Below are 57671 nucleotides of genomic sequence, written 5' to 3'. Positions count from 1 at the left end.
CTTATGCAGCATACGTTGCTTTCAGACTATCCGCTTCAGTTGAACAGCCTTTCATCCTGAAATGGTTTTTAACGAGATTCGGGATGGATTAATTTGATCCATAGAGCTGCCCGCAGGCTGCATTAATATCTGATCCAAATTGGGTTCTGACCGTGACATTGATTCCCCTTGACTTCAGGATCTGAACGAACATATTGACACTGTTCCGGTCAGATTGGCTGTAGCTTTGGGATGTCTCATCGGTCGAATTGTACGGTATCAGGTTAACATGATAAAGATGCTCCCATACCCCCCTTCCGCGCAGCAGCTCAGCAACGGCTTCCGCATGCTCTGTTGAATCGTTGATTCCCCTGAGCAATATATACGCAATGTACACCTTTCTTCCCGTATGCTGGATATGATTGTCCAACGCATCCATCACTTCTTGCAATGGAAAACGGTCATTGATGGGCATCAGCCCGCTTCTTTGCTTGTCGAAAGGCGAATGCAGCGAAAAGGTCAGGTTGACCTGCGGGAAGTCCTTCCTCAGTCTGTGTATTCCCGGCAGCAGACCGATTGTAGAAACCGTAATTCTGCGATGGCCTAATCCAAATAGTTGCGGATCGGTCAGTATTGCCAGTGCGTCAAACAGATGAGGATTTGCAAGCGCCTCCCCCATTCCCATAAAAGAGACACTGTCCAGGGTATGGCCATTCAAGTGAAAGTGCAGCAGCTGGCCGGTTATTTCATCGGTTGTCAGATTTCTTTTCAAGCCGATCGTTCCTGTAGCACAGAAGCTGCAGCCAAACCCGCATCCACACTGGGACGAAATGCAATACGATTCCCAACCGCGTTTATAACTTAATCGGACTGCCTCGATACGCTCGCCGCCGGCTATACCGAACAAAATCTTGCTGACCTGGTTTGACGATTGCTCGATTAACGGCGTGACGCTGGATACCTGATTTCCAAGCTCATGGATCAATTCGTCACGCACAAACTTGGGTATCATGGTCATTTGCTCAAATTCACCGATTCTTTGCTTGAAAATAGCGTCAGTGATTTGAAGATATCTGTAGCCCGGCTGTTTCAGAGCGGCTATTATTTGCTGAATCTTTTCATATTTTGATTTTGGCTTCATTATTTTCTCCCTCTTGCACGGAGAAAAAGCGCAAAAAAACACCAGCAGACCCGGTGTTTTTTGCGCTTTACATTAACCAGACTATACGACTAAAAACACCAGGCGAATATCGATGTCATCGCGTAGTGAATCTATATATAGAAGGATAAAGCTCCGGTAGCTGCATCGTTATTTTGTGAACCATGCCAACGATCATGTTAAATGACAGGTCCACATAAACATCTACAACCTCAATCATCGCGTTCATCCTCCTTTTATAGTTGCATTGACTAAATATGTCAACAACCTAACATGAATCCTCACCATAGTCAAGCTTCATAGAAACTTAATGTCCATCCAAGTCACATTAGAGTTCAATAGTCTTTGTAGCAATATTTTTGCAAAATTCACTGTCATGCTCCACAAAAAGAATGGTTGGCGAGTACTCAAGCAGCAGCTCTTCAATTTGCATGCGGGAAATAATATCAATAAAATTAAGCGGTTCATCCCAAATATGCAAATGAACCTTCTCACAAAGACTTTTGGCAATCAGCACCTTCTTTTTTTGGCCGCCGCTAAAAGCGGAAATATCCTTTTCAAATTGAACCCGGGAAAAATCAAGCTTTCTTAAAATCGATTTAAAAAGGCTCTCCTCAATCCCGTTCCTGGCAGCATAATCAGATAAATTGCCCTGAAGATGGGATGTGTCCTGTGAAACGTAGGATATTTTCAGCTGACTGCCCTTTCTGAAAGTACCCGTATAGTTGATATCCTCGCCGTAAACAAGCTTGATAAGGCTTGATTTTCCGGAGCCGTTTTTACCTGAAAGGGCAATTCGGTCGCCTTGCTCAATCGTAAAGCTTATATCGGCGCAAACCACCTTCTCACCGTAGTAGATCGATACATTTTCAAGCTCGGCAAGCTGGTTTTTGTGAAAAGCAAGCTGCGAAATCTTTAAGCTCTCCGAGCTCTCGATATTTCTCAGAAGCTTGGACTTTTCATCAATGGCAGATTGCTGCCTTTGCTCCATCGATTTGGAGCGTTTCATCATTTTAGCAGCCTTGTGGCCAATATACCCTTTATCTACCTTGGAACCGGAATTTCGTGTTCCGTTTTTTGTCTTCTCCACCTCATGTGACCAATTGCCCGTTCGTTTGGCGGATTCTGACAAGTGCTTGATGTCTTTTTTCAGTTTATCGTTCTCTGCAAGCTCAAAGTTATCCTGCCGCTTTTTATTTTCCCACCAATCGGTGAAATTCCCTTTTTGAATTTCTACGTTGGTTTTATTGATCGAAAGTATATGGTCCACGCAGTTATCAAGAAATGATCTGTCGTGAGAAACCAGAATAAATCCGCTTTTGGTTTTGAGATAATCACTGACAAGTTTTCTTGCATCCATGTCAAGATGGTTGGTTGGCTCATCAATTAACAGGAAACTGTTTTCCTTCAGGAACAATGCAGCCAGCAGCACTTTCGTTTGCTCTCCGCTCGATAGTGAATCGAAGGGCCGGTATAAAACATCCTCAGAAACCTTCAGCAAGGAAAGCTCACGCATTAACTCCCAGTGTAGATAATCCGGAAAAATGTCGTTGATTACATCAAGGGTATTGTTTTCCTTGTTTTGGACATGGAATGGAAAATATTCAAAACTGACATTAGCAGAAATATTTCCGTTGTATTCATATTTGCCAAGCAGCAAATGAAGAAAAGTCGTCTTGCCTCTGCCGTTTCGTCCCGTAAACCCTAATTTCCAATCGGTATCGATTTGAAAATTGACGTTTTCAAATATGTTGTCGTAGCTGCCATCATAGGCGAACGTCAGGTTGGTAACATTTATTAATGACATGAAATACATCCTCCTGTATACAAAAATAAAGAGCCGCAAGAAAGTTACTTCTCGCAGCTCAAATAAATACAGTTAATCCAACCCCCTGTGGAGGCAGATAAGGATATATTGTTTGAGTGAAAAGAATGTAACTTTCTTGCCCATAAAAAATAAAACATGCGCAAAATACCGCTTTTATTGTTTTATTATTTGTTATGGTTAGCAAGAAATATTACATTATTCTTTTCAACTCCAATCACTAAATTACAGGTATCTTATCATACCCCTTTTTCGATTTCAATAAATAAATCATGGGCATTAGCGATTTGTACCCCAAGTTATTTCCTTTTTAGATCAATTTGGGCGATCGAAGCACCGATTCCCGGTTGATTGGGCGAATTGGTTCCACGGTCGACGTCAAAATTGCTTGCGTATAAGGTACGGCCCACAAAATGAAGGCTCGCCGGGAACTCCAAGGGTCCATTATTGTTGTTGGACGTTATTTCCGTTACTTTGCCCGACCGCGATATTTTTACAATCGCATTCCGTTCATTGGCTGCGACATACAGCGCGTCATGGGGACCAAAAGCAATGCCGTCGGCTCCGTAAAGCAAAGGACTCTTCGCAAACCGTTCAACTTCTCCGAAAGCACCGTCCTTGCCAATCCTGACACGATTAATTTCACCTGAGCTGGTGTTGGAAATGTACAATTGTCCGTCCCGGCCGAACGCCAGTCCGTTGACCACGATTGGCTGCTCCGGTCTCTCCGCCGTAATTCCGCTCGCCCAAACAGTGCGTTCACCTTCAGGAGTCACAATATAGATATTGCCGGTAGCTCCGCCGCTGACGTATAAATTCCCTCTCCGGTCAAACGCCAGTCCGTTTGCTCCGTCTACACCTTCGGCGAACGTTTCCACTTTCTCCGGACTGAACGGTCCTTTTTTCAGATTCTCTGAAGACACGCGGAGAATAACCCCGCCTTGTCCCGCACCTCCACCGCTTGCCATATACAGATTTCCTTTTTTATCGAACGTCATGCCTGTAGCCTGTCTAGGCAGAACCGTCAGCGTTTCCGTTGTGCCTTTGCCCGGCTTGATGCGCAATAATTGCCTGGAATCCAGGTCAATGGTATAGAGTCGTCCTTTCTTATCCCCGGTAAGCCCTTCAATTCTCATCCCTGCCGCACTGGCCGGATCCAGATCTGCTGCAATGGACACTTTAACCTTATCCTGCCTGTTTTGCCCGCCGGAAGCAAAAATTGCGGAATTTAGCGACACCAACCCTATCAACGCCACCACCAATACCACCATGACCTTTTTACGCACTTCCATCATCTCCTCCTTCAAAATGAGAGTTAAAATCCTGATTACCATTTTACCCGATATCCATAAATATGAAACGAAAGCCGCAATCAATCACATACTTGAAAAACTGGTTATGGATGATCTCCACTGCGTTTCTCCCTGACATCCTCTCAATCCGTACCAGCAACAAATCTTTGTGGACCGTATGACCGCTTCCCAAGTCATGGATAAAGCCGCTTGTTTCGAGTATATTATGAGGAAACCTAACACATGAGAAGGCGGCTAAACAATGACTTTAACCAAATTGCCCCCGAAAGAGAAAATTCATGAAGCATATAGTGCGATTGCAGATGGCAGAGTCATAATTGAAGGAAATTCAGCCCGGGTATCATCATCCGATCATACCAAAATATACACCGTACAATGGGACAACGAAGTTTATTCATCTAATGACAGTGCTTCCTATTGGCAAGGATACCCTGGTTATCCGATCCTTGCTGTTTTAATGCTTCAAGGTAAACTGTCTCTTCATGCAGCCACTGCAGGGTATTTCAAGGGGATCAATTGGAAACAACTGAATGCCGAGCATAAAGCAAATTATGCTGCTGCGGTTTCGGTCATTATGGAGGATCTTCGGCAGAAAGGAGTGGATGGCACTGCGATTCAGGATGAAGTTGAGAAAGTATACAGTGAGTTAAAAGAAGTAGACATCCGAACGAAACGAAGCTCAGCCCGTCCGCCACAATGACAGGCAAGAGAGACATTCTAATCATGTATAGAGACTTGCTTCATGTAATTGGATGGAAGAAGCTCCCCGCGCATGCAGACAGGCAAGCTGAGGAGCTATTATAATAACGAACCGCCGTAAAGCAAAAATGTCCTGCTACACGACTTTAATAGAGGTTACAAGACCGTTGGTAAGGGTAAGCTCGACTGATTGTCCCAATTTCAGCAGAGCCGGGTTCCCGACAATAACGACATCACGAGAGACGTTCAGCACAATCGCTGACGTACTGTTGTTCGCGTTCTTGGTGATCGACAGAGTGGTAATCTTACCTTTATCATTTAGTGCGATCGAATTATATTCCCCTGTTTCAGTTGTTACAATGGGTTGGACCGCCGTTTTGGTCACTTCAATAAATACGGCTTTGTTCAAGTAAGTACGGACGAGCACTTCATCGCCTGCGGCCATAGCCGACGGTGCCGACTTCACATCATGACGGAATATGAACACGCCCGGGTCGAGCGGGATCGTCACTTCCGTATTGTCCGGCTTTACGATTACGATCGAGCCGTTGGCTGGAGCCGCTTTCAACTTTCCGGTAATGGCTTGTCCATCGTTGTCCGGCAGCTGTGCGTCCGTACGGTCCAGCAGCGCAGCAAGCTCCCCGCGCGTGACCGGTTGGTCGGGGCGGAACGTATTGTTATTGTAGCCTGTGATGAGGCCCTTCTCCAATGCAACGGCAACATAGCCCACTGAAGCAGCCGGGATTTTATCCGCATCCTTGAAAGACAGCTGCGTATTTACTTTCGCTTTCGCGTCCGCTTCCAGACCCAGCGCTTTCACAAGCAGCGTCGCTGCAAATAACCGCGTTGCAGGCTTGTCCGCCTGAACAACCTCATCCGTTTCGGAGAACAAGTCTTTCTCCAGCGCCACGGCTACATAGCCGACAGCCCAAGGATATTTGCGGGCCAGCTGATCCGCGTCCTTGAAATTCAGCTTTGTGCTCATTTCCGCTTGGGATTCGGCTTGTTCACGCAGCCCCATCAACCGGACTGCCGCAACGATCGACTCTATGCGGGATATGCTTTGCTGCGGTTTGAACGTACCATCGTCATAGCCGTTGAAGACCCCTTTGGACGCAAGGCGGATAATATGCTCGAAAGCCCATTTAAGCTCCTTCTCGTCCTTAAAGTTCAATTGAATATCGATGTCGGCTTTCTTGCCATGACTTTCCGCTTTTCCATGGTCGTCGTTATTATTATGTCCTTTGTCTCTGCCGTCTGCAAACGCGCCAGTTGCGCCGCCAGCAAGTGTTAGTAACGCCACCGATGCAGCTACTGCCCTCTTCAACATTGCTTGTTTCATCGTGTTGCCACTCTCCTTTACGATTTGCGGACCAGGCCGCTTCTGCTTTCGCATATAACGTTCGGGAGTGGTCAAGGGATTTTGGGGGGTGGTCGCATAAACTTAAATGGAATTGTCCGCTGAGTTACATCCGCTGGAGTGTGACTGATTTAACCTTGTAATGCCTGAAATCCATTTGGATAACGACGCTTCACTCTTGTTGCCAACGCAAAAACACCTCCAAAGTTGTCCCCCGCATCTTACGACATGGGCTGATTCTCTTGAAGGTGTTTTAAATTTGTTTCACGTCAGGGAGTCGGCCCCAACTGGCAAAATAGCCCTATGCTCAGCGAGCCGGGGGAATGCTTTGCGGATTATTGAACACATTTTTAGGGTCATATTTAGCTTTTACTCTTCGTAATCTCGGGAAGTTCGCCCCATAGTAAACCGGACCGGAATTTTTAATCCCCTGGTCTGGAACGTTAATATATGACCCTACGATGTAAGGCGCAAGCTTCCGGCGCGTATTGCGAACGACGGCAATATTTTTAGCAGCTTGGGATGGCTTGATCCATGAGCTGTTCCACTCAACGTAAAATTTCGCTTTACGCCAGTAGAATGCCGTAGCTCTAGGCGCCACACGGCTTACGGCTCCGCCCCAGTTGAGGAAGAAGAATCCCGCGTCTTTGCCTTCTACCTGCTCTAAAAACTGGCGCATGGACTTGATGGCCTTATCCGGGAACGGACGCCGGCCGAAACCGCTGGAGAACTGGTTGCTTTCCCTTTGCGTAAGGACAGGATCTGGAGGCAGCAGGAAGTCCACGACTTTCGGGTAGGGTAATAAACGAATGAGTTTGCTCGTTGTCGTTCCGACGCTCGTCATGGGCTTTAATAGGCGGATGGCCTCCGTTTTGGATCCAAGGAACAGACCCTCCATGCTGACATTGCCGCCTTTTTTCGGACCGATCGTTAATTCGCTGCCCAGCCTGGTATTGACGCAAGGCGCCCATTTTTGCCAGGCTTTGAGTACCTCCTCAAATTGCTCCCATGGCCAGGTGATGCGATATACAGTAGCCTTGTCCGGAGCGGGATGCACTCTGAATTTGTACCTGGTGTATACGCCAAAATTGCCGCCGCCTCCCCCTTTGGAAGCCCATAGGAGATCGGCGTTGCGTTTTTTGCTGGCACGAATAACCCTTCCCTTCGCGTCAACCATTTCGAGTCCAATCAGATTATCGCTGACGAGGCCAACCGTCCGTTGAAGCGGCCCGATTCCTCCGCCGAGCGTGATCCCGCCGATCCCAACGGAAGGGCTGTCTCCGAAAGGAGCTATATAACCTTGCGGCGCAAGCGTTTTAGCGATTCTTCCCACTGTATTGCCCGATCCAACAATTGCAGTGCTCTTTTTTTTGTTTAGCGTAATTTTCTTCATTTCACTTACATCGATGACAAGGCCTCCGTTGACCTGTGAAAGATTGACTTCCAGCGAATGTCTTCCGCTTCTCGGCCGAATGGGGACATTATTCTCGCGGCCCCATTTTATGGCGTTTGCCACATCCTGTGTTCTTTGAGCAAAAACAAATACTTTGGGGAATCTGTTCGTATGGGGGTCCCAATTCTTGCGTGCCACTTCATAGCCCGGGTCTCCTTTAAAGATAACTCTCCCGGTAAGCTTCGTTTTGGATTTCACTTATCCAACTCCCTTTGAGCAATTTATTTCACTGTATCCAAACAATAGTGACCATATAACGTATGAAGGACATCAGTCTAAGGAGTGGGCTGATTTAGAATATTACGGATATAAGGTTGGTCGAAATTATGTTTTATTCATCGAAGTAAACGTTAAACAGCCCCCACCATGCGGACATGATGAGGGCTGATGCTATCCAATCGCTGTTGTTTCAGTAAGCGGTAAGCTAAAGGCAGCGCCGGTAGCCGCGGAAGCCGCTTGTCAAGTGCTTCGGAACCGCTTGGTCCATCAAGATTGGTGAAGAATTAAATTCCTCCATTAAGTTCAATCAGGTTCCCGGCAGGGTCACGAAAGTAGGCAACACGATGACCCCAGTCAGGCGTGTCATGTGGTTCCTTAACAACTTCAACATTTCTGCTCTTTAATTGATTGTATACTGCGTCAACGTCATCCACTCTGAAAATGATGGCAACCTGATCATGGGCGCTGAACTCATGGGGCCTGCGCATGTCCTTGACGGGTTCGCTTCCCATCCGGGGCTCTAATGCGACATTGATGTCCCCCGTCCGAAACTCGGCATACGGAGTGTCTTCATTTCCATGGAGGACTTCGAGTCCAATGATGTCTCTGTAAAACAAAAAACACTCTGGAACATTCGGCACTAATAAGCGTACATGTGAAACTTTCAAGTTATTCCCTCCTAAGAACATATTGTTCATGCCAGATACGTTCGGATAACACAAAACCTGAGCAGATTTCATTATTTCCCCTTTGCTATCAGAATAACATGCTGCCGGAACAAGGATTTCTTATAGATTGCGGTGTTTTGGATGCGAATCTTCAGACTCTTGCTCAAACCGCCTCGCCGCCAAGCGTGGACGGGAACGAAGCAGTATGAGAAAAACCAGTCATATGGACGGCGCTCAACATGGCGGTCCTTAAGCCTGGACGGCAGCCGCCTGCTGCTCCGTCTCGGGCTGAGGCGTCAGCACTTCCCGCTTCATGAACCAGCAGATCAGGAAAGCGCCTGCGGCGAATACCGCTCCGATCAGGAACATCTCTTGAAACGCCTCCGCGAACACCGTCTTGATGCTCAGCACCAGATCGGCCGGCAAACCTTGCGAGATGCCACCGTTCATGATGGAAGCCGCGGAACCGGCCGGGAATTGGTTCGACATTCCGGCAATACCGTCGTGAATATGGCGGGAGAGCATACTTCCGAAGATGCTGAAGCCGAGGGTCGCGCCGAGCGATTGAAACAGCTGCACCGTTGCGACGCCTACGCCGGTATGCTCCTTGTCGACGGTCTCCTGCACAATCAGGTTGTCGCTTCCGAAGAGGACGCCGATGCCAAGACCCAGGACGAAGAAGGCGACAAGGATATAGATGACGGTCGTTTCGACATCGATACGCGAGAGAATGAGATATCCGGCGATCGGCAAAATAAAGGATACGATGAACAAATATTTATAAGCAACACGCGTGATGAGGAATCCGCACAGGACGCTCATTGGAATGGCGCCGGCCATGAAGGCGAGCGACAAGTAACCGGAAGCCGTCGGGGTCAGGCCCATGACGTTCTGCGCGAAGAACGGGAATCCCGACATTCCGCCCATGACGCCGAGCATCGTAACGAACACGATCAGCGACAGCACGACAACGGAACGGTTGCGGAACAGCTGCAGCGGAATGATCGGCTCAGCAGCTCTCGCTTCGATGCGGACAAACAACAGGATGAACAATGCGGATAGCACGAGCAGGCCGATCACGACGGGAGACGACCAGGCATAGCCTTTGACGTCGATCAGAACCGGGGCGAACAGCAGCGACAAGATCGCGAATACGAGCGTCGTTGCGCCGGCCCAGTCGATCTGCTTCTTCTTGGGGCTGACCGATTCGCGCAGCCCCTTGGTAACGAAGAACGCCGCAATAAGGCCGACCGGAATGTTAATCAAAAAGATCCAGTGCCAATCAATATGGCTGACGAAATAACCGCCGATCGTCGGACCGATCAGCTGCGGCAGGATCAGCATCGGCCCTACGAGGCTCTGTACCTTCGCGCGCTGTTCCAGCGGAAAGGAATCGCCAATGATGATCATCGCGAGCGGCATCAAGCCGCCGGCGCCAATCCCCTGCACGCATCTTCCGAGCAGCAGCATCGTCATGGATTGGGATAAACCGCAAATGATGGAACCGGCCATGAACATCGCGACGCACATGAGATAAATTCGTTTGCGGCCGTACAGGTCGGCCAGTTTGCCGAAAATCGGCATGAAGACCGTTATGGACAGCATGTAAATGCCGGCTACCCAGCCGAACAGCGACAAGCCGTGCAGTTCACGGATAATCGTCGGCAGCGCGGTCGATACCGCCGTCTGGTCCAGCTCCGAGAAGACGAGACCGAGCAGCAGCCCGATCATGATAAAGCTTTTGTTCGTGGATTCATTAATCAACTGGATTTCACCGCTTTCTTCGATGTTAAGCTTACTTGAGGAGCAGCCGGATCATGAAATCAGGCGTGGGACGCCGATAGCCTTCCAGGTTATCGGAACGTATATTCATCAACCCGGATAGCGTGCTCAAATACCACATACTCAGCTCGCCCGGGTCACCGTCGATGAACTCCCCGTTCTCCTGCCCTGACTTGATGATGGGTGCCAACGCGACTATCATCGCAAGAGGATCGTAATCTGACATCAGCTTCGCCACTTCGTCCGGTACATCGCGGGCTGTCATCACCTGCTGCATCAGGATGAAAGCATGGTTGTCTTCCTGCAGAATTTCCTGGGCCATCATACGGATCTTGTCCGTAGGCGTACCCGGCATCGTTCCGACAAGCGCGAACGCTTCCTTGGCGCCTTCCACCGCAGATTCGACGAGCTCGGCCAGAATCTCATCCTTGGATTTGAAATACCGGTAGGACAGCCCGTCGCTGATTTTGGCTTCCTTGGCAATCATGCTCATTTTTGTACCGATCAAGCCGTGCTGGGCAAATACCTTCAGTGCCGCCTTCTTAATCTGCTCTCTGCGTTCGTCGCGAATATGTTCCGAATCGATGGTCATGCGCCTTCCTCCCCTTCATTTTAATTTGAGTGAATAATTCATTCATTCACTTTGTGAACTTATCTTATTCATTTTCGGGACCAATGTCAATCCTTTTTTTCGCATAAACATATTTCAGATTGATTCGGTCGTTCCGCCTCTGGAAGCGCGCCCTGCTGATGATTTTCTTGTGCAGCCGCACCGTAGTCGGTTATTATGGATAACCGGTATCCAGGCAATAAATAGCCTGTCCGCCACAAGCTCGTTCGCATGCTTTCCCGAATGATGAATACATTTAAGTATTCGATAATCAGGAGGAACCAAGCTATGGCACAACCGGGGCAAACATTCATGAGAGGTACGCTGGTGTTATCTGTTGCTGCTTTTATCAACCGTATTCTCGGCTTTATCAGCGGCATGTATGTCGCTCGCGTATTGGGCGCGGAGGGAATCGGTCTCTTGATGATGGCACATCCTCTCGTGCCGCTCGTCATAACCATTACGGAGCTCGGCTTGCCGGTGGCGATCTCAAAGCTGGTCGCGGAGGCCAGCGCCCGCAATGAGCGTGTGAAAGTAAGACGCATCCTGCATGTCTCGCTCGCTGTCACCGGCGTCTTGAGCGTGGCGCTTACGACCATCTCGTTTCTGGGCTCCGAGTGGATCGCATCCATCCTGCTGAGCGACCAGCGCGCCTATTACGCGATGCTTGCGATCACGCCGATCGCACCGATTGTCGCCGTCTCCGCGGTGCTGAAGGGATACTTCCGCGGCATGCAGGAGATGAAGACCATCGCCGCTTCCGATGTGCTGGAGCATACGGTTCAGATCGCCTGTGTACTGGCTATGGTGCATCTGCTGCTGCCCTATGGCATTGCGTATGCGGCTGCGGGCGCAATGGCCGCCTCTGTCGTCAGCGAAGCGATCAGCCTCTTATTCCTGATGACCAGCTACAAGCTATACGGTGAATCGAAGGCTAGGGGCGAGACCTGGGGAAGCCACCTGAAGCAAGGTAGAAGCACACTTTCCGAGCTGCTGAAGATCGGCCTGCCAACGACAGGACATGGCGTTATTCAATCGCTATTCGGCGCATTCCAGCCGCTGCTCATTACAACAAGCCTGGCGATGGCCGGTATTGGCACGGTGCTCGCCACCAAGCAATTCGGCATGCTGGCCGGATATGCCTTTCCGCTTCTGTTCATGCCGAGCTTTATTACGCAATCCCTGTCCACCGCGCTCGTACCGGCCATTGGCGAGGCAGCCGCGAATAAGAACGGTCTGCTTATTCATGAACGGATGAATCAGGCGCTGGGCCTGGGACTTCTGATCGGTGCGCCGGCGACCGTTATTCTGTTTGAATGGGCAACTCCGCTCACGACGCTCGTCTATAATGCGCCGGAAGCGGGATTGCTGCTGAAAATTCTGGCGCCGATGTTTTTCCTGCATTATTTCGACGCACCGCTGCATGCAATCCTGCTCGGACTCGGCCGTGCGAATGCAACACTGTGGAATTTCGTCGTAGCCACCGTATTCAAGGCAGTCTCCATTTTCGTATTCGGCAGCCAATTCGGCATCATCGGCGTCACTTACGGCATCGGCATCGGCATCATCATGCAAACGCTGCTGAACTTCTTATCAATTTCAAGCTCGATCGGATTTTATTGGAGCATCCAGCCCTATATCAAGGCTGGCCTCTCCATGGTGCTGATGGCGTTATGCGGGCGCTGGACCTTCGACTATCTGACCCACCAGGAGCTGCCGCTGTTATGGAGCGTAATAGGCTCAATTGCCGCTTCTCTGCTTCTTTACTTCGCTGCGCTCTTGTTGATGGATACGTTGAAGTGGAAATACACACGGGGTACGATTTCGATTCCGCGGTAAGCGGTTTGTAACATGGCAAGGTACAGCGACAGTGTTGGAAGGAGCGGGACTCTCAGGCTGCGGCGTGATTCCCGCTCCTCTCTTCCGGTTCTCGCATCCATTTCCCGTATATTCAAAAAACTTCCGTCACTAAAAGACAGAAAAGCCGCCTGCTCAAAGAAAATGCTAATGAGCGCCGCCGGGAATGCACTTCGAAACCCGCTCGGCGAGGCCGGCGACAGTACGTCCGAAGATCAGGTCATCCTTGAGCGCTCTGGCAAGAATTAAACCTCCCTGGATTCCGCCAACCGCCTCCTCCGATACAATCGCGGCGGTTTCGCACGTGGTTCCCGCCCGTACTAGAGCTGCACACAAGGCGTCGATCCATCTTTTGAAATATTGACTAATGACCGCGGCGAAGCGGTCTCTGGTCTCGTCGAGGGCAAAAGCGCCCACCAGACAAATCCGCTTTCCAGAATTAAAATATGCTTCGACCTCCAGCCACATTTCTGGAATAGCCTGGTGAGGATCATGTTGTTCGAGAGGCTCAAACACCTTGCTTACGAACCATGCATCAACATGCGCAAGAATCTCGGCCGCCATTTCCTCCTTCCCCCCCGGAAAGAAGTAATACAGGCTTCCTTTCGAAAGTCCGGTTCTTGCCGTGATTTTGCTCATGGATGCGCCTTCGTATCCGAGCTCCCGAAAAACCTCGGCAATAAGCGGAACCACATCGGTCTTCTCGAAAACGGTACGAGTCATAGATTATTCCCCTCTTTATTCGAATTGTTCCAGTATAGACTGATCGGTTTAGAGATGCAAGGGTTCCTTTCGCCTATCCCCCAACGGATCTTCCGCCATATCCAATGGCAGAAAATGAAAACAGTTGCTTTTTATAAACCGATCGGTCTATACTAGGACAATCATATTATTTAAGGAGTGATTATATGGCTGCTCTTGTACCGCCATTCACGCGGGAAACCGCGATGGCTAAAGTTCGCTTGGCTGAAGATGGCTGGAATAGCCGGGATCCGGAGCGTGTGTCAATGGCTTATTCGGAAGATAGCCGCTGGCGGAATCGTGCCCAGTTTCCTGTCGGCCGGGCCGAGATCGTCGCGTTTCTCTCACAAAAGTGGGCCAGGGAGCTGGAATACCGGCTGATCAAAGAGCTTTGGGCATTCACCGATGATCGAATCGCGGTCAGATTCGCGTACGAATGGCATGACGACAGCGGACAATGGTTCCGCTCCTATGGGAATGAGAATTGGGAGTTCGATGCTCAGGGTCTGATGAAGCGAAGATTTGCGTCGATCAATGACTTGCCCATTCAAGAGTCTGAACGAAAATTTCACTGGCCTCCCGGCCGCCGGCCTGACGGGCATCCCGGTCTCTCCGATCTTGGCCTATGACACACCGGCGGTAGCGGTATTCATGACTTGTAAGCCAAATCAATCCGGTTTATCACGTTCGGCCAAATACAGGAATCGGTATTAAAAAAAATGCTTGCCTCCTCCACAGGAAGCAAGCTTTTTGCCTGAATTTCTTTTTCAGAGAAAATGAATCTACTTCTTGCTATCCTTCCTGCTTATCGAAATCCAATCCGCCAGTTGTCGGATATCTGACTCTGAAGCGAAGCGTAAAGTAAATTTGGCAGCTCCCCTTCCCGCAGCAAGAGCGATTTTCAAATTCGCAAGCTTTCTTTGTTCTTCAATACATCGGCGGCTTCTCCGCTTCGGACAATCGGGAAGCCAGAAAAACCTCCTTGACCTTGAATCGCCAATTCCGGTTAGCGGTCATTTTAATATTAATGACAAGACTTGTCACTATTGCGAGCTACAATTGGAATCAAGCCCGACATACACGGGCTGGCGGTCAAAAACATAAAAGGAGACATTCATGATGATTTCGCATCAAACAATCGGCATTAGAAAATATTTCAAATCAGGCGCTGTGAAGCTTTCCTATCTTGATTTTGGTGGAGAGGGTCAAAAAATACTGCTGATGCTGCATGGACATATGGGAAACGCCAGAGAATTTTCCAAACTGGCATCCAGATTCGAAGATTGGCGGGTAGTCGCCCTGGACCAGCGCGGCCATGGCTGGAGCGAGCACCCCGCTGACAAAGATTACTCAAGAGAAAGCTATGGAGCGGATATCTTTAACCTGATTGGCCAGGAACTGGGCGGAATACCAGTAACCCTGCTCGGTCATTCGCTGGGCGGAGTTAACGCTTATCAGTTTGCTGCCCTGTATCCTGAACTGGTCCATGCAGTTGTTGTAGAGGACATCGGCGTCGAATTAAACCACGATATATCTTTTGTAGTTAAGCTCCCGGAGCGTTCCGCTTCGCTGCAGCAGCTGAGAGAAGCCCTTGTCCGTACAGGATTCAAGGCAGTTGATTACTTTTCCGAGAGTGCGTTTGAGGATGAATCGGGCTGGGGATTCCGCTTTGATATTAAGGGGATGGCAATCTCGACCCAAAGCATGAATGGAATTTGGTGGGAGGATTGGCTGGCTTCCACTTGTCCTATTTTGCTCGTTCATGGTAAGAAAAGCTGGGCTCTCCGACTGGAAGAAGCGGAGCGCATGGTGTCACGAAGACCACATACCAGGCTGGAGGTTTTTGAAGAATGCGGTCATGGTGTCCACTCTGATGACGTCAATGGTTTTTATCAGGCCGTAAAGAATTTTTTGGACGAGCTGCGCCTGGAATGAAACAAATAAAAATATACTTGATGTTAGCCGGTTTTGCGGTTTTCACGGGACCCTCTTTTAATCTTGCGAAGTATGCAGTAGGCTATTTTTCTCCATTCGCCGCCGCCGCATGGCGCTTTGGGTTTGCCGCAGCGGCCTTGCTGATTATTTTAATCGTTACGGAAGGTATTGATAAACGTCAGATCAAGCGCAATGCTCTCTGGTATATCGTGCTTGGGGTTGTTGGAATTTTTGGATTCAGCACTTTATTTTTTGTGGGGCTCCAGTATACCTCCTCTGTCAATGGTGCGCTAATTATGGCCCTGAATCCTTTACTGACCACTATTTTAGCCCGGATTATTTTAAAGGACAGGATTACCAAAAAACAGGCAGCTGGTATATGCCTGGCATTTATTGGTGTATTGTTAGTCGTTGTGAACGGATCAACCGAAACGATCAAGACGTTGTCGTTTTCAATCGGAGATATAATCATCTTTGGCGGAAACTTGTGCTGGACCTTTTACGGCGTATTTGGACGTCGACAAATTCAGGATGGAAGTCCCTTATCCACAACCACGTATACGATGATCATTGGCGCTCTATGTTCAATCGCGGTTTCTCTGTTCACGAATGGGCCTGTGACGCTGACTGACGTTCCGGTCGGGGCTTGGGGGGCAATCTTATTTATGGCCTTTTTCACCAGCGTGTTGGGCTATCTGTGGTGGAACAAAGGGATGAAGGAAATCGGGGCAAGCCAAACATCTCTATTTTTCAATCTCGTCCCTGTTGTGACCATGATTGTTTCGTTTGCTGCTGGCATTTCTGTATCCGCAATTCAAATATCTGGCGCAGTTTTGGTGATACTCGGGGTACTGACTGCTTCAGGAGTATTTCATAAGCAGCGGCATCCATAGCCATGATAGGCATGTCATGGGACGGACTGCCGCTGCCGTCATTTTACGATCATGCTTCCGGACTATTCCGGACCGACCTCCCTACTGCCGAAACGGTCCCGATTCGTAAATGATGTCCTGCCAACCGCCCAGATAAGGATCCGCATAGTAAGCGAGCCTGCCCTTACCCAGCGCATGATGACCTGCACCTCCATTCCGTTCACATCGTGTCTGGCTGCCAAATACGTGCGGGCGGGGAGAGCGCCAAACATAGACGGCTGTAGTTGGGGAAACAAAAATAGCAGCAGATCAGGACGGTAAAAATTCCTGGACTGCTGCTATTATTAAATAGTTGTTTCTGCGGGTTAACCCATTTCCATCATTGGAGCCGTTGTTCCGGCACCTTCCACTTTCGGACGTTTGAGCGTAGTAGCCAGCAGCAGGCCGACTAATGCAAGCCCAGCCAGAATCAGATAGGTGTAATGAAAAGCATGTGTCGTGGCATCCGGCATTTGCTTTTCTCCTGCAGCAACATAATGTGTCGTACGGCTTACAATAATCGTCGTAAGACCTGCAACGGAGAAGGATGTCACCACTTGCTGGGCTGCGCTGGTCAGGGAAGTAACCCGGCTGACCAGCTTTTGCGGTGCGGATTGGATCAGATGCGTGTTAAGTGCAAGAAACGACAGCCCCATCCCCATTCCAATTAACGCGCGGGGAATCAGGAATGACCAGGCGCTCTCGGTCGGATCAATATTGGACACCAGATATGCGCCCAAGGTGACAAAAGCTAACCCGATAATAACGAGCGGACGCGCTCCGATGCGGTCATATAACCGCCCTCCGATCGGCATGAATATACCGGCTGCGATTGCCTGAGGAAGCGTCCATATGCCCGCATGGAAGGCACTCATCCCCATTAATAGCTGCATAAAGTAAGGCACGGTGAAAATCATTCCAAACATGACGAACTGCAGCACCCATTGAACCAGAATTCCACGGGTGAATAAGGATGAACGGAAAACTCTGAGCTCCAGCAGAGGTTCTTTTTTTCTGGTCAATTCAATGTAGATGAACAGCAGAAGGGAAACGACCCCTACCGCTAAACCGATAATGGTTTTGGCAGACGTCCAGCTGGTGCCTCCTTCGCTCAATCCGTAGGAAAGACCTACGAAGGCCAGCGGCCCAAAAATAATCCCCAGCATATCCAGCGAGCTTGAGGATTGCTTCGGGAACTTTGGCAGCAGGATCATCGTCAGAATCAATCCAACAATTCCGACAGGTACGTTAATCAGGAATATCCATTCCCATTTCACATAATCAACGAGGTAACCGGACAGGATGGGACCCAGTGCAGGTGCAAGCAGAATCGGAATCCCCATCATCCCCATAATGGCTCCTACTTTCTCTGGAGGACTGAGCTTGTAGGTCATTGCAAATGCGATCGGTGTGACCATGCCGCCCCCCAGGCCTTGCAGAATCCGGAAGAAAACCAGTTGATCCGAAGTCGTAGCGAATGCGCACAGCACGGAGCCGAGTGTGAACAAAACGAGGGAAATCATAAAGATAAGCTTCGCTCCAAAACGATCCATCATCCAGCCGGACAATGGAATAACAGCTGCCTGCGCGAGGGCATAGCCCGTTACAGTCCACTGGATGACTGCCAATGAACTGTGGAAATCCTCCACCAGTACGGGAATAGCCACATTAACCGCAGTACTGTCCAAAATAACCATAAAAATGCCAATAATAATCGCTATCAACGGTCCTACCAGCTCACGAACAGATTTCACGGGGGTAATGGCTGCTGTTTCTTCGGACATATACAGGAAATCCTCCTCATGACGCTTCTTTGTTTTAAATACTTAATCACATTAACTACTAGCAAATCCATATTGATCATTGCGGCAATGTCCATATTCTTATCATTTCCGGTTAAGCCTATACGGACATGCCTAGGAGACTAGCATCAGTCTTTGTTCATGAAGCTGTCTTCGAAATACCTGCCCAACATAACGGTCAGCGTATCGAATGCCCGATCATAGTCAAAATCGGGGTCCACAATTTTTTGCATGCCTAATCCGTCAAAAACGGAATACATAATCGATGCCACGGCCGATGCGTCTTCCTGCGATAGATGGGTAAGCGTCCCGACTATGGAGCCGATTAACATCCGCTTTGTCTGAAGCATTTCCTTTAAAATCGCCGATGTATTGCCCTCACGAAGGCCGATCGCATACAGCTCGTAGCGAAGACGGTACCAATTCGGATCTTTCTTCGCATTCTTTTTGACTTCCTTCAGAATTTTCATCAGGGCATCTATAGTTAACGGCTGATCGGATAATCTCGCCAATTGATTGAAGGAATCACAGTATTTCATGGTTTCCCGGCGGAACACTTCCTCAAATAGCAGATCCTTGCTGGGAAAATAGTAATTGATCAGTCCCTGGGCAACACCGGCGCAGCGCGAAATTTCTTTGGTGGATGCCCGGTCGTACCCATTCTCCGATAACACCTTGTAGGCAGCGACTATTATTTTCTCTCGCTTATCTGGCTCTGACATAGCACTCTCCTTCGTTACATGTGATGAATTTGAATGAACGATCAAACAAATAATAGCATGTAATGATGGGAAGCGCAATTTCTGTTTTCACTTTTTTGGATTCTGATATTCATTTCTGTGACGATATTGCAACAAAAATCTCTTGATCAGATTTGGGGCATAAGATTACATCACTAGTCTGGTGATGTAATCTTATGCCCGTTTCAATTCATTGCTCTGTGAACATATGCTCTTGCTATGACTGCATATGTTGAATGACTTTTAGTTGGCTGGAAATAGTCCCAAGATGGATCGCTTCATGGAAGAAAGCAAAATTATAAAGCTCGCCGGCGGTTTCAAACCGGAACGGCCCCATTTCGAAAGGCGGCTTCAGCAGCTCGTCCAGCTCCCCAGGGGATACCTCGGACATTCTGTGAAGCTGAACGGACAAGTGGTCAATCAGCTCCTCTTTGGATGGCGGCGACAAGGTCCAATCCGAAGGTTTGGTTCCGGAATTAAAGAGAATTTTGATGCTTTCCGGAATTTGCGATGCAGTCCCAAGACCAAGCGTTGAATAGGTGTCCATCCAATATACGATATGCCCGGCATTCCATCTGATGGTGTTGTTGAACCCTTCCGGTTGAACATCGAACAGCTCCTCGGGGATTCCCTGGACCTGCCCGATAACCAGCTGCCGCAAAATCTTGCCTGTTTGAAGAATGGACTGTGTCATGATAAAATTCCTCCCGTTCATATGGTGGGTATTGGTTGTATTTGCAGGATCATCGTAGCCCGGGAGTCACTGCCAGAACCATACTTTTCACTGCCATGCGGTGCCAAATTCACTGAAATTCAAGGATTTTCAAGTGAAAAAGGCAACTATAAACCATTTTATGGCGGATTTATTTATGCATATCCAATTTCCCTCATGCCTGAGAAAAACAAACAAGACCTCTTCATTGCAAGAGGTCGTGGAGGTGATTTTACACTGTATTGGGCACGCAGCGCTATCTGTATTTCGCCATAATTCCGGAGAGCTGCTCTTTCATGATCTCAATCAGCTCGGGCGGATTTTCGACCGTGGCCGCAGTTCCCAAACCGATAAAGAACTTTGCAAAAAACGAAAGGTCATTCTTGGAAATATGGTCGTCCAGCCATCCCGTACCATCCTCCCGGATATGCAGCTCGAGATGCCTGCCTAATTCCGTTTCGCATCTCTGAACCCCCTCTTTGCTCAGCTCCGCATGAAGACGGATCGGCATCGGCTCCTGCTGAATGTACGACATCCAATTACCAAGATGGACATGCCGCAGATCAAGCGGGTTCACCCCGGAGAGATCATAGTCGGCCGAATAAATTCGGTCGACTCGGAATAACCGGAAATCGCCGCGAAGAAAACAATAAGCCGGGCAGTACCAGAAACCATTGCTGGCATATACGCCTACCGGCTGGATTTCACGGCATGACTCCCCTTCCCGCGAATCGTACACGATGCGGAGGACTTTCTGCCGGATGGCACCGTCCAGCAGAATCAACAAATGCGGGGATTCCAGCTGCCTCGTTGGAGTAAAAAAATCGATCCGGTTCTTCATCTGGTCAATGCGATCCCTCACATCCCCGGACATATACAAATAAAACTTGTTCAGAGCGGAAGAGGATTCCGTCTCGAAAGGCGTATATAAGTAGTGACGCAGGGCGTGACTGGCAAAAAAGATCGCTACAGCCTCCTCTTCGGTAAACGCGATCGGAGGCAAAATTCTTTCCTTCAATACCTGGTACCCACCGTGAGGTCCCACCTCGGAATATAACGGAACTCCAAGCTCGCTCAATTCCTGCAAATCCCTCAATATGGTCCTGGTGGACACCTCAAACTCTTGAGCGAGCTCCTTGACCGTAAACTTCCGTTTCCGGTTGACGGTCATCATTAACTCCATAAGCCGTTTCGATTTGGACATGGTTATCTGCTCCAGCTCCATCATTCTTATAATCGTGACAATTCATGTCACTATTATAAGCCGTATTTCGAGACAAAGCCAGCTTTGCTGCCAGGGTCATGGATTGGGCGCTTTCTCGCCTGCCGGGAATACCAGCTTGAGCAGAGGCGGCGTAAGCAGCGTCGTCAAAATCACGACCAATACGACGGAAGTAAAATACTCCGGCAGCAGCAGACCGGATTCCAGGCCGGCGGCAGCTATGATTAATGCCACCTCTCCCCTTGAAATCATTCCCGTGCCTATCGCAAGCGACGAGCGCGTGTTAAACCCTGTAATACGTGCACCCAATCCCCCACCAGCAAGCTTCGTCAAGGCGGCTACAACAGTAACAACAAGGATAAATATAATTTGGCCGCCAAGACCCGCAAAGGTAATATTCAAGCCAATACTGACGAAGAATACGGGAACAAACAACGTATAGGCAATCGGATCGACCTTTGCTTCCACGGCATGCCTGAATTTGGTTTGCGAAACGGCAATTCCGGCTGCAAAAGCACCGATGATTCCTGCAACCCCCATCAGCTCGGCAAAATAGGAGAAGCAGAAGCAAATCACAAGGGCAGCGCTCATCACAGCCTCGCTGACTCGAAAAGAAGCCAGGAAGCGCATCAACAGAGGAACGATAAACCATCCCGCAAATATGACGATCACAAAAAACAGTAGTTTTTTGGTAAACATAAAGGCAAGGGAGCTGTCATCGGCAGTCCCGAGCACGCTCATCATGACCGCAAGCAGAACAACGACAATCACATCATCGACAACGGCGGCTCCCAGAATCGTAGTTCCTTCTCTTGAGTTCAACTGATTCATTTCCTTCAAGGTCTGGACGGAAATGCTGACAGAAGTCGCGCAAAGCAGCATACCCAGAAACAGCGAATGGGTATTCGACAAACCCATGGCGGCTGCAATGCCGTATCCCCCGATAAATGGTAAAATAATGCCTCCAATTGCGACAGCAAAGGATGCCTTCCAGTTCTTCTTCAATTGATCCAGATCGGTCTCAAGCCCTGCGATAAACATGAGCAGCAGCACGCCGATTTCAGAAAAATGAGAAATAAATTCATCTGCATGCACCCACCCGAGGACCGCCGGCCCCAGCACAATGCCCGCAAGGAGCTTGCCCAATACAGCAGGTTGACCCAGCCGGACCGACAGATCGCCCGCCGCTTTAGTCGATAAAATAATCAACGCCAAGTACAAAATAAACTCCATTCTCCAATCACACCTCTCAAAGCTAGTCTAACCATCAAATCCGGTTTTACAAATCCAGGATGAGGACGAGAACGACAAAAAAAGAGCCTGCAAGATACAGGCTCTCATCCATAAAACACAGAAAGAGCCCGTAAGTGACAGGCTCCTCCAAGTCGTTCATATTCAATTAGCTTTCTACATTGTACACGTTCATATGGACAGCCGCAACCTCTTTTTAACGGAACGCCATTAAAAACCGCTCTTATATTTACGTTGACTGGATGAGCTGTTTTTGGTTTTGTCCTTGTCCTTCTCATCCTGCTGCTCGATATTCAGGTCTTCGAGGGGAATCGGATCCACATTGCGCTCACTCTGAAAACGGTCAAACAAGCTTTCCTTCTCCGTTGGGAACTGCTCCGGATTGTCCCGGCCCGGCTGATTGTTATGCTTGAGCTTCTGTTCTTCAATCGCTTTTTTGTCCGCATCTGCGTTTTCCATTGCCTCTCACCTCGTTTAAGGGTATATATATTCCTTTACCTTAAACGGAGGTGATCCAAACGCGAATATATTTAATGGGATTAAATAACTACTCGTTCAACCGCTGCCGCATCATATCGGCCAGCTCCTGGGTGTTATCCCAGACGAAAGGCTGAAAATGATTGAACATCCCTGCCGGCAGGTTCACAGCATCCCTGCTCTGTACGGTCCAAATTACCGGGATTTGCAAGCCCAGCGCCAATCCGGCTGCGAAATACACCTCTGGCGACTGGCCCGTCAGATCGGCCACAACCAGCTTGCTCTCCGTAATGTTCCTGACATGATAATCGGAGGATTCGCTATCCTGGGCATCGTCGCCAAGCAGTGGGGAATACCCGCATTCTTCAATCCGGGGAAATACCTGCTCCGCCCAATCCGCCCGGTTCACAGTATCATGATCCAGGTATACGAGGCAGGACTTTAATCGTTTCCCGCCCGATAATGCTTCCGCCTTGCTCCACCCTTCCGCTGTCAGCTTGAAGGTCGTCCCGATCCGCTCGATCAACAGCTCATCCTTCAATCTTTCGATGATGTACACGAGCTCCTGCAAATTGAGCGAATACGTTAAATTGTAGCTGTCCGACAGCCGGTGGATGACAACCGGCTGCAGAGGGCTTTCGGAATGCCTGTACAGGTACTGCAGCAGGCGATCTGCCTTATCTTCTATCGTTACCGGGATCAGCGGTGATTGTTCGATTTTTTCCAAATCCTCGAAAGACAAGGCAACCGCCCCGCCCACATCTGTGGTTTCCCGTATGTAAGCGGACATAATCGGGAACATCTGGCGCTTGACCGCATAGGACAGCGCATGAAATTGCTCGTAGCTGTCTTTAGAGAGGCTATAGGAATCGCCTGGTGCGCATGAGCAGTTGGCAAAGCGTTCATATTCGCCGATGAACTGCACATGAACAATTTGATCGCAAAATAAACAACGTTTCATATCCATGGTCATAAACCACCCCTTCCATTTACCTTTCGCACAGTGTAACGGAAAAATGGGGGTTTGGGCGATTAAGCTTTTCTCATGAAATTAGGGCGGCTCTCATTAAGTATAATTATACCAGTGATAGCAGGGTCTATTTGCGCTCATCTCTGCCAGGGAATGACAGCTGCCAGATTAATTGGCCGCCAGCGGGCGGATTGCCGTATTCGGAAACAAACATATGCCCGCCTGGAATTTCCTGACCAAGCATATAAACGGAAGCCTCGCCTACTTGATGGAGGAAACAATTGTAATCGCCTGACGAGGCTCTGCCTTCGATTGCCCGGCGAACAATCCGGGAGCGGACAGTCCCTGGGCAACCTGCACATAATCCGTTATAGCCCGCCCAATATTGGGTTCTGGCGAGCTCACAGCTTTCTTCCACCGCAGCGTAATCTCCAGAGAAATCCACATATACCGCATCCGCAGATTCCTATTGCCTTCATGCAACGTAATTCAGCAGCACCCCGCTTCAATTGAGGACCAATTAATCCATTTCATAAATCGATCCGGAGCGGCTTGCAAAAAACTCGGCATAGACCTTCTCGGCGTAGGCATCGGTCATTCCGGAAATATAGTCGGCGACCATTCGCTCCCATGACCATTTCCCCTTCTGCTGCTGGTAGCTCTCCAGCCAATCCGGGGGCATGATGAGCCGCCCGGTTTCCTCGATTTTGAAGCTGTCCCATAAGCGTTTAATCATGATCTCACTTCGTTTATGCAGACGTTGGACACGAAAATCCTTGATCAAGGTAACCCAGGCCAGTTTCTTGAGTATTTCCATTGTGCGCAGCAGCTCCAAATCCTTCTCGCCCTCGCGTACAAACGTAACGCGCTTCCAGCCTGTGGCAGGATCGTCGATAATCCCGACCTGATTGGCAAACCTCCTCACCCAGCGGGCTTTCATCTCCCGTCTTGTACGGGAAGGCTCGCGGTTGCATTCAATATATATCGTCTCCCACTGCTGGACATATTGGCTGAGCACCTGCTTCACCATCTTTTTCATATCGACCTGTTCCCAGCTCATGACCCCGTTCCCGGGATCGTCCACGATCTCTGCGATGACATGCTCGATCAGCCAATCGTCCTCGAACAAGTGGCGGTTCATCTGGATTTTCCCTGCACGGATGCCATCCTCGATATCATGGGTGGAGTAGGCAATATCATCGCATAAATCCATCAACTGCGCTTCCAGTGTCGCTTCTCCTTCCGGCATTTCCCACATCTGCCGGAGATAACGAATCCCTTCCCATTCCATACTGTAAACGCCTTTGAGCCGCCCGGGATCATCGAGACTGAACGGATATTTATTGGTAGCCAGCAGTACAGCCGCCGTCAGATCCAGGCCGCTCTCGCTTCCCGCACGCTTCTCCAGAAACATCAAAATCCGGAAATTCTGCGCATTTCCTTCATAGCTCAAGCCGCATTCCTTCGTAAGAAGCAAATTCAGCACTTCTTCTCCCTTATGACCGAATGGGGGATGGCCCAGATCATGAGCCAGCGCCGCGCATTCCACCACCTCGGGATCCAGCATTAACCCGGGATGCTCCCTCTTGGCGATCCAGGAATAGCTTTTTCCCAGCCGCCTTGCCACTTCACGGGCTATTTGTGATACCTCCAGCGAATGCGTCAGGCGAGTACGGTAATAATCGCCCGACCCTGCACCGAATACCTGCGATTTTCCCTGCAATCTTCGAAAAGCAGGCGACTGGATCAGCCTGGCGTAATCCTTCTCATACTCATCCCGATCTTCATTGGAATGGATATTCTCAGAATCGTTCAGTCTCAATTTGCGTACGTTCATATCCATCCCCCCAATACTCCTTGCCGATCTTGATAATTTATGATAACAAACCTTACATAGTCAAACAAGCCGACACCCGGCGGTCCGGATATCGGCTTATTTGGGCTGAAGTAACGGTTATTAGCCTTCCAACAGAAGGGATTCCGGATCCTCAAGCAGCTGCTTGAGCGTCACCAGGAAGCGCACCGCTTCCGAACCGTCCACGATACGATGGTCGTAGGAGAGCGCAACATACATCATTGGGCGATTGACTGTACGTTCTTCGTCGAGCGCGATTGGACGAAGCTGGATTTTGTGCATGCCCAGAATACCAACCTGAGGCGCATTCAAGATCGGTGTCGAGAGCAGGGAACCGAACACACCGCCATTGGTGATGGTAAAAGTTCCGCCCTGCAGATCATTCAGCGCGAGGCTGTTGGAGCGGGCTTTCTCAGCCAGGCTTCCGATTTGTTTCTCGATTTGAGCAAAGCTCAGCGTATCAGCCTGACGCACAACAGGAACAACGAGACCTTCCTTGGCCGATACGGCAATCCCGATATCATAGTAGTTCTTAACGACAATCTCGTCGCCTTGAATTTCGGCATTCAGCAGAGGGAAAGCCTTCAATGCGCCGACAACAGCCTTGGTGAAGAAGGACATAAAGCCGAGGCCCACATCATGCTTCTTCTGAAAATCCTCTTTCCGTCTTTTGCGGATATCCAGGATGGCAGTCATATCCACTTCGTTAAAGGTCGTCAGCATGGCAGCTGTACGCTGTGCTTCTACCAGACGGTTGGCAATCGTTACCCGGCGGCGCGACATTTTGCGGCGCTCAACCGGTTTGCCCGGCTCGCTTGCAGGAGCCGCTGCCGGCTGGGCTGCCGCCTGAGCGCTGCTTGCTGCTGCAGGCTTTTGTCCGCCGTCAGCATATGCTTTGACATCCTCTTCGCGAATGCGTCCCAGCGGATCGCTTGGCGTGATGCGGCTCAGATCAATTCCGCGCTCGCGTGCCAGCTTCCTGACTGCTGGCGAAGCATTGTAGGACGAGCTGTCGCCAGCCGATTCCTTATTGGAATCGTTCGCGGGCGCTTCCGCCTTTGGCGCAGCCGCTGCCGGAGCAGGCTCCGGTTTGGCCTCTGGCGCAGCGGGCGCTGCACTTTCCGTCTTGCCGCTATCGCCGGCAGAAGCGGCACCGCCTGCTCCAGCTCCGATAACGCCGATCGTTTCGCCAACGCTGACCGTTTCGCCTTCCTGGCGGAGAATCTTCTCCACTACGCCGCTTTGCTCGGCGCTGATTTCCATGTTAACCTTGTCCGTTTCCAGTTCAGCCAGCACATCGCCCTGACCTACCTGGTCCCCTTCTTTAACATGCCACTTGGATATCGTACCTTCTACGATTGACTCGCCCATTTCGGGAATTTTAATATCACTCATCGCCGTTATCCTCCTTCGCGTTAACTGTTAATGTGCCCCGGTTCAAAGCAACCGAAATGATGCGCTGTTGTTCCATGTTATGAATATATTGAAATCCGCTTGCGGGACTGGACCGTTTCGGCAGACCGATGAAGCGGACAACCGATTTGCGCGGCGCCCGTGCACGGATACGCGGCTCGATGTAATTCCAGGCTCCCATATTTTGCGGTTCTTCCTGAACCCACATGATTTCCTTCAGGTTCGGGAAACGCGCGATAATACGTTCGACATCCCCCTTGGGGAATGGATACAGCTGCTCTACACGTGCGATGTGGAGCCAGCTCCAATCCTTAGGCTCGGCGGATTCATCGTCCTTGCCTGCCTCCAGTGCCGTTGCCAGATCAATCGAAATTTTACCGCTGCACAGAATGAGGCGTTCCACCTTCTTGGGGCTGCCGCCAAGCTCAGGCTGCTCCAGAACAGGCTGGAAGGCGCCTTCGCTCAGCGCTTTCGGATCGGAAGCCACCAGAGAATTACGGATCAGGCTCTTAGGCGCCATAATGATCAATGGCCTTGCTTCCTCGGTATTGGTGATGGCTGCCTGGCGACGCAATAGATGAAAATATTGCGCTGCAGATGTCAGGTTGGCGACGGTCCAGTTGTCTTCAGCCGCAAGGGACAGGAAACGCTCCAGCCGTGCGCTTGAATGCTCGGGTCCCTGTCCTTCATAACCGTGAGGCAGCAGCATGACAAGGCTTGAATTCTGCGACCATTTTACCCGCCCTGCTGAGAGGAACTGGTCGATAATGACCTGGGCCGCATTGGCAAAGTCGCCATACTGGGCTTCCCATATCACAAGCGTTTCAGGCGAATGGACATTGTATCCATAATCAAAGCCGAGTACCGATGCTTCGGAAAGCGGGCTGTTATACACGGCGAAGGAAGCATTCGCTTCGGGCAGTGTATGCAGCGGGCAGTGGGTCGCACCTGTTTGCGGATCATGCAGTACCAGGTTGCGGTGGGCAAAGGTGGCGCGCTCGGAATCCTGTCCGCTGAGGCGAATCGGCTTGCCGTCAGCCAAAATTGTGGCAAAAGCCAGCGTCTCGGCTTGTCCCCAATCCACTTTGCCGCCTTCTTCCAGCGCATCGGCGCGGCGCATCAGAATACGCTCCAGCTTGTTGTAAACCGTGAAGCCTTCCGGCCACTTCAACAGGTTCGCATTGATCGAGCGGAGCTTGTCAAGCGGCACAGCCGTCTTGATTTCTTTGCTGCGCAGTCTGGCGCTAGCATCCATTCTTCCCGTCTTGCCCTGTTTATCGTTTTCCTTCACTTCATCCAGGGCCGCCTGCAGTCGGTTCAGACCTTCCTGCTTGGTCTGTTCCAGCTTCTCGTCTGTGACAAGGCCTTTCCCTTTGAGCACATTCTCATAAATCGATACGACACGGGGATGATTACGCTGCTTCTGATAAAGCAGAGGTTGAGTCGTTTCCGGATCATCCGTTTCGTTATGGCCGTATCTGCGGTAACCGATCATATCGATCAGGAAATCCTTGTGGAACTTGTGGCGGTACTCGCAAGCCATACGGACAGCTGCGATGCAGGCCTCAGGATCATCCGCGCTGACATGGACAATCGGAATTTCATAGCCTTTGGCCAAGTCGCTTGCGTAATGCGTCGAGCGCGAGTCGCTGCTCTCGGTTGTAAAGCCGATCCGGTTGTTCACGATAATATGAATCGTACCGCCGTTCTCGTACCCCGGCAGCTTCTTGAAGTTCAACGTTTCAGCCACGATTCCTTCTCCGGCAAAAGCGGCATCGCCATGAATCAGCACAGCGGCCGCAGCTCCGAAATCAGGCACCGGATAACCCGGCTTCGACCTGTCGTCCTGCGCAGCACGGGTGAAGCCTTCGACAACGGGGTTCACATATTCAAGATGACTTGGATTGTTCGCCAGCGAGATGCGCGTTTCTACCGTCTCTCCCGCCTTAACCGAACGGTGGGCGCCAAGATGGTATTTCACGTCTCCTGTCCAGCCGAAGCTGATGCCGATCGAGCCTTCGGATGGAATGACGTCCTTGTTGGGCGCATGATGAAACTCGGAGAAAATCTTGCCGTACGGCTTGCCGAGCACATGCGTCAGAACATTCAGCCGCCCACGGTGGGCCATCCCCATCAAAATATGCCGGGCACCGTCATGAGCCAGCTCACGCACGATTTCGTCCAGCATGGGAACAAGCATATCATTGCCTTCAATGGAGAACCGCTTCTGTCCAACAAATGCGCGCTGCAGGAAGGTTTCGAACTGCTCGACTTCAATCAGCCGGTTCAGCAGCTCCGTCCGCTCAGTCGCAGTAATCGGCTTGCCCGCCATTCCTGTTTCCGCCTGGCGGTTAAGCCAAATGCGCTCGTTCTCCTCATGAATATGTCCGAATTCAAAACCGAACGACTGTGTGTAGGTCTCCTGCAACTTCTGCAGAGCGTCCCAGCCGTTTTGAATCGATTCCGGCGCTTCTTCCCAAATAAGCGAGGCGGGAATCGCCGCCAGATCATCCTTGGTCAAACGGTAGGTCTCGGGCTTCAATAAACTCGTATCTGTGCCATTCGTCAGACCCAGCGGATCATTATGCGCCGCTAGATGTCCATACGTGCGAATATTTCGAAACAGTTTCCCGGCGTCGACCACTTTCTTCAAAAACGCGGGATCTGCTGAAGTTATGGTTTGAGCTGCTGCAGCCCCGTTCTTGACAGACTGCTCCTGTGCCGCAGGAGCAGCTGCAGCCGGTGAAGGAGGTCCCCAAAGCTCGAACAGCTCCTTGTAAGATGAATCGACATCATTCGGGTTAATCAGATATTGTTCGTACATTTCCTGGATATAACCCAAATTGGGTCCGTAATAAAACTTCCATGGTGACTGATTGATTTCATGGTCCGTCCTCATTACCGCCTACCTCCGATTATGTTAGATAAATGGTTTAGACTTGCTTCTTTCCCGGTTTTTCAACGTTCACAAGCTCATCCCTACATCATTATACGCAAGTATCAGGTGGGGAACAAATCAAATTCGGTATAGGTATTAATCAAAATCTGTATAGATTCTTAAACTTGCGGCCCGTACAAAAAAAGACCCTGCTGTCGGAGCAAGGGTCCGTTATGAGATATTCTATCCAATTTCGACAATATTTATGGGATATACTGCTGAACGATTTTCACAATTTTGTTATTCTCTATCGTCAAATGGAACGGATAGCCGCCGACGTCGAACGTGTCGTTGTCCGCAAAGATTGCCCGCAGCTTGTTGACATCGATCTTTTCGTTCCAGTTTATATCCATCTCATTCACGTCACCTGTGCGGTTATAGATCTGCATCAACACGGTGGCATCGCCTGAAACTTCGAATGTACGCAATTTGTCGTTCTCATTCAGGATATAATAACCGTCGGGAGCTCCGTCCAGACCGGAGTCCTTGTTGTGCTCCAGGAATACTTTATTGGCTTCATCGCCTTCGAACCATTGAATGTAGTCGGCGGTGAGGTATGTTTTGCCGTTAGCCTGATAGATTTGATTGATAAAGGCTGCGTGGGTATCCGGGTTTGTCGGCACAGCGTGATAATCATTGTCACCAGCGAAGCTTATCTGCGTCAGCATCAGAAAAGCAACGACGGCAATCAGCATACTCTTACGCATATGTAACACTCCTTTGAAGACAATTTGCGAACCTGTTTCGCTTTACCTGATCCTTCATTCTATATACATGTCTTGGACATTCTATGCGTCTGCTAAACAAATGTTCTTTCATTCACCAGATACCTCCCTGTAATTCAAGCTGCTTATCTATAGAACGATTCGGCGGGCAGGAAGGTTGCAGAAAAAATAATTTGGAATCGCACGCAGCGGCCGTGCTTATACCTGATTCCCTTTCAGTCGGCGCTAAAGAGGCCCGGCAAGACGGATCAGTCCGCCTTGCGTACGTTCCTGCTCCCTTTCTTTCGGGCTCGCGTCGTTTTGGAAGTTTTAAGGTTATCCGTCTTGGACTTCGAAGACTCCGGAACGGCTCGGTTACCGGGTGCTGATTTACGGCTGCTCTTCGCTCTTGATGTTCGTTTGCCTGCTTCATTGCCAACTGACACGGACTTCCCATGCTTGCCTGCATTTCGTTGCCCGGTTTTCGTTATGGCTGTTCTGGATGCAGCCCTGCCCCGGTTTGATTTTCTCTTGGGAGCGGGAGATTCCTGATTCTTCGATTGTTCCCCGTCAGAACCGGTCCCTTTGCCGGATTTGGGCTGCTGCAGGCTGGCCTTCAGCGCTTCCATCAGGTCGATGACATTGGCAGGCTTCTCTTCCGGCGCAACTTTCACTTCCTTGCCCTTCAGCTTGCCTTCAATCGCATCCATCACACGCCCGCGGAACACATCCTTATACTGACCGGGGTTGAAGCTGCTGCTCAGCTGCCCGATCAGCATCTTGGCCATATCGAGCTCCCGGTCGTCAATGCTGACCTTCTCGGGAAGACCGGGGATCTCGGCTGCCGGTCTGATCTCTTCTTCATAGAACATTGTAACCATTGAGAGCACGTTGCCGTCGATCACACGAATCGCGGCCAGACTGCTCTTGGAGCGGATTGTCACATTGGCTATGCCGATTTTATTCGTCGCTTTCAGTGCTTCGACGAGCAGGGAATAGGCATGTTTTCCCGTCTTCTCCGGTGCAAGGTAATAGGTTTTCTGAAAATAAATCGGATCAATCTCCTCCAGATCAATAAAGTCAAGAATCTGGATTTCTCTCGATGCCTCCGAAGCCAGCTTCTCCAGCTCTTCCTTCTCGAACGTGACATAATGGCCGGGTTCATATTCGTACCCCTTCACAATATCATCCCAGCTCACATCCTCCTTGCATTTGGGACAGGTGCGATGGTACTTGATCGGCAGATTATAATCTTTATGCAGCATCCGCAGCGGAATATCGTTATCTTTGGTAGCCGTGAACATTTTGACCGGCACATTCACAAGTCCGAAGCTGATTGCGCCCTTCCAGATCGTTTGCAAGGTGAATCCCTCCTCTTTGGCCATGCCTTGTATTGATTTATAACCGGGATGACTGATGGTCAATCCGGCATTTGTTTACAATCATGCAAAAAAATACGATCCCGGCCTCGGCCAAAATCGCATTTTGTATATTCTCTGATGCCGCGAAACGCTTATTTGGCCCTCAGCCTACCGTGTCCAACCGCATCCGATAAAACTGACCTCGTCCCGCTGCGGGATGGATGCCTGATCTCGGGAATCGTGATTTTAACCATAGAAAAAGCTGCGCATTCGCGCAGCTTCTTCTTCTTCGCCTAAAACGGCTGATTATTCGGTTTCTTCTACTATTGTTCCCCTGTTTCTTCCCATAAACAAAAACACGGTAATGAGAATAAATGCGGTCAGTGCCAAAATTGGAATCGTGATGAACCCCAGCCAATTGATATAATCAGTGTTGCACGGAATGCCGCTGCTGCAAGACAGAATATCGGCGAAGCCTGGAACCTTTTGCTCCAGGACATGGTAGATCGAGATGCAACCCCCCAGAATGGACAAGGGCAGCGCATAACCGATGATTTTCCGGTCATTCAGATAACTGGCCCTCCCAAGCAAGTAAACAAGCGGGTACATGCATATCCGCTGCAGCCAGCACAGTTTGCACGGCTCAAATCCCATAACTTCACTGAAGTACAAGCTTCCGCCGACAGCAACCAGGGATACGACCCAGGCAAAGTATAAACTTAACGCATGTATCCTCGCCTGCATTAAGATTCACCGATTGCGCTGTCGATTGCTTTTTTGAGTGCATCATAATTAAATACGTCCTCGAACTTGACCCCGTTAATCAATAGCGTAGGCGTGGCAGTAACTTTAGCATCGTTCTGGGCGAATCTTGTATGCTCGGTTACTTCATCCATATAGGTCTGATTGTCAATATCCTGGCGGAGCTTGTCATAATCGACTTTAATACCCGCCGACTTGGCTAAATCCGTCAGAAAGTCCGGCGTTGCCCATATACTTTGTTCTTCCGCCTTCTGATTCTTGAATAAAGCGTCATAATATTTCCAGAACTCTTCATTGCTCTGATGGAAAACGGCTTGGGCAGCAAGTGCCGCTGTCGTGGAATCTTGATAAATGATCGTATCGTTCATAAAATAAAGCGAGGCTTTACCGGTATCGATATAATCGGTCTTTAACAACGGCATGATATTCTGCGAGAAATATTGGCAGGAAGGACATTTATAATCGCCGAATTCGACGATTTTGACCGGTGCCTCGGCTTTGCCGAGTATCGGCAATTGATCGTAAGCCACTTCAAGCGGTTTTGCTTTCGGTTGAAAAATAATAGCAACTGCAATCAATGCTATGACGACAACACCTGTAGTCCACATGATAATTTGCATTCGTCTTTGTTTCTTTTTCTTCTCTTGCTCTCTTTTTGCTTTGTTGGATAACTTGATTTCTGATTTGTTCTGCACAGACACCCTCCTAAAAGACACAATTAGATATAGTATAACCGATTTCCCTTAAAAATAGCTGAAAATAGAAGGGCTGGATATGAAAGAATAGTGAAATAGGAACGGCTCTGGCCGCTTGTTATTACGGCGGCTGCTAAGATCAGCTGCTGACCTCGATCATCCGGCCTTCCCGATGGCTTCGGTAAGCCAGTTCTATCATGCGGATCGCAAGTCCCGCTTCTTCAGGTTTGACCGCAAGCTCCGCTCCTTCGAGCAGATGGTCGCTGATATTCTGATAGAAGTCCTGATAGGCTCCGGGCAGCGTCCGTATCCGGCCTTGCAATTCCAGCGCGCCCATCACAGCATGAAGCTTGCCCCATTGCTCCTCCGGTTCGGCTCCCCAATCCGGCGATCCCGGCGTCTGACCGCCACGCAGCGCTCTCTCCTGTGGATCGACGCCATATTTGACATAAGAACCCTTGGTCCCGTGAACCACGTAACGCGGTCCCGGTTCTCTGATCAGCAGCGAGGAACGGAGACTCACCTTCAGACCATCCGCATAACCCAGTCCGATGTCGAAGTAATCATCGGCGATGCCGCCCTCGCGCTGGATGCGGATGTCCGCGGTGATTGTGTCCGGAAGCCCGAATAAAGTAAGCGCCTGATCCATGAAATGAACACCTAGATCATAGACGGTACCGGATCCCTGCACATCGCCATCCCGCCATCTCCCCGGATTTACGACCGGGCTGAAGCGATCCCAGCGGAATTCCGCTTCAATTACTTGGCCCAGCAGCGACTGGTCCAGAACCTGGCGAAGCGTCATAAAATCGCCATCCCAGCGCCTGTTCTGATAGACGCTGACCACAACCTTCTTCTCCCGAGCCAGGGAAATCAGCTCATCGGCTTCGGCAGACGTTGTTGTAAAAGGCTTCTCGACCACGACATGCTTGCCCGCCATAATCGCTTCTTTGGCCAAGGCATAATGATTGGTGCTCGGCGTTGTAATGACCACCAGATCGATATCATCATCTGCATATAATTCCTGAACGCTGCCTACTACGGTCACCCAAGGATATTTTCCCTTGGAAGAGGCCCCATTGCGCTGCACCACTTTGGCCAAGCTCATATTCGCGACGTTCGTTATGACAGGAGCGTGAAAGGTGCTGCCCGCATAACCGAAGCCAACCAGTCCCACCTGCAGGGTTTTCTTATTCATCATAAGCCTCCTATTTTCCAAGATAGTGAATCACTGCCCCTTAATAGTTCTACATCCTTATTCGGAAATCCTCCGGCGGCGGATTGACCAGCCGTTCCAAGGCAATAGCCGCCGCCTTGGCGGATGCCCCGCGGCAGAGGTGGCTACGCAGACAATAAGCTCACTTTCCAAGGGGGTTAAAAACGCAGCGGAACAAAAAACTCCTTCTCCACCTGATGGGCGGATAGCGGACGGCTGAAATAATACCCCTGAATTTCCTTGCACTGATTATGGGTGAGAATATCCAGCTGATCCTTCGTTTCGATTCCTTCCGCCACCACATCCAGATTCAAATGATGGGCCATGGAGATAATTGTCGCAACGATAGCTTTATCATTGTCATTCTCGGTTATATCGGAAATAAAGGAACGGTCGATCTTGAGCTTATGGATCGGGAACGTCTTCAAATAACTGAGTGAGCTGTACCCTGTTCCAAAATCATCAAGGCTGATCCGCACGCCCAGCATATTCAATTTATTAAGAATATCGATGGATACCATCGGATCCATCATCATGCTCTCCGTAATTTCAAGCTCCAGATACTTAGGCTCAAGCCCCGTCTCAGCAAGCACGGCCTCAATATATTCCACCAGATTGGCCTGATGGAACTGACGGGCTGATAAATTGACCGACACGGGAATCAGCGGTCCGCCATGCTCATGCCATTCGACCATTTGACGGCAGGCTTCATAAAGAACCCAAGTGCCAATTTCATGAATCATCCCCGTCTCTTCAGCAATCGGAATGAAGCTGCCCGGCATCAACAGGCCTTTTGAGGAATGATTCCAGCGGACCAGAGCCTCCACACCAATCATGCGGCTGTCTTCCGTACGGATCTGGGGCTGATAATAGACAAGCAGCTCCCGGCGCTCAATGGCTTTTCGCAGCTCCCCCTCCAATTCAATACGATCCATCAAATGCTTGTCCAGCTCCTGCGAATAATAACGGTAACCGTTCTTGCCATGCTTCTTCACCTCGTACATCGCCGCGTCGGCCAAGCGCAGCAGCTCCTCACCGCTTTCGCCATGCTCAGGAAAACTGGCTATTCCGATGCTTGCCGATATATAGAAGTCGTTGCCCTTGAGATGGAATGGCTGGCGGAGCAGACTCAAGATACGTGTGGCCAACAGGTCGGCTGCTTGGTCGGTCTCCGATCGGCAAATAATCGAAAATTCGTCCCCGCCCATACGGGCAATGGTCACCTCCAGATTATCGGCGCCGGCAATAAAGCGCTCACTTAACGCCTTGAGAAACAGATCGCCGTATGTATGTCCCAGTGAATCATTAATAAGCTTGAAGCGGTCAACATCAAGCACGAGCACGGTAAAAGAACCGCTTCGCTTTTTGCATTCCTCGATCGCCTGGTCGAGCATCTGGTTGAACAGTCTGCGGTTAGGCAAGGCTGTGAGCTCATCATGGAAAGCGAGATGCTCGATCAGGCTTTTGTCCCGCTTCTCTTCGGTTATATCCCTCAGGATAACATGGCTCCCCACAATCCTCTCGTCAATAATGACCGGAACCTGGGTTACATGGATTTCCACCTGATGTCCGTTCGAATTCGTTATAACGGTTTCATAACTATCCGGCCGCTCACCGGCAGGTTGACCCGATAATGCTTTGTCCCTCGCATTCTGCTCTTCAACTGCCTTCAAGCCGATGGCGGATATATGCTTGTTTTTGAATCCCTCTATGACAGCGCCTGCAATTTTGCTTACAGCGGGGTTCATTCCCATAACCTCGCCCTTGGTATTGACGGACAGGATGCCATCTGCATTGTTCTCGTATAAGGACCGGTACCATTGCTCGCTCTCCAGAATGGTCAGATCCTTTTGCCGAAACCGCTTGTTGACCAGAATGCCGAGAAAAGTCAGACCAAGGAGCAGGAATGTGCCTGCTGCGATAATATAGGCGAGCAAAGTCTGATCAATCAGCATCCCGCCGGCGGCGGCGTTATCCATTCTCTCGTGAAAATACGCTCCGGCCATACCGGTGTAATGCATGCCGGCGATACCGCCGCCCATTACAAGCGAGCTTCCAAGCTTGAAGAGCAGCGCATGACGGACCGTCTGCAGCCGGAAATAATAGAGCATTCCAAGCGCTGCAGCCGACGCTGTGGCGGCAATAACAACAGACAGAGCGACCATCCATGGATCGTAACTGATATCGACCGTCATGGCCGCCATTCCGATATAATGCATGCCGCAGATTCCTGCAGCCATCAATCCTCCTGACAACCATATCTCTTTCCAGCCCATGCGCTGCAGGTGTGCGGTAAACAATGCAATCAGCGATACCCCGATGGCCAGCACAACGGAGAGCAGCACCAGCTTGATATCATAGGTAATGCGTATAGGCAGGCGCATGGCGAGCATGCCGACAAAATGCATCGACCAGATGCCAAGACCCATGGAAAAAGCGCCGCAAACGAGCCAAAGCAACCGCAGCTTGTCCTTGCTTGTATAGATCTTTCCGGTCAGGTCCAAAGCGGTATAAGAGGAGGCCACTGCGATCAAACAGGATAAAATGACAAGAGATTCATGAAAACTGCCATGCATATGATTCATAACGTTAAACTCCCTTACCATCATGATGAGTAATATTTCCCTATAGATGGGTAATATTAGGGTCTTTAGACCTGAGTCCAACGACTTATTTTATTATACATGACGAATCTGAAACATTTTTGAAAATACCGGCCGGCACGGCCCCATCCACGCAAAAAAAGCTTTGGCGCTTGCTTGCACCAAAGCTCTATGGGATCGTATCAGGCGGACTATATTACCCCATTGTTTGCTTCCAATTCATATACCATTCACGTACTGCCGTCTTGGGCCTGGCGTCATATTCGCGGCTCAGCATGCCCTGCAGCAATTCGAATTGCTGTTCCAGGGAAAAGCGGTCGCCCGTTTCCTGATACAATTGCATCAGTTCAAAATAAACCTGCTCCTCGGTCAGATTTACCTTCTGAACCTGAAGAAGAAAAGCAATCGCCTCCGAATACCGGCCCGTGGTCTTATAAAAATCAAGCAGCTGATGCCTATGATACTGCCAAATCGCGCGCAAGCGGCGTTTCTCCGGCTCTGCCCAAAGAAACTCATGCTCCATCAGGTAATCGCCCCGATACATCGCAAACAGCTTCAAATGAAGCTCCAATGTAGCTTCAGTCAGCATGGGGGCTTGCTCCAGCTGCTTTTCCCATACCAGCACATCCACCTCGACTCCGCCAAGCTCAAGCCGGTAGCCTTCGTCCTGGTTGACGATCCGGATCGTCAGATTCTCCTTGGCAATGAGCATCCTGATCTGATAGATCGTGGTGTACAGCTGCGTGATGGCTCTCTTCCAATCAATCTCTGCCCATAAGTGCTCAAGCAAATGCTGCTTCTGAACGGTTATTCCCTGGTGCTGGAGCAGATAGAGGAATAATTCCTGCGCTTTGAAAGTTTTCCAGCGTACAGCGGCTGCCCCCGGGACCCGACCTTCGATCAGGAAGGACTTGAAGCAATGAATCATCACCGGCAGCGCGGCATCTGAACGCCTGGCCGAATAGAGGGTCAGCATTCTTCTGACCCGCGCACAGGTCTTGATCAATCGTTCACGCTGGAATGGTTTGATAATATAATCCTGGGCAGTCAGCTCGAATGCTTCAACGGCGTGCTCCTGGTAGGCCGTTACGAACACAATTTGGATATCGGGCGATTCGCCGAGAATTTGTTCCGCGAGCTCCAATCCGCTGATGAAAGGCATATGGATATCCAGAAAAACAGCATCCGGCAAGCCCGCGCGCATGTCCTGCATGACCACTCGCGGATCCTGGTAGGATCCTATAATTTCGACCTGACCGATGGCCGTAAGCTCGCTCTCCAGAAGCTTCAAAGCCAGGGGGTCATCATCAACCAAAATAACTTTCAAGGACCAAGCTCCTTTCACACGCTCGTTTCGCAATCATTCCTTTCGGATTGTCTTATTTAGTTTCGACGGTTCCTGACATTTTCCTCTAATACTCACGATGAGATGATGGGAGGAAATTATGCTTCAGACTTGTCTTGTCTTTAGCTATTCCTCGTTGACTTCGCTGCTGCCGATGATCAGACGGCGGACCGATTCCCGCAGGCTGTCGCGCATGTCCGGAGGGGTGCCTTCATCCGTCACCAACGTATGGATGCGGCTCAGCTCCATGCCGTAGAGAAAGCCGCTGCGGTTCGCCTTCGACGAATCAGCCATCAGAATCAGCTGATTGCTTTGCTCGACAAGCATCTGCGCGATTTGCAACGGTTCCCATTTGGAGTAGTACAGCCCTTCAGCGCCAAATCCCATGCAGGAAAACAAGGCTTTGTCAAAGCGGTACTGACGAAGCTCGCAGTGCAGCTTATATCCGAATGTCTTGCCATCCTCATCCACTTCGCCACCGACCAGATGAACCTTCAATTTCCCCTTTTTCTGGACCAGGTTCAAGGTGACCATGGCCGAGTTCGTTACGATGGTCAGATTTTTATTCTCCGGGATGAACCGGGACAGAATCAGCCCGGAAGTATTTCCGTCGATAAAAACGCTGTCGCCGTCCTCCAGCAGCAGCACGACTTCGCGGGCGATGGCTTCCTTGCGCTCCCGGTTAAGCTGCATCCGGTCATAATAGGGCATATCCCAAGTGGTTTGTTCTTTTCTGACTGCGCCGCCATACGTTCTGCGAAGAAATCCCTTCTCGTCCAAAATACGAAGGTCCCGGCGGATAGTTTCCACCGAGACATTATAAGTTTGGACAAGATCATCCACAGAAACGCTGCCGACTCTGCGGACGGCTATCATAATCTCGTTTCTTCTATGGACGGAACCCATTTATTTGAATTCTCCGAGCACCTTGGTCGCATCAGCCTGCGCCTTCTTCACCGCATCTGCCGGAGAAAGCTTGCCGGCGATCATCGCCTGCAGCGCCTCGCCTACGGATGTATCCATTTTACTGCGCGCAGCGCTCGAAACGTCGATGCGGGCATATGGGAACACTTCGTCAAAAGCTTGCTTCTTCTGCGGGTTATCCGCATAATTTTGCTTCAGCAAATCGGTTTCCTGCGCGGACTTCGTAGCCGGGAAATAGCCTGTTTTGGCTGCATAGATCGACTGTGCTTCCGATCCCGCGAAATATTTCATGAACAGCCAGCCTGCAAGCTGCTCTTCCGGAGTGGTTTTGAACAGCACCTGGTTGCCGCCGTACAGCTCTGTTACTTGACCTCCGCTTTTGCCTTGCGGGATCAGGGTGATGCCCCATTGGAATTTATCCTTCACCAGATCAAGCTTGGAGCTTGTACGAGCTGTTGTACCGATTTCCATCGCGGCTCTGCCGTTCGTGAATTCCTGCTCGGTGTCCTCTGCAAGAACAATCGCTTTCTTGTCGATCAGGTTCTTGATCATGGTCGCCAGTTCCACAGCCTCCGGGTTGTCATAGTTCACACCGCTTTGATCCAGCTTGATCGGATCAATGCCGTAAGTGCGCAGCCATGTGCGGAACGTGCCGCCATTGTTGGCATTGCCCATAACCAGAGCAGGCTTGCCGGTTTTCGCTGTAATATCAAGCGCCATTTTCTCAAATTCCGGCCATGTAGCTGCCGGTTTGTCATAGCCGGCTTGTTTCAGCACATCAATGTTGTAGTAAACCCCCATCGAGGAGTTCCCGTGCGGCCAGCTCATCGTTTTGCCGTTATACTCCGGAATACGTTGGCGGGCAAGCACACCCGGCATAATGTCGTCCAGATCCGTCTGGCTCAGTCCGTTCACCGGATCGCTGATGTAGTCGTCAAGCGGGACGATTTTGTCCGCCTTCATGTACTCGAGCGTGTCGCTCTCGTACGACATGGCCACAGCCGGGAGTCCTCCGCCCTGCAAAGCGGCACGGACTTTTTTGTTAAGATCGTCATAGCTGCCCTGGAATACTTCTCTCACAACGATTTTACCTTCGTATTCCTTGTTGAAGTCGCTGACGATCTCCTTGATCGCTTCGCCGTATATCGTGGCTTGAATATGCCAGAAATCAATGGTGACGGGGCCATCCTTGCCGAGCTCGATTCCTGCTGATACGCCTGTCGGAGCGTCAGCTGCCGGGGCGTCGGCAGCTGGTGCATTTGCCGCTGGAGCATTTGCTGCCGGAGCATTGGCGGCCGGGGCATTGTTATTGGCCGCCGGCGCACCCGCTGAACAGCCTACAGCTGTAATAAGCATCAGGGAGACGATTGATGTTTTCCAATGGCTGAACATTTTACGCAAAATCACATTTACCACTCCTAGGTTTTTGTAATTACGTGTTCTGTCACTTCTGAAAAAATTCGATGGCTTCGAGCTTGCATAGCTGGAAATATCATGCCACCGCTGATTCGTTCGCCGGTACTCATTGTGCGGCAAGGATGCCTTCGTCTTAAATCGTTGTCAGACTGCTGCTTCCAATCAGCTCGGAAAGCTCGAAGCTCTCCCCTGGCGCCGGGTAATACTTGCGGACGCCGCTGCTGTTGAAGAGGGTCGGATGCATGCTATGCAGAGGCACGACCAGCTTAGGTGCGATCGCTGCTGTCAATTCGCTGATTTCCTGAGGTGCGGCATGGCCGCCAGTTGCGCAATAATGGTACCTTACGCCGAATTCGTTCAGCCATCTCAACAGCGTTTCGTCGGTTGGCGTAAGCGGATTGCCGTCGGCATGAACGTAGACAGAGCCTGAATGCACAGAACCGCTTATCTCCAGCTCCGCAATTAAAGGCGTATGCGGATAGGTCAGGTAGACCGCGTAATGAGATTTATCCGCTCCAATTTCCTGCAGCTCAATCGTCTCGTAGGGAAGCTCCGTTTCCATTGCCGGATGCGGCCCCTGTGACCAAAGCGGCGTACGGAGCAGCCGGATCACATCGCGGTCTGCTTCCAATGCGGGATGCCCCTCGAGTACCTGCAGCTTCCTTGCGGCTGTGTGCCAGAGAACTGCCGTGCTCTCATCCATGACAAGCTTGCGGCCGGCTTCCTGCGTCCTGATGATCAAATCGGCCACACGCTCTACGTTGCGGGCGAGAATATTGACGTAAACAAGGCCGTCTGTCTCCTGCATGGCACGGCGGCATTCAAGAGCGACCTCGACTTCAAGACGATCCTTGGGCTTGCGGAATAAAGTATCCTGGCGAAGCCGGGTGCCTTCCGTAATCAGCACGTCAATTCCCGTGCTCCGGCAGCGCTCGATGAAGCGGTCCAGCCGATGATGATTCCGGCCGTGGCGGCGCCAGTCGGCGGTGAAGGCGATGCGGTGCTCCGGACCATGAATAATGAAACCGGTCACTCCCGGCGAGTCGTGATCCACTTCAATGAATTCGATGCGGAAGGCGCCGAAGTCCACAACCTGGCCATCCTCGACGATGCGGATATCCGCACGGGTATCCGGATATTCGCCCGCCGCCACGACAGCCTCGTGCACGGCGTAAGCGTCGCGGTGCATCCATACCGGAAGGTTGGGGCGAAGCGACGGCAGCAGGGCCATATGATCCTGGTGAATATGGCTTACGAAGCCGTGCAGATAGTCAACATGCGGCATTTCCTCCTTGCCCCAGACCTGGAGCACTTCCGCTTCACCCAGATCCCCCAGGAGATCAGGATCGTACAGGTCAAGCACCGGAGGCGCCATCCTGGTCAGCAAAAAGCTGCGGATGCCGTAATCCGGCCGTACTCTCGTATCCCCGTTGAAGAAACCGCGAGCCATTCCCAGATCGAACACAATGCCGGTGTCTCCACAGCTGTACATAATGTGGACACCGCCGATTGTTGTCAGACCGCCGTAAAAGGTAAGACGCTCCTCTTGCCGCTTGCTCATTCTTCCAACACTCCTTTGATCACCCTTATTTTTATGTTTGTGCCCGGTTATGGGCGTGATGCTTTCGTTCTAGAAGCCGGAGATCGGCTCCGTGCTTTGCTTCGCCTGCTGCCTGACATGCTGCAGCTCAACCAGCATCGCTGCCAGTTCATCAAGCGTGTCCAGACGGACATCCCATTGCGCAGGCTCCGATGAGGGATAAGGAGACAAGAATACCGTTCTGCCGCCCAGCTTTTGTACCGGGTACAGATCATTCCAGGCATGATCGCCAATCGAGAGGATTTGATCCGCCTGCAGATTCTCCCTGTCCATCAGCTCCTGCATGTACCGTTCAAGACCATTCGGCTTGCCGGCGCCATACACGATTTCATTAAACAGCTTCAGACAATCGAGCGCCGCAATAAATTCACGTCCCGTATTCTCCGGCGAGTTCGTGAGCAATATCCGCGTCCGCACCCCGGTCAGATTCCCGATAGCGGCATACAGATCATGATGGCGTTCGAAGCTTGAGGCGCCCTGCAGCATTTCTTTGCGCACCTGCTGAAACGCCTGCTGGCGCTTCCCTTCGGCAACGCCGTATTTGGCGGCATAAATACTCACCAGACTCCAGGCATCTCCCGCATAGATGGAGGCAGTCCCCGTCTTCGCCGGAGTGACGCCCAGCTCCTCGCCCTGCCAATTCCGAAAGACCGATTTCGGGTCTGTTCCCCGCGTCCATGTATCGGAATCGGGATGGTACCAGTCCCCGATGCCGCTTCCATGCCGGCCCTCCAGCATGGAGGCCATATCGTCCAGAAAGACGCTCAAGCTTGCGCTGTGATCGCTGCCTTCAAACAACAGCTCCAAATAACGTTTGTAAAAGGTCCCATCCTGGTACAGCGTACCGTCCAGATCAAAAATCACGATCTCGATATTTTTCAGCCAGTCCATATTGTCCCTCCAGAGCAGTCTCTTGTTGTCTATTCCCGTAATGGGTCAACCCTTCAATCCCGTGGATGTAATGCCTTGGTGGAACCATCGCTGGGCAATGAGATACAGCACCACGATCGGCGCGATCGTAAACGTCGCTGCCGCCATCAAATGATGGTAGTTCGGGCCTTCCTCGCTGACAAAGTAGAGCAGGCCTACCTGCAGCGGTCTTAGCGATTCACTGGATGTAACCAGCAGCGGCCACAGCACGCCATTCCATTTGCCGATAAAGGCCAGCAGCGCTGTCGTAATAAGCGATGGCAGCACAAGCGGAAGCAGCACCGTCCACAGATAACGTCTGTTCGACATCCCGTCCACCTGCGCGGCCTCCCAGTATTCCTTTTGCACCGAGAGAAAGGCCTGCCTGAGCAAAAATATCGTGAAGGCTTCCGCCAGAAACGGCAGCATGATGCCCATATAGCTATCATAGAAGCCCTGTCCGCCGGAGCCTGCCCAATCATTGCCGCCTGCAAGCGGAATATGCCGCATCGTGACAAAGTTCGGAACCAGCGTCACATCGAACGGAATCAGCATCGTCACGACCACCAGCATAAAAATCAGGTTCTTGCCGCGAAAGTTGAAATGCGTGATGGCGAAGGCGATCGGCACGCAGACGAGGAGCTGCAGCGCCGTCCCAAGTCCGGCAATAATCACCGTGTTGATAAAGTAGCGCTGAAACGTCGATTCCGGCTTCATCCAGGCTTCTGGATAATTTTTGAAATTCCATACCTCAGGCAGCATAGTCGGCGGCAGCCGGTTAATTTCCTCCCCGGTCTTCAGCGAAGTCAGGATCATCCAGATAAAAGGAAACACTACACAGCATGCCAACAGCACTACACCGATCAGCACGATCGTCCACATCACCTTCGAGGAACGCCGTGCACCTACCATTCCGTACATTCGTCATTCCTCCATTAATGCATATAATGAACCTTCTTCTCTCCATAGCGCAGCTGCAGCCATGTCAGCCCCAGCAGCAGGATGAACAGCAGCATGGAGACTGCCGATGCGTAGCCAACCTGTCCGTACACATAGAAGCTTCGGAAGATGTACAAAGGCAGCGACATTGTCGAGCCAAGCGGACCTCCCTCGCCGCCCGAGAAGACATAGAATGCATTAAAGGATTCAAATGCCCCGATAACCGATACGATCGTAAGCAAAAACCAGGTCGGAGACAGCAGCGGCAGTGTAATATGGCGGATGACGTTCCAGGTGCGCGCGCCATCTATGCGGGCTGCTTCGGTCAGATCATGCGGAATCTGCGTCATGCCGGACAAGAACACTACAATCTGGAACCCGAGGCTGCTCCATATCGAGAACAGGATGACGACGCCAAGGGCCCAGGTCGGGCCTGCGAACGCCGTTGGAATCGATGCCGGCCAGCTGCCGCCAAGCATGTTCAGCAGCTTGACCAGGATCGGGTCAGGATCCGTGAGCCACTGCTGAGGCGTTCCGCCAAAAAAGTTGACGGCCGAATTGGCAAGCCCCACACTGGGATGGAAGATCCACTTGAACACAATTGCCGCAGCGACTTGAGAAGTAATATAAGGCAGAAAGAAAAGCACGCGCAGCAGTGTTTTTCCTTTGGTTATATGAAACAGCACATAGGAGATGAAGAACGACAGCAGCAGCGTCAGCGGAATCGTACCGATAGCGTAGAAGATGGTAACCATGAACGCTTGTCCGACTTCTCCCAGCTGCAAGCCCGACATGGGATCGTTCACGATGAGATCTTCTCTGAAGACGCGCATATAATTGTCGAAGCCCACGAACCGTTCCGGCACATAACCCCATTTCCATAAGCTGATCCACATGCCGAACACAAGGGGCCAATAGCGGAACAGCAGCAGCAGTACCAGTGCCGGCAGGGCATACATCAAGCCTGTCAGGGCTTCTTTTCTTTTCCGTCTCGAACGAGGCTTGACGAGCTTGCGTTCCTGAACCTGTTCGATAGGCTTGGCATCCAAAGCGGCAGCCTCTTTGAAAAGCACGGGGATTCTCCTCTCTTGGCAGCTTCCTGATTTATCTTACTCCGTTCATTCTAGAGAGAAAGTGTTCGATATGGATTAGAGGCACGTAAAGAGATTGTTGTGAAGTTTACCGTTGTTTACATAAACCAGCATGTTAAAATGTTAAAACGGTCATTTCAGCAGAATAAACGGTTAACTCCGAGGTGAAATCGGTTATTTCACGTTATCCGTCCGATAAGCTTGCAAAAAAACCCGAGGCGGGCTTGCCTCGGGTTGATCGCATTTATATTCGTTTATCCTTGATGCTTCCGGATCAATTCCATCTTCAGCTCCCAGGCCTCCCGGCTGAGATTAACCCGGAACATCTCGGGGTTGAGCTTCCGCAAATACTCCGGCCAGAATAACTGGAGCTGCTCTTCGTGATACGTTCGGATATCCTCCAGCTTGGGCAGCGGATACGCAAGAGCGCCATCCAGAAATATCGGATGCAGCAGCGGCACACTTTCATAATCCTTTACCGTCCGGCTTCTATAGGAATGTACGGGGTCAATCAGGTCCAGCGGCTGTCCCTGCAAGACATCCTGCTCGTGGCGCAAAGCGATGTAATCAGCCTCGGCTTTCCCTGTTGCCTTGCTGATAATCCGGTAGATTTCCTTCACTCCGGGATTAGACACTTTATCCGGATTCCCCGATATTTTAATAACCGGCTCGTATTCCCCGTTCTTCTCTCTTGCGACCAGCTTGTATACACCGCCCAATGACGGCTGGTCAGCCGCAGTGATTAACTGGGTCCCAACGCCAAAAACATCTATTTTTGACCCCTGCGCCTTCAGATTCAGGATGATGTTTTCATCAAGATCCCCTGACGCGATGATTTTGACATAAGACAGCCCAGCGTCGTCAAGCATCTCTCTCGATTGTTTGGAAATATAGGCCAGATCTCCGCTGTCGATGCGGATGGATTGGATTTTTTTGCCTATTTGCTCCAGGTGCCTGGCTGTTTTTATGGCATTGGGGACGCCGCTTTTCAACGAATCGTAGGTATCCACGAGCAAAGAAACCTGATCGGGAATCGCTTCGGCAAATTTGCGGAATGACTCTTCCTCTGTATCATGATCCTGTATCCAGGAGTGGGCATGTGTGCCTTTTGTTGGAATGCCGAACAATTTGCCTGCACGCAGGTTGGAGGTGGCATGGAACCCGGCAATATAAGCCGCCCGCGCCCCCCATATGGCCGCATCCGCTTCCTGGGCCCGCCTGGTGCCAAATTCAAGCAACGTTTCAGTTGGAGCCACTTGTTTTATCCGGGAGGCTTTGGTGGCGATCAAGGTTTGATAATTCATGAAGTTAAGCAGCGCCGTCTCCAGCAGATGCGCTTCAAAGACTCTCGCTTCGACACGAATCAAGGGTTCATTCGGAAAGACAAGGGTCCCTTCCGCTGCGGCATGGATATGTCCGGTAAATTTGAAACGCCGCAGCTCCTCGAGAAATCCATCCTGATACTGCTCCTCCTGCTGCTGCAGATACATGATGTCCTCTTCGTCGAACGCTAAATTTTGAATGTAATGAATGATTCGTTCCAGTCCGGCAAAAACCGCATACCCGTTCCCAAAGGGCAATTTGCGGAAGTACGCCTCGAAAACCGCCCTATTGTTCAAGGATCCATGCACCCAATGGGCATACATCATATTGATTTGATATTTATCCGTATGTAAGGTCAAATTCTCATAGTCCAAGCCAATCACTCCCTAACTCCACTATTGTCAACGCAGCCTGCATAAATACATCCCTTAAACAACTACCCGAGGGGCGCGAATTCAAACCATGGATTTCCAAGGTCAGCTGTCCCGATGTAGATATAACAAAACACTTCTCCTCTCAGCTTGGGGGCCAAACGCGGACCTTAAGCTGGATAAAGAAGTGTTTGGACTTCATCTATGACGAGCGTTCAGAGCTGACCTGCCGGTTCACAGTCACCGCCTGACGCTGGCTTTCAAGGAATTGCTCCGCGCAGCGCCCGATCAGCATGCAGAAGCTTCGATTATGTCCGATGAAGAAGGACGAGAGATCGTAACGGCCCCGCGAAGGCTCATGGATAACCAGCAGCCGGTGGCGCATATAGGCCATGGCAAATTGGATGAATTGCTCCGTTTGCTCCGATTCATGAAAGGTAATATAAGCATACAGCGAATGATCCTCCGGTTCATCCAGCATGCTTACGCCCGCGCAGGAAAACTCGGTGCTGATATTCATTTGCTGAAACAGCAGCAATGCCCGGTGCAGCTCCACATCGACTTCAATGCCGTCAAGCAGGGCGGTTTTCTTCGGATGGCGGGCAGGAGGCTTCACAAGCTCCACCCACTCGGCTATTTCTCTTCTTCTGCGTCCCCATCGTTCTCTGGACTGGCCGCTTAAAATAATCTCTTCGTTCCCGCTGTCTGTCTGATTGGCTGCCAATATCTTCATTCCCCCTAGCCATAAGAAGCGGAAGATGCCGCTGCTTTCATTGTACATCCCTGCCGGATAAAAAGAAATTGCAGCTGCTCGATTATCCTATCACCAAAACCATGATCATAGAAGCCGACACCACGGAAGTGACGGCCTGCTTGCCGGCCATTGATCCGGCGAACCGCCAGCCAAGCTCCTGGCGCACCGTCCACAGCGTCACCAGACAAGCCGTCAGCGTCGAAGCCAGATAGACAAGCACAAGCAGCTGCCCTGCGCTTAGCGTCTGCAGAAAGGCGCCATTATCCTGATTGAGCGTCAAGAGCCCATCCTTGCGCAAAATGGAGAAAATAATCCCTCCGGCAGCTTCCTCCGGCAGGTGAAACCATCCAAGCAGTGGAGCCGCCAGCCTCGCCAGGCGGTCCATAATCCCAAGCTGCTCCAGCAGCGTGGCAGCCAGGCAGATTCCGATAAAAATGGGCATCGCCTGCATCAGAAATTGCTTGATCACCGAACGGACGCGCCAGCCTACCGCGCGCAGCGAAGGGGGCTGCAGGAAGGTTTTCGTTTCATAAAGCGGCCTGTGCAGCTCTTGGCCTTTGCCCCTATTCCAGATCCGGGTGTGCAGCGCTCCAATCACAAACAGCATCGCCAAATAGGGAACAAACAGCCACGGATGACCGCCTGAGCCAAATACAGACAGGGAAGCTCCAATCTGATAGCTGCAGGCCGAACCGAAGGCAATCAGGGATACACAGGATTTCCGCGAGCATGCGCTGCAGGCTCTGCTCTGAAATACAGCCACCACATTGCAGCCAAACCCGGAGAGAACAGGAATCAGGTCCCGTCCGCTGAGCCCGATAACACGCAGCCATCCATCCAGTGCATCGGTTATCCGATCCTTCAAGCCGCTCTCTTCAGCGACAGCAACGCTTATCCCGAGCAGCAGCACCACGGGAAAAGCCCACAGGAACGAATACAATCCCAATGAAATCATGCCGTAATCGCCAATCAGCAGGGATTGGATGAAGGCCGGACTTGCATTCAGAACAGAGCGGAGCGGATCAATCACATGCCGGTCGGCGATTGGCTGCAGCCATTGGGAACCCAGATAAGCAAGCAGAACAGGCATGGCAAAGAGCAGCAGCGTTGTAAGAAGAGCAAGCGGCCTTCCCAGCAGCGGATGCTCAAACCAGGTGTGCTGCGGCGTTATCACCGGCAGCCGGGGTGCAGGATGCAGTACGGCCTTTTTGCGGACAGGCTTCGCGGTATCGATATATTCCAGCAGCTGCTTTCGTTTCACGACGGTCAGGCTGCGGGAATCGACGCTTAGTACAGCGATGCCGAGCCAGTCCTTGTAGTGCAAAACAAGCTTATGCAGCTCATCGGACGCTTTATCCTCAAAGGTCAGAACCAACAGGGTTCGTTTGTCCTTCAGCATCAGGCTGTCCAGCAATAGAGGCAGCTCGACCTGGGCATGGGTGCCGCGGACAACCAGAACTACAGCATCCGCGCCCCGAATTTCACCAAGCGCCAGCCGGGTGGTGACACTGTCATCCTTCAGCCGGATTCCGGGCAAATCGACCAGATCCAGATCATCCGCAAGCCTGGCCCGCCGGCTGCTCACGGTCGAGCCGCGAAAGTTGGACTCCTCGCCCGTATCCATGCCGGACAAGCCGCGAAACAGCGCCGATTTCCCGGAGGATTCGAAGCCAACCAGAACCGCGCTGCGCCCCTGCTCCTTCACATGCCTCAACACTGGCAATCCTCGCCGCAGCAGGACAAGTCCTCCAGCAGGAGACCCGCTCTGCGGTATTCCTCCAATGGAGCCTTGGAGAGTCCAAGCCCCTCGGCTATAGCTCCAGCGACAACGGCGAAGCGCTGGCGGAATTTATATATGAAACAGAACAGGAGCTCGCCGTGCACGACACCAGGGCCGGACAGAAATAATCCGGGAGTTTGTGTCGATTCATCATATTGGTTAAGCAGCGCATGGCCTTTACCATCCATTTCGAACAAGGATTTCACAAGGCCCAGACTGCTCTTGAAGCCCGTCGCAAGAATGGGGGGATGCGCGGTTTTGACAAAACGCTCCGTTCCTGCTGCATCCTCGCAGTAAATCAGAAACCCGCCATCCTCGGATTCCGCCACCCAATGAACGCTGTGGCCGCCCAATAATTCTACCTGATCCCCGTTCTGAAGCCCGTTCAAACGGTCCTTGGTGTAGGGAGACAGCTCCACGCTGGGGTCGCTGCTTCCCCGCTCGCTGAACCGGTCATTGCGGTCAATCAGTGTAACCTTCCTGCCAAGCCGCCCCAGTTGAATCAGCGCATCCGCTCCGCTCTCATATCCGCCAATGATTACGAACTCCTCTCCCTCAAGGCCGCTCCACTCGCTGATCAGGCTGCTGTGATAGCAATGCTCGGCCCCTTCGAATCCATCCAATCGGGGATACTGGAATTCGCCTGCCGCCCAGACGACATAACGGCTGAACAATGGACCTTGGGTCGTTTCCAGTACAAAGCCGTCCTCCACCGGTGAAACAGCCGTCACATCGATACCGGTCCGGATCGGAAGCTCTCTGAAGTCCGCCACCGCCTGCAGGTAATCCGCATAATCCTCTCCGGACGGATGCTCGGTTTCCAGCGTATAGGCAGGCGATGTCTTAAGCGCCACCGCGTTGAGGTCCAGCATGCCGTAAGCATTGCCGGTGAACGACGGAGTAATCATGCGCATCTCCTTCGGCCACATCAGGAAGGAGGCGCCCACCTCGCTTCTTTCCAATATGCCAAAACGCTTCACGCCCAAGTCCTTTAATACACAGCCCATTCCAATACCTGCTGCACCCGCCCCAATTATAAGGCAATCGAATTGTTCCATTGATTTAGCACCTCTTTTGAATGACCTTCTTGATCATTTGTTTTATATAGTAATTTTTACGATAAAAGGCGATAAAAAAGAGCCGTCAGGCTTCAGCCACGCATTTATAGGGAGCAGCGCTTAGGCTATATCTCATATAGGCATCTGAATATCCCTCTAATATGTAATTATTACGATTATAAAGCGAAAATCAATAACAGTCAATTCCTGATTAAATCGAGGTTGACCGGTATTGATCCCTGCGGAACCATTTTGCGAGATATAGAATCTGCCCCATATGCTCGGAATAATGGGCAGCGCATTGATGCAGCATGTCCAGGTGAGTCCGCTCTTTATTTCGGACAATTTGTGTTTCCAGCCACTGTTCGGGCCTCATTCCGTGCAATGTCTGGAGGACCAGATTCATATCGTCTTCAATAAGCCGCTTTAATTCGTCGCATGCCGTGAATACGGGGATCCATTGGATCCCCCGCTCGTATTCCCGCTGCAAAATACCTTTGGCGATGCGCTCCTGAACATTGCTGTGAATATGTTGGATGAGTGCCGAAATACTGTGGCTGGCCGGATCAGGCGAGGCATTCACCTCTTCGTCGGTTAGTTGGTCCAGCGCTTTCACGGTGCGCTGCCTGATTTCCCCGAATTTCCCGATCAGCCAGCTTCTATTGAATCCCTCATTCATTTGATATGCTCCGAATGCCCATTCTTTTGCAGACCGAAGCAAGCGCCATAGTCGGCTGCCTTATCCCGCCAAATCGTATGGATCTGAACCTTGTCCCGGTATGCGGCGCCTTGCAGTCCAGCCAGTTCAATCCATGCCCGCGGTCCGTCTATCCGGATATACGATTTGCTGTTCATGACATCGGATGAGCCATTCCACCCGATATAGGTTTGATTAATTGCCTCTTCCGACAAGTAGGCTTCCAGCAGCTCCTTGGCGGTATCTGCGTGTGCCGCCATGACCCAGGATGCTATGGCATGACCGAACAGGTCCCTCTGTTCCTGAGAAAGCGCCGAAGCGGCTAATCCCTGCGGTGTTTCGGGAAAATCCCGGTCTTTGCCCGGACCGAGAATAATGTCTCCTATTTCTCCTTCAATTGCCGCGGCTGCAAGCTCCGTTGCCCTTAATGAATTCAGGAATGCGGCGAGCGCGCCGATCCGTCCGGCCATGGCTTCCACCTCCGCTGCATCCGCCTTGAAGGACTGCGGCTCCACACCGACGAACATGGGGGTTGCGCTGGTTTGTTTCCCGTTGAAGACAAGATTAACGGCCAGATGATGACCGGTGATCTGCAGCATCCATGGAGCGTTTGCCGACGGTTTGCCATAAATCGCGATGTAATAGAGCTCGCTGCCCCACTGCATGCCCCCCGCATCCTGCCGCAAATACTCATCGGCCCTGATGATCTCCGTCATTGTTTTATAACCTTCGGCGCTGAGCGCTGCTTCTGCGAGCGCATGGGCCGCCTTGAGACTTTTCCCCTCTAAATCACCCAGCCTCAGCCCATGACGGGCGGCATCTCTGATTGGGAGGTTCGACCATACCGCTGTGCCGGCTTCGTTGAAATCATATTGAAGGGCTTCTAGTTCTTCGGCTGATAATGCAGCCATAAATTCCTCAGCCAAGGCTTCAACAGATTGTGTGGTCGCCCTGACTGCGCCGCCTTGTTCCCCGTGTGACGAATAAGCCTGTATATTTTTATCTGGTAGCATGTTTATTTTCTCCCCTCAATGGTCCATTCACATTGGATACACTTGATTGCCGGATATTCTTCTCCGAGGCCTATGAATCTCTTAATCTGAATGAGCACGGTTACAACAGTCCGTAATGGTCGGACTGCTCGACACCTGTCAAAGAAGCCGTCTGCCAAAATTCAGTCTCGCCTCAAGCTCGACCTTCCATTTGCACTCTTCGCAGCAATGCATGCCCTTCCTGTTTTGCTTCACCTGCTTGAATAATTTTGTTCCTGCCATCGCTATGAATTTTTTCTTGCACAGATAACATTGGACTTCATAATCCGCCATGTTTACCAGACTCCTTTTTTTGAAAAGTGAGCGGCTTCTGCCTTCGTGATTCTCTTATGGTCCGGAACCACTATATTATCCATGATATCACAACCGGTCATGTGATCATGAAGAAATGCTTCCTTTTATCGGTGCCAAAATATCGATATACACTTTACCGTCCGCGACAAGCGCCTCATACGAATCCAATCCCTGCGAAACCACGCCCACTGCGTTACCTTTGTCATCGAATTCGGCGCCATGACAAGGGCACTGGAAGAACAAATTTTTGGAGCCGCCGCGCTTCTCCACCGGGACCGGATCAATCTTACAGCCCAGATGCGTACATACAGGCGACAGAATAAGCAGCCCGCCTTTCGCATCAACCGAGACGTAAACAAAGCTTTTGACGGGCTTGGTCACCCAGGCGTTATGGATCGTTGCCTCATAATCGATCTTATTCATGCCCTGAAGGGCCGTTAACTGTCCAAGATCACCGAGTTCAGCCATATGGCTTGGAATCTCCTGGGAGGCAGGCACTCTATGCTTGAGTGCTCCATAATAAAATAACCCGGTGCTTCCTGCCACCAATCCCGTTATTCCTAACGCTAGTTTGCCGGATGTGCTGAGGAAAGCCCTTCTGCTGATCTTCTGTGGAAGCCGTTCATTCATAATCGTTCGCCTCCCTGAAATAGGTTAACTGGATCTCATCAAGAAAACGGTGTCTGACCAGAAAATCATCGATCCGCCCCAGCGCCTGCAGGACCTCAACCTCCGCTGCCGTATAATCGAACAGGATAAAAGCGTGCTTCAATTCTGCGTACAAGACCAGCTCCGCTTCATTGCCGGCAGCCGTGTAAGCTTCATAGAAGCGCACCGCATCCTCGGGTATAACGACCTCATCTTCTAATCCATGCATAATCAGCATCGGCGGTTGACCGGCTGCCACATTGTACAGGGGGGACATCGCTTGCGCATGTTTATGCCGTTCCATCCAATTCACCACAGGCTGCCCGCTCTCACGCTGCGGGATCATCATCTTCCATTTGCCAGTGAAATCAACGATTCCGTTGCAGGTAACCACCAAATCGGCTTTCGCCGAAGTTGCCAGATCCTCTCCAGGCTCATCGCAGCCTGCCAGCGTCGCCATACTCGCGGCCAGATGCCCTCCTGCCGAGTCGCCGGCCACGGCGATCCGGTCTGGATGAATACCAAATTGCAGCGCATGTCCGCGAATATAACGAATAGCGGATTTGCAGTCGGAGATGCATTCCTCCACGCTGCGGGCAGCGCCGTCTTTTGGCAGCTCGCCTTCCTGCGGGAGTAGCCTGTATTGCACGCTGAAGTTCACAGCACCGCGTCCGGCAAACATCCGGCAATGCCGCCCGAAACGTTCAGGCTCTCCGCTTCTCCAGCCGCCGCCGTGAATCCACACGATTGCGGTCCGTTTGTCATCCGCGCTCCAGCTCTCGGGCTTGAACAGAAGGAGCCGAAGCTCATATCCCAAACCGCGCTTATAAATGATTGTATCCTTCTTCAGCTCTCTGTCCGGCATAATCGTCCCCCTTCGTCGTAAGCAGAATAATAATTACTCCTATTTTACCAGATACATGCAGGAAGCACCGGCTATCGCCGATTTCTGAGGACTGAAGCTTTCTTTATTCCTCCGTTCATTCATGGCTGCTGCTCCCCATCAGGATCATGCTAGAGTTCACGGATACATTCATTCGGTCTCACCTTCTAAAGTATATTGAGTATTCCTCCAGCTAAACCCCATCTTATTTATTTCATCTCTAAAAATGCGGCCCAGTCCCCGCTGCTTCATTCAATTGTTCGGTGAAAGGCTGAGCGCCGATTGGTAGCTCCAGCACGGAAAAACCTCCTTCCACACTTCGCAAGCCCGATAATCGCCCCTATAATAAGGAAAAACCTTGCAGCAGCTCTGCTTTGGCGCTTTCATTGCACGATCGGTAGCTGCAGCAAGGAAAAACCTTCTTCCACACTTCGCAGGCCCGATAATCGCCCTATAAAAAGGAAAAACCATGCTGCAGCACTGTCCCCACCACTAGCATTAATACAGGCTGTTGCGCCAAGGCCTGGTTACACTTTGAAAAGTACAACTATCAATAAAAGCATACGACAGTTTTCTTCGGCTCCCAGTGATACCAAGAGGCAGCAGCGGCTCTCCCCGTATCGGTCGGCGCACCGGTGAAGACATTCGTCATGAAGGAGTCGTTCTTCTTGTATTGTCTCAAGCTAAGCCCTGCGGCGAAGATGTATTACGACAACATTCTGAAGTTAAGGTGGAATTCGACGACCTTCCGGAGGACTGCGCGGCGACTCCGGTGCCGAGGCTTATCCTTCAGCCAGTCCTTGAGTTGACCCCCTTGACCCCAAGCTGCGCTTCCAGCTCCCGGGAATCAATATTGTTGTTGAAATCTTCGCCGGCGGCGAATTTGACACCGCTGTTCGTCATCCGGATCAAAAATCGGCAAATGATCAAAGGTTCCGGGTTCCCGCCGTCCGGCCATCCCCTGGAAACGCTGGAAGATGGAAATTCCATGGCGGTCTGATCATAATGGAGGATTTACTGTGACACAGGAGAGAGCTTGCTTCACGCGAAGTGGAATGAGGAGTTATACGGTACCTTATCTTAACGGGATGCGTGCTCCAGGAATGCATCAACAAGGCAATGGGGTGAAACGGGTGTTGAACGAAGCTGGGGAACAAATAAGGTGCCGATATAGAACGGATGCTCCGGCATTTCAATCACACGCGGCTCTCCGCTGCTATCTGATCCGGTTATGAGGAGACCGGCGTTCACAAGTTCCGTTATGTAGGCGGCATTCAAGCCATAGCTGCATCTGAACGGCTCTGTCACCTCTTCCGTATGGTAGATGTCATAGACGCGGGAAGTCTTCATGATGATTACTTTCCCGTCTTGGCCGGCGAGAGAGCAGCTGAGCCTGCTTATGATCAGATTCCTGGCGGCAGGATTCTGCTCTTCATGACCGATATCCTCGATCTGTAAAACATTTCTCGCAAATTCCATCACCATATATTGAAAACCGCCGCATGTTCCAAGAACCGGAACCTGATTCTGCCGCGCATATTGAATCACCTGCAGCACGCCATCCAAGGATTCAGGAACGCCGGGAGCAATCCAATAGCCGTTATAATCGTACATCCGATCCTTGATGCCGGTTGACGGGATCCAGTCGATCCTGGCGCTTATTCCTGCCCATTCGGAGGAATGGACAAGCGCTTCCTGCGCAGCCTGCTGTGAGGGATATGCCGGGTTGAAGTCCCCCACGATACCGATTTTCATTGGAATTCCCTCCTTTATATTGAAACAGCATTTCAAATCATGATTATTATACCAACGAATTAAAATACTGGTAATGGTCCCGCTTCATTTCGGATGCGTTGCCTGGTTTAGGCGCTGACTACTTCACCCTGCCGCGGTAAGCAGCGAGCGTTGCATCAGGGTCGGATCCCCTCATTCCAATCTTGCCTGCACCAATCCGCTGCGACGTGTAGATCCCGGAATGGCCGGAGAACAGGTAACCGACAATAGAAGCCATGAAGATATAGATCATCGCATCGGAGCCAAATAATTCAATGCCGAGAATAAAACAGGCGATGGGTGTATTCGTCGCGCCGCTGAACACGGCAACAAGCCCCAGACCCGCCATGAATGGCAGGCTGATATGCAGCAGGCTTCCAAGGGCATTGCCAAGTGCGGCGCCAATAACGAAGAGCGGCGTCACCTCGCCTCCCTGGAATCCGGCACCGAGCGTAAGCGATGTAAACAAGGTCTTCCATAGAAAAGCCAGTGAGTGTACAGGCTCCGTAAATGACTGTACGAGCAGCGGTATGCCAAGGCCCAAATAATCGCGGGTACCCGCAGCATAGACAAGCGCGATAATGATCAGTCCGCCGATGAAGCTTTTCAGCGCCGCATGAGGAAACAGCCGCGTGAACAACCGTTTGCAGGCATGCGTAAGCTCGCTGAACAGCAGGCTGGTCAGCCCAAATAAAACAGAAGCGGCTAGTACCTTTACAATAACGAGCCAGCCGATGCCCGGTACGCCGCTCATTGCGTATTGAACATGATGAATGCCCCATGCCTTGGTGACAAGATCGCCGACGAAGCTTGCCGTAAAGCAGGGCAGCAGCGCTTCGTACCGCAGCATCCCGATGACCGCCACCTCCATGCCAAATACCGCCCCGGCAAGCGGTGTCCCGAAGACGGAACCGAACCCTCCGCTGATTCCGCACATCAGCAGTATGGCGCGATCCGTCCGGTTAACCTTAAGCCTCTTCCCCAGCCATTCCGCCATGCTTCCGCCCATTTGCACGGCCGTTCCTTCGCGTCCCGCCGAACCGCCCAGCAAATGCGTAATGACGGTGCCGGCAAGAACGAGCGGCGCCATGCGAAGCGGAATCCTCTCCTGACCGTTGTTGACCTGCTCCAGGATCAGATTGTTCCCCTTGGCAGAGCTGCCGCCAAGACGAAGATAAGCATAGCTCACCAGCGCCCCGCCAAACGGCAGCAGAAACAGCAGCCAGGGCTGACTGATTCTCTCTTCTGTGGCATAGTCCAGCGCAGCCAGAAATAATGCGGAGGCCGATCCAGTCAAAATTCCGATTAACGCGCCGTATAAGACCCATTTCATAAAGCTTCCCGTGAGCACATAATGCTGCAAGGGCCGGATACGCCCTGCATACCGCTTATAGATAGAGGATTTGCCGCCTGCTGAACCGTCTTGCATTACATGAACCTCCTGTTGCTGCGCCGCCAGAGGACGGCGTCAGCCGTATCTTCTTGAAATATAAGAAATATTAAATCCCTCATAACTTTGCTTATATTTCTAAGGGAAGATACTTGCTGCGCCGCCAGAGGACGGCGTCGGCCGTATCTTCTT

The 57671-nt window shown here is 51.0% G+C and carries 49 protein-coding genes and 1 pseudogene; 5 read left to right on the top strand and 45 right to left on the bottom strand.

Translation table 11 applies throughout. The features are described from left to right. Positions 1-88: 88 nt before the first annotated feature. The 3 genes from AC0YOB_RS24590 to AC0YOB_RS24580 form a co-directional block, all read right to left on the bottom strand. Positions 89-1120, bottom strand: coding sequence for a Cfr family 23S rRNA (adenine(2503)-C(8))-methyltransferase (locus AC0YOB_RS24590; RefSeq protein ID WP_475795001.1), 1032 nt, complete (start codon positions 1118-1120; stop codon positions 89-91). 346 nt (positions 1121-1466) lie between these two features. Beyond that, positions 1467-2945: an Lsa family ABC-F type ribosomal protection protein gene (locus tag AC0YOB_RS24585; RefSeq protein WP_475795162.1), complete on the bottom strand. Its 1479-nt coding sequence runs from the start codon at positions 2943-2945 to the stop codon at positions 1467-1469. Positions 2946-3262: 317 nt separating this feature from the next. After that, positions 3263-4249 carry an SMP-30/gluconolactonase/LRE family protein gene (locus AC0YOB_RS24580; protein ID WP_475795000.1) on the bottom strand — a complete coding sequence of 329 codons (987 nt, stop codon included), beginning with the start codon at positions 4247-4249 and terminating at the stop codon, positions 3263-3265. A 268-nt stretch (positions 4250-4517) separates the two neighbouring features. On the opposite strand from AC0YOB_RS24580, the gene AC0YOB_RS24575 reads away from it, so the two are divergent. After that, positions 4518-4976, top strand: a complete 459-nt coding sequence (locus AC0YOB_RS24575; RefSeq protein WP_475794999.1) for a hypothetical protein — start codon at positions 4518-4520, stop codon at positions 4974-4976. Positions 4977-5111: 135 nt separating this feature from the next. On the opposite strand, the gene AC0YOB_RS24570 is transcribed toward AC0YOB_RS24575, so the two are convergent. The 5 genes from AC0YOB_RS24570 to AC0YOB_RS24550 all read right to left on the bottom strand — a co-directional run bounded on the left by AC0YOB_RS24570 (position 5112) and on the right by AC0YOB_RS24550 (position 11049). Further along, complete coding sequence (locus AC0YOB_RS24570) at positions 5112-6317, bottom strand: S-layer homology domain-containing protein (protein WP_475787059.1); 1206 nt, start codon at positions 6315-6317, stop codon at positions 5112-5114. Between the two features lie 325 nt (positions 6318-6642). After that, positions 6643-7986 (bottom strand): FAD-binding oxidoreductase, encoded by a 1344-nt coding sequence (locus AC0YOB_RS24565; RefSeq protein WP_475787060.1) that lies wholly within the window; start codon positions 7984-7986, stop codon positions 6643-6645. Positions 7987-8291: 305 nt separating this feature from the next. Further along, positions 8292-8675, bottom strand: coding sequence for a VOC family protein (locus AC0YOB_RS24560; protein WP_475794998.1), 384 nt, complete (start codon positions 8673-8675; stop codon positions 8292-8294). Between the two features lie 249 nt (positions 8676-8924). Continuing rightward, on the bottom strand, positions 8925-10439 hold the full coding sequence (locus AC0YOB_RS24555) for an MDR family MFS transporter (protein ID WP_475794997.1): 1515 nt from the start codon (positions 10437-10439) through the stop codon (positions 8925-8927). A gap of 31 nt (positions 10440-10470) precedes the next feature. Then, the gene (locus tag AC0YOB_RS24550) at positions 10471-11049 is read right to left on the bottom strand and encodes a TetR/AcrR family transcriptional regulator (RefSeq protein WP_210040808.1); all 579 of its coding nucleotides are present in this window, start codon (positions 11047-11049) and stop codon (positions 10471-10473) included. A gap of 306 nt (positions 11050-11355) precedes the next feature. On the opposite strand from AC0YOB_RS24550, the gene spoVB reads away from it, so the two are divergent. After that, complete coding sequence (spoVB, locus tag AC0YOB_RS24545; protein WP_475787063.1) at positions 11356-12906, top strand: stage V sporulation protein B; 1551 nt, start codon at positions 11356-11358, stop codon at positions 12904-12906. 165 nt (positions 12907-13071) lie between these two features. On the opposite strand, the gene AC0YOB_RS24540 is transcribed toward spoVB, so the two are convergent. Beyond that, a complete protein-coding gene (locus tag AC0YOB_RS24540; protein ID WP_475787064.1) occupies positions 13072-13647 on the bottom strand; it encodes a TetR/AcrR family transcriptional regulator in 576 nt (191 codons plus the stop codon). 185 nt (positions 13648-13832) lie between these two features. Between AC0YOB_RS24540 and AC0YOB_RS24535 the strand changes: the two genes are divergently transcribed. From AC0YOB_RS24535 to AC0YOB_RS24525, 3 genes are all read left to right on the top strand, one after another. Then, positions 13833-14294, top strand: coding sequence for a nuclear transport factor 2 family protein (locus AC0YOB_RS24535; protein WP_475794996.1), 462 nt, complete (start codon positions 13833-13835; stop codon positions 14292-14294). A 490-nt stretch (positions 14295-14784) separates the two neighbouring features. After that, a complete protein-coding gene (locus tag AC0YOB_RS24530; protein WP_475795161.1) occupies positions 14785-15600 on the top strand; it encodes an alpha/beta fold hydrolase in 816 nt (271 codons plus the stop codon). Further along, positions 15597-16493: a DMT family transporter gene (locus AC0YOB_RS24525; RefSeq protein ID WP_475794995.1), complete on the top strand. Its 897-nt coding sequence runs from the start codon at positions 15597-15599 to the stop codon at positions 16491-16493. Before AC0YOB_RS24530 ends, AC0YOB_RS24525 begins: the two co-directional genes overlap by 4 nt. Positions 16494-16837: 344 nt before the next feature. Here AC0YOB_RS24525 and AC0YOB_RS24520 read toward each other — a convergent pair whose 3' ends face one another. The 36 genes and pseudogenes from AC0YOB_RS24520 to AC0YOB_RS24345 form a co-directional block, all read right to left on the bottom strand. Next, positions 16838-18295: a DHA2 family efflux MFS transporter permease subunit gene (locus AC0YOB_RS24520; RefSeq protein ID WP_210040789.1), complete on the bottom strand. Its 1458-nt coding sequence runs from the start codon at positions 18293-18295 to the stop codon at positions 16838-16840. A gap of 146 nt (positions 18296-18441) precedes the next feature. Beyond that, on the bottom strand, positions 18442-19035 hold the full coding sequence (locus AC0YOB_RS24515) for a TetR/AcrR family transcriptional regulator (protein ID WP_475794994.1): 594 nt from the start codon (positions 19033-19035) through the stop codon (positions 18442-18444). Between the two features lie 235 nt (positions 19036-19270). Then, positions 19271-19747, bottom strand: coding sequence for a DinB family protein (locus AC0YOB_RS24510; RefSeq protein WP_475794993.1), 477 nt, complete (start codon positions 19745-19747; stop codon positions 19271-19273). Positions 19748-20021: 274 nt separating this feature from the next. Continuing rightward, on the bottom strand, positions 20022-20969 hold the full coding sequence (locus AC0YOB_RS24505; protein ID WP_475794992.1) for a helix-turn-helix transcriptional regulator: 948 nt from the start codon (positions 20967-20969) through the stop codon (positions 20022-20024). Between the two features lie 96 nt (positions 20970-21065). Next, positions 21066-22220 carry a cation:proton antiporter gene (locus tag AC0YOB_RS24500; RefSeq protein ID WP_475794991.1) on the bottom strand — a complete coding sequence of 385 codons (1155 nt, stop codon included), beginning with the start codon at positions 22218-22220 and terminating at the stop codon, positions 21066-21068. Positions 22221-22448: 228 nt separating this feature from the next. After that, positions 22449-22697 (bottom strand): hypothetical protein, encoded by a 249-nt coding sequence (locus AC0YOB_RS24495; protein WP_475794990.1) that lies wholly within the window; start codon positions 22695-22697, stop codon positions 22449-22451. An 88-nt stretch (positions 22698-22785) separates the two neighbouring features. Further along, positions 22786-23682 (bottom strand): hypothetical protein, encoded by an 897-nt coding sequence (locus tag AC0YOB_RS24490; protein ID WP_475794989.1) that lies wholly within the window; start codon positions 23680-23682, stop codon positions 22786-22788. Between the two features lie 264 nt (positions 23683-23946). Beyond that, complete coding sequence (locus tag AC0YOB_RS24485; protein WP_475794988.1) at positions 23947-24141, bottom strand: hypothetical protein; 195 nt, start codon at positions 24139-24141, stop codon at positions 23947-23949. Positions 24142-24205: 64 nt separating this feature from the next. Beyond that, positions 24206-25522 (bottom strand): deoxyguanosinetriphosphate triphosphohydrolase family protein, encoded by a 1317-nt coding sequence (locus AC0YOB_RS24480; protein ID WP_475770478.1) that lies wholly within the window; start codon positions 25520-25522, stop codon positions 24206-24208. Positions 25523-25642: 120 nt separating this feature from the next. After that, positions 25643-26935 (bottom strand): 2-oxoglutarate dehydrogenase complex dihydrolipoyllysine-residue succinyltransferase, encoded by a 1293-nt coding sequence (gene odhB, locus AC0YOB_RS24475; protein WP_475794987.1) that lies wholly within the window; start codon positions 26933-26935, stop codon positions 25643-25645. Next, positions 26928-29852, bottom strand: a complete 2925-nt coding sequence (locus AC0YOB_RS24470; protein ID WP_475794986.1) for a 2-oxoglutarate dehydrogenase E1 component — start codon at positions 29850-29852, stop codon at positions 26928-26930. Before AC0YOB_RS24470 ends, odhB begins: the two co-directional genes overlap by 8 nt. Positions 29853-30094: 242 nt before the next feature. Further along, positions 30095-30598 carry a hypothetical protein gene (locus AC0YOB_RS24465; RefSeq protein WP_475794985.1) on the bottom strand — a complete coding sequence of 168 codons (504 nt, stop codon included), beginning with the start codon at positions 30596-30598 and terminating at the stop codon, positions 30095-30097. A gap of 595 nt (positions 30599-31193) precedes the next feature. Then, positions 31194-31956: pseudogene (ku, locus tag AC0YOB_RS24460) on the bottom strand (non-homologous end joining protein Ku); the annotation flags it as partial. A 306-nt stretch (positions 31957-32262) separates the two neighbouring features. Then, positions 32263-32700, bottom strand: a complete 438-nt coding sequence (locus tag AC0YOB_RS24455; RefSeq protein ID WP_475794984.1) for a disulfide oxidoreductase — start codon at positions 32698-32700, stop codon at positions 32263-32265. After that, positions 32700-33413: a DsbA family protein gene (locus tag AC0YOB_RS24450; RefSeq protein WP_475787082.1), complete on the bottom strand. Its 714-nt coding sequence runs from the start codon at positions 33411-33413 to the stop codon at positions 32700-32702. Before AC0YOB_RS24450 ends, AC0YOB_RS24455 begins: the two co-directional genes overlap by 1 nt. Positions 33414-33552: 139 nt before the next feature. Next, complete coding sequence (locus AC0YOB_RS24445; RefSeq protein ID WP_475794983.1) at positions 33553-34611, bottom strand: oxidoreductase; 1059 nt, start codon at positions 34609-34611, stop codon at positions 33553-33555. 176 nt (positions 34612-34787) lie between these two features. Beyond that, positions 34788-37214 (bottom strand): EAL domain-containing protein, encoded by a 2427-nt coding sequence (locus AC0YOB_RS24440; protein WP_475794982.1) that lies wholly within the window; start codon positions 37212-37214, stop codon positions 34788-34790. Positions 37215-37428: 214 nt separating this feature from the next. Then, positions 37429-38559, bottom strand: a complete 1131-nt coding sequence (locus AC0YOB_RS24435) for a response regulator (protein WP_475794981.1) — start codon at positions 38557-38559, stop codon at positions 37429-37431. Positions 38560-38703: 144 nt separating this feature from the next. Beyond that, positions 38704-39483, bottom strand: coding sequence for a DeoR/GlpR family DNA-binding transcription regulator (locus AC0YOB_RS24430; RefSeq protein WP_379113839.1), 780 nt, complete (start codon positions 39481-39483; stop codon positions 38704-38706). Continuing rightward, the gene (locus tag AC0YOB_RS24425; RefSeq protein ID WP_475794980.1) at positions 39484-40908 is read right to left on the bottom strand and encodes an ABC transporter substrate-binding protein; all 1425 of its coding nucleotides are present in this window, start codon (positions 40906-40908) and stop codon (positions 39484-39486) included. It lies immediately after the preceding gene. Positions 40909-41050: 142 nt separating this feature from the next. After that, positions 41051-42478 (bottom strand): MBL fold metallo-hydrolase, encoded by a 1428-nt coding sequence (locus AC0YOB_RS24420; RefSeq protein ID WP_475794979.1) that lies wholly within the window; start codon positions 42476-42478, stop codon positions 41051-41053. A 69-nt stretch (positions 42479-42547) separates the two neighbouring features. After that, positions 42548-43408 (bottom strand): HAD family hydrolase, encoded by an 861-nt coding sequence (locus AC0YOB_RS24415; RefSeq protein WP_475794978.1) that lies wholly within the window; start codon positions 43406-43408, stop codon positions 42548-42550. 45 nt (positions 43409-43453) lie between these two features. Continuing rightward, complete coding sequence (locus AC0YOB_RS24410; protein ID WP_210040736.1) at positions 43454-44347, bottom strand: carbohydrate ABC transporter permease; 894 nt, start codon at positions 44345-44347, stop codon at positions 43454-43456. Between the two features lie 14 nt (positions 44348-44361). Further along, the gene (locus tag AC0YOB_RS24405; RefSeq protein ID WP_475794977.1) at positions 44362-45438 is read right to left on the bottom strand and encodes a carbohydrate ABC transporter permease; all 1077 of its coding nucleotides are present in this window, start codon (positions 45436-45438) and stop codon (positions 44362-44364) included. A gap of 272 nt (positions 45439-45710) precedes the next feature. After that, positions 45711-47153: a nicotinate phosphoribosyltransferase gene (locus AC0YOB_RS24400; protein WP_475794976.1), complete on the bottom strand. Its 1443-nt coding sequence runs from the start codon at positions 47151-47153 to the stop codon at positions 45711-45713. A gap of 199 nt (positions 47154-47352) precedes the next feature. Then, complete coding sequence (locus AC0YOB_RS24395; protein ID WP_475794975.1) at positions 47353-47874, bottom strand: hypothetical protein; 522 nt, start codon at positions 47872-47874, stop codon at positions 47353-47355. A gap of 91 nt (positions 47875-47965) precedes the next feature. Then, positions 47966-49621 carry a nucleoside recognition domain-containing protein gene (locus AC0YOB_RS24390; protein ID WP_475794974.1) on the bottom strand — a complete coding sequence of 552 codons (1656 nt, stop codon included), beginning with the start codon at positions 49619-49621 and terminating at the stop codon, positions 47966-47968. Next, on the bottom strand, positions 49615-50742 hold the full coding sequence (locus AC0YOB_RS24385) for an NAD(P)/FAD-dependent oxidoreductase (RefSeq protein ID WP_475794973.1): 1128 nt from the start codon (positions 50740-50742) through the stop codon (positions 49615-49617). The genes AC0YOB_RS24390 and AC0YOB_RS24385 overlap by 7 nt, the downstream gene beginning before the upstream one ends. Positions 50743-50953: 211 nt before the next feature. After that, positions 50954-51421 (bottom strand): DinB family protein, encoded by a 468-nt coding sequence (locus AC0YOB_RS24380; RefSeq protein ID WP_475794972.1) that lies wholly within the window; start codon positions 51419-51421, stop codon positions 50954-50956. Continuing rightward, positions 51418-52452 carry a DUF3500 domain-containing protein gene (locus AC0YOB_RS24375; RefSeq protein ID WP_475794971.1) on the bottom strand — a complete coding sequence of 345 codons (1035 nt, stop codon included), beginning with the start codon at positions 52450-52452 and terminating at the stop codon, positions 51418-51420. Before AC0YOB_RS24375 ends, AC0YOB_RS24380 begins: the two co-directional genes overlap by 4 nt. A 138-nt stretch (positions 52453-52590) precedes the next feature. Further along, a complete protein-coding gene (locus AC0YOB_RS24370; protein WP_475794970.1) occupies positions 52591-52764 on the bottom strand; it encodes a DUF2197 domain-containing protein in 174 nt (57 codons plus the stop codon). A gap of 105 nt (positions 52765-52869) precedes the next feature. Continuing rightward, complete coding sequence (locus tag AC0YOB_RS24365) at positions 52870-53415, bottom strand: QcrA and Rieske domain-containing protein (RefSeq protein WP_475794969.1); 546 nt, start codon at positions 53413-53415, stop codon at positions 52870-52872. Continuing rightward, complete coding sequence (locus AC0YOB_RS24360; protein WP_475794968.1) at positions 53408-54298, bottom strand: alpha/beta hydrolase; 891 nt, start codon at positions 54296-54298, stop codon at positions 53408-53410. Before AC0YOB_RS24360 ends, AC0YOB_RS24365 begins: the two co-directional genes overlap by 8 nt. 807 nt (positions 54299-55105) lie before the next feature. Continuing rightward, entirely contained in the window at positions 55106-55306 is a 201-nt protein-coding gene (locus AC0YOB_RS24355) for a hypothetical protein (protein ID WP_475794967.1), read from the bottom strand. Between the two features lie 90 nt (positions 55307-55396). Further along, positions 55397-56071, bottom strand: coding sequence for a CTP synthase C-terminal region-related (seleno)protein (locus tag AC0YOB_RS24350; protein WP_475794966.1), 675 nt, complete (start codon positions 56069-56071; stop codon positions 55397-55399). Positions 56072-56189: 118 nt separating this feature from the next. Next, positions 56190-57518, bottom strand: coding sequence for a voltage-gated chloride channel family protein (locus AC0YOB_RS24345; protein WP_475794965.1), 1329 nt, complete (start codon positions 57516-57518; stop codon positions 56190-56192). Positions 57519-57671: the final 153 nt, after the last annotated feature.

The sequence above is a fragment of the Paenibacillus sp. JT31N17 genome (assembly GCF_056269255.1).
The sequence above is the reverse complement of the archived record's forward strand: the minus strand, read 5'-3'. Positions and strand labels throughout refer to the sequence as shown.

What these genes read in the sequence shown, in the direction of transcription:
- AC0YOB_RS24470 (WP_475794986.1), bottom strand. Translation starts at nt 29,852, where the DNA reads ATGAGGACGGACCATGAAATCAATCAGTCACCATGGAAGTTTTATTAC.
- AC0YOB_RS24375 (WP_475794971.1), bottom strand. Translation starts at nt 52,452, where the DNA reads ATGCTACCAGATAAAAATATACAGGCTTATTCGTCACACGGGGAACAA.
- AC0YOB_RS24530 (WP_475795161.1), top strand. Translation starts at nt 14,785, where the DNA reads ATGATTTCGCATCAAACAATCGGCATTAGAAAATATTTCAAATCAGGC.
- AC0YOB_RS24360 (WP_475794968.1), bottom strand. Translation starts at nt 54,298, where the DNA reads ATGCCGGACAGAGAGCTGAAGAAGGATACAATCATTTATAAGCGCGGT.
- AC0YOB_RS24430 (WP_379113839.1), bottom strand. Translation starts at nt 39,483, where the DNA reads ATGGGTTCCGTCCATAGAAGAAACGAGATTATGATAGCCGTCCGCAGA.
- AC0YOB_RS24480 (WP_475770478.1), bottom strand. Translation starts at nt 25,522, where the DNA reads ATGAACGTACGCAAATTGAGACTGAACGATTCTGAGAATATCCATTCC.
- AC0YOB_RS24540 (WP_475787064.1), bottom strand. Translation starts at nt 13,647, where the DNA reads ATGACTCGTACCGTTTTCGAGAAGACCGATGTGGTTCCGCTTATTGCC.
- AC0YOB_RS24510 (WP_475794993.1), bottom strand. Translation starts at nt 19,747, where the DNA reads ATGACACAGTCCATTCTTCAAACAGGCAAGATTTTGCGGCAGCTGGTT.
- AC0YOB_RS24345 (WP_475794965.1), bottom strand. Translation starts at nt 57,518, where the DNA reads ATGCAAGACGGTTCAGCAGGCGGCAAATCCTCTATCTATAAGCGGTAT.
- AC0YOB_RS24465 (WP_475794985.1), bottom strand. Translation starts at nt 30,598, where the DNA reads ATGCGTAAGAGTATGCTGATTGCCGTCGTTGCTTTTCTGATGCTGACG.
- AC0YOB_RS24445 (WP_475794983.1), bottom strand. Translation starts at nt 34,611, where the DNA reads ATGAATAAGAAAACCCTGCAGGTGGGACTGGTTGGCTTCGGTTATGCG.
- AC0YOB_RS24585 (WP_475795162.1), bottom strand. Translation starts at nt 2,945, where the DNA reads ATGTCATTAATAAATGTTACCAACCTGACGTTCGCCTATGATGGCAGC.
- spoVB (WP_475787063.1), top strand. Translation starts at nt 11,356, where the DNA reads ATGGCACAACCGGGGCAAACATTCATGAGAGGTACGCTGGTGTTATCT.
- AC0YOB_RS24520 (WP_210040789.1), bottom strand. Translation starts at nt 18,295, where the DNA reads ATGTCCGAAGAAACAGCAGCCATTACCCCCGTGAAATCTGTTCGTGAG.
- AC0YOB_RS24485 (WP_475794988.1), bottom strand. Translation starts at nt 24,141, where the DNA reads ATGCGGTATATGTGGATTTCTCTGGAGATTACGCTGCGGTGGAAGAAA.
- AC0YOB_RS24355 (WP_475794967.1), bottom strand. Translation starts at nt 55,306, where the DNA reads ATGGAATTTCCATCTTCCAGCGTTTCCAGGGGATGGCCGGACGGCGGG.
- AC0YOB_RS24410 (WP_210040736.1), bottom strand. Translation starts at nt 44,347, where the DNA reads ATGTACGGAATGGTAGGTGCACGGCGTTCCTCGAAGGTGATGTGGACG.
- AC0YOB_RS24420 (WP_475794979.1), bottom strand. Translation starts at nt 42,478, where the DNA reads ATGAGCAAGCGGCAAGAGGAGCGTCTTACCTTTTACGGCGGTCTGACA.
- AC0YOB_RS24550 (WP_210040808.1), bottom strand. Translation starts at nt 11,049, where the DNA reads ATGACCATCGATTCGGAACATATTCGCGACGAACGCAGAGAGCAGATT.
- AC0YOB_RS24415 (WP_475794978.1), bottom strand. Translation starts at nt 43,408, where the DNA reads ATGGACTGGCTGAAAAATATCGAGATCGTGATTTTTGATCTGGACGGT.
- AC0YOB_RS24385 (WP_475794973.1), bottom strand. Translation starts at nt 50,742, where the DNA reads ATGGAACAATTCGATTGCCTTATAATTGGGGCGGGTGCAGCAGGTATT.
- AC0YOB_RS24500 (WP_475794991.1), bottom strand. Translation starts at nt 22,220, where the DNA reads ATGGAGTTTATTTTGTACTTGGCGTTGATTATTTTATCGACTAAAGCG.
- AC0YOB_RS24370 (WP_475794970.1), bottom strand. Translation starts at nt 52,764, where the DNA reads ATGGCGGATTATGAAGTCCAATGTTATCTGTGCAAGAAAAAATTCATA.
- AC0YOB_RS24495 (WP_475794990.1), bottom strand. Translation starts at nt 22,697, where the DNA reads ATGGAAAACGCAGATGCGGACAAAAAAGCGATTGAAGAACAGAAGCTC.
- AC0YOB_RS24380 (WP_475794972.1), bottom strand. Translation starts at nt 51,421, where the DNA reads ATGAATGAGGGATTCAATAGAAGCTGGCTGATCGGGAAATTCGGGGAA.
- odhB (WP_475794987.1), bottom strand. Translation starts at nt 26,935, where the DNA reads ATGAGTGATATTAAAATTCCCGAAATGGGCGAGTCAATCGTAGAAGGT.
- AC0YOB_RS24515 (WP_475794994.1), bottom strand. Translation starts at nt 19,035, where the DNA reads ATGTCAGAGCCAGATAAGCGAGAGAAAATAATAGTCGCTGCCTACAAG.
- AC0YOB_RS24575 (WP_475794999.1), top strand. Translation starts at nt 4,518, where the DNA reads ATGACTTTAACCAAATTGCCCCCGAAAGAGAAAATTCATGAAGCATAT.
- AC0YOB_RS24505 (WP_475794992.1), bottom strand. Translation starts at nt 20,969, where the DNA reads ATGTCCAAATCGAAACGGCTTATGGAGTTAATGATGACCGTCAACCGG.
- AC0YOB_RS24455 (WP_475794984.1), bottom strand. Translation starts at nt 32,700, where the DNA reads ATGCAGGCGAGGATACATGCGTTAAGTTTATACTTTGCCTGGGTCGTA.
- AC0YOB_RS24440 (WP_475794982.1), bottom strand. Translation starts at nt 37,214, where the DNA reads ATGAATCATATGCATGGCAGTTTTCATGAATCTCTTGTCATTTTATCC.
- AC0YOB_RS24535 (WP_475794996.1), top strand. Translation starts at nt 13,833, where the DNA reads ATGGCTGCTCTTGTACCGCCATTCACGCGGGAAACCGCGATGGCTAAA.
- AC0YOB_RS24365 (WP_475794969.1), bottom strand. Translation starts at nt 53,415, where the DNA reads ATGAATGAACGGCTTCCACAGAAGATCAGCAGAAGGGCTTTCCTCAGC.
- AC0YOB_RS24525 (WP_475794995.1), top strand. Translation starts at nt 15,597, where the DNA reads ATGAAACAAATAAAAATATACTTGATGTTAGCCGGTTTTGCGGTTTTC.
- AC0YOB_RS24490 (WP_475794989.1), bottom strand. Translation starts at nt 23,682, where the DNA reads ATGGATATGAAACGTTGTTTATTTTGCGATCAAATTGTTCATGTGCAG.
- AC0YOB_RS24570 (WP_475787059.1), bottom strand. Translation starts at nt 6,317, where the DNA reads ATGAAACAAGCAATGTTGAAGAGGGCAGTAGCTGCATCGGTGGCGTTA.
- AC0YOB_RS24590 (WP_475795001.1), bottom strand. Translation starts at nt 1,120, where the DNA reads ATGAAGCCAAAATCAAAATATGAAAAGATTCAGCAAATAATAGCCGCT.
- AC0YOB_RS24350 (WP_475794966.1), bottom strand. Translation starts at nt 56,071, where the DNA reads ATGAAAATCGGTATCGTGGGGGACTTCAACCCGGCATATCCCTCACAG.